Consider the following 55,874-nt stretch of genomic DNA (forward strand, 5'->3'; position numbering starts at 1 on the left):
CCACCACAAGGACGGGGCCAAAGATCTCTTCCTGGTAGGCGGTCATTTCCGTCTTGACGTGGTCGATCACGGTGGGCCCGACCCAGAAACCGTCCTCGTGGCCCGGGACCACCAGGTCGCGGCCGTCAACCACCATCGCGGCGCCGGCTTCTTCGGCTTCGGTGACAATCCGGACGATTCGTTCCTTGGAGGCGGGGGTGATGACCGGGCCCATTTCGGCGTCCGGTGCGGTGCCGTTGTTGACCTTCACGGCACGGGCGCGGTCCTGGACCTTGCCCACCAGGGCGTCGGCGGCGTCACCGACGGCGACGGCGACGGAGATGGCCATGCAGCGTTCGCCGGCGGAGCCGAACGCGGCGGCGGCGAGGTGGTCGGCGGCGTTGTCCAGGTCGGCGTCCGGCAGGATGATGGCGTGGTTCTTCGCCCCGCCCAGGGCCTGGACACGCTTGCCGTGCTTCGTGGCGGTCTCGTGGACGTACTGGGCGATCGGGGTGGAGCCAACAAAGCTGATGCCGTCCACGTCCGGGTGGGTCAGCAGCCCGTCGACGGTTTCCTTGTCGCCGTGCAGGACCTGGAACACACCGTCCGGCAGGCCGGCATCCTTCCAGAGCTTGGCCAGCAGCAGCGAGGCCGAGGGGTCCCGCTCGGAGGGCTTGAGGATGAAGGCGTTGCCGGTGGCGATCGCCATCGGCGCCATCCACAGCGGCACCATCACGGGGAAATTGAACGGGGTGATGCCTGCGACGACGCCGAGCGGTTCGCGGAACGAGAACACGTCGATGCCGGTGGACACCTGGTCCGAGTAGTCCCCCTTGAGCAGCGTGGGGATGCCGCAGGCGTACTCGATGACCTCCAGGCCGCGGCCGATTTCGCCCTTGGCATCGGAGATGACCTTGCCGTGCTCGGCGGTGACCAGCTGCGCAAGCTCTTCGACGTGCGCGGCGACGAGCTCGCGGAACTTGAACAGCACTGCGGTGCGCTTGGCCAGCGATACGTCCCCCCAGCTGTCGGCGGCCTTGCGGGCGGCCGCGACGGTGGCGTCCAGGTCCGCCCCGTTCGCCAGCCGCAGCGTGGCGGACACGGCCCCGGTGGCCGGGTTGTAGACGTTCGTGGTGCGGTCACCTTCGCCGGCCGTTTCGGCGCCGTTGATGAAGTGGTTGATGACAGTGGTCTGTGTATCGGTGGCCTGGGTGATGGTGGCAGTCATGGGACTCTTCCTTGAGTGGTGGAAAGGGGGTCAGCCGAGCAGTTTGCGCTGGCGGGACTTGTGGTCGGTATAGGTCTGGTAGGCCTGCTTGGTCGAGTCCAGCTCGGAGACTTCGGAAACCGGCACGTCCCACCAGGACTCGGAGCTTGGCGCGTCCAGGAGGGGATCGGATTCGACGTGGATCAGGATCGGACCGCCCCGTTCGGGTGCCGCCTTGGCGTCGCGGATGGCCTGCTCGAGCTCGGCGATGACCTTCTCCCCCGGTTCGATCCGGATGACCTTCACGCCCAGGGACTCTGCGTTGAGGGCCAGGTCCACGGGGAGGGTTTCGCCCTCGTCGAAGCTGTGCTGTTCCTCGTTCAGGGCCCGGTACCGGGTCCCGAAGCGCTGCGAGCCGAGGGATTCGGAGAGGGACCCGATGGAGGCGTAGCCGTGGTTCTGGATCAGCACGACGATCAGTTTGATGCGTTCGGCGACGGCGGTGACCAGTTCGGTGTGCATCATCAGGTAGGAGCCATCGCCCACCATCACGACGACGTCGCGCGCCTCTGCGCGTTCCCCGCCTGCCGCCGTCGTGCTTGCCGCTTCGGCCAGCGCCGCGCGCTTGACACCCAGGCCGCCGGGAATTTCGTAGCCCATGCAGGAATAGGCGTATTCGACGTGGTAACCGAACGGGTCGCGGACCCGCCACATCTTGTGCAGGTCGCCGGGGAGCGATCCCGCGGCGCAGATCACTACGTCCCGGGCGTCCATGGCCCGGGAAGTGGCGCCGATAATCTCGTTCTGCGCCGGCAGCGGCGTGTAGCGGGTGTCGAACGCCTCGTCCACGGTGGCGTCCCAGCGCTGCTTCTCCGCCGCGACCTTCTGTTCCAGGTCGGCGCCAACCCGGTACCCGCCCAAGGCGGCGTTGAGCTTAACCAGGGTTTTCCGGGCGTCGGCCACGATGGGCAGGGAGGTGCCGTGCTTGTACGCGTCGATCGGGGCCACGTTGATGTTGATGAACTTCACTTCGGGGTTCTGGAACGCGGTCCGCGAAGCGGTGGTGAAGTCCTCGTAGCGCGTGCCGATCCCTATGATCAGGTCCGCCTCAGCAGCAATGGCGTTCGCCGCCGTCGTACCCGTCGAACCGATGGCGCCCAGGGAGAACTTGTGGTCCCACGGCAGCACACCGACGCCTGCCTGCGTGTTGCCCACCGGGATGCCGGTCAGTTCCACGAGCTTGGCGAGTTCGTCGTTGGCGTAGGCGTAGAGGACACCGCCGCCGGCGATGATCAGCGGCCGCTTGGCGGCACGGATGGCCGCGGCGGCGCGGGCGATATCGGCATCATCCGCTTCGGGGCGGCGGATCCGCCACTCCCGCTCGGCCAGGAATTCCTCGGGGACGTCGAAAGCCTCGGCCTGGACGTCCTGCGGCAGCGAGATGGTCACGGCACCGGTTTCGGCGGGGTCGGTCAGGACACGCAGGCCGTGGTGGAACGCGGAGAACAGCTGCTCGGGGCGGGAGACGCGGTCGAAGAACTTGGACAGCGGCCGGAATGCATCGTTGACGGTGAGGTCGTAGGCGTAGGGCTGTTCCAGCTGCTGCAGCACGGGATCCGCCGCGCGCGTAGCGAAGGTGTCCGAGGGCAGGAGCAACACCGGCAGGCGGTTGGTGGTGGCCAGCGCGGCACCGGTCAGCAGGTTGGAGGAGCCCGGGCCGATCGAGGTGCTGACCGCAAAAGTCTGGCGGCGGCGGGTGTGCCGGGCATAGCCTACGGCCTGGTGCACCTGGGCCTGCTCGTTGCGGCCCTGGTAGTACGGCATAATCGTCGGATCAATTTGCTGGTACTGCTTCAGGGCCTGGCCCACACCGGCCACGTTGCCGTGCCCGAAGATGCCGAACGTTCCCGGGATCAGCCGCTCACGGTATTCAACGCCGTTGACCGAGTCCACGGTGTACTGCTTGGAAAGGTATTCGACGACGGCCTGGGCCACCGTCATTCTGCGGGTTCCTGTTGTTGTGACCATGGCTAGTTCTCCGGTGTTTCTGAGGTGTGGTGCAGCAGCGAGGCAGCCGTGGCGACGGCGGCGGCGACGTCCCCGTCCTGGGGGTAGAGCAAGGTGCGTCCAACAGTCAGGCCCTGGACACCCGGCAGCGCCAGGGCAGCCTGCCAGCTGGCGAAGACCTCGTCCTGGGTTCCTTGCGGGTCACCGCCCAGGAGCACGGTGGGCATGGTGGTGGCGGCCATGACACGTTCCATGTCCGCGACCACCGGCAGCTTCATCCACGTGTAGGCGCTGGTGGAACCGAGACCTTCGGCAATGGCGATGGATTTGATGACCGCATTGGTGGACAGGTCGTTGCGGACGCGGCCGTTTTCCCTGACCGACAGGAAGGGCTCCACCATGGCGATTAGCTTACGCTCGGCCAGGGAGTCGATGGCCTTGGCCGTAGCCTCCAGGGTCACCACGGTGTCCGGATCGCCCAGGCAGATCCGGGTCAGCATCTTCCCGCCGTCAGCACCGAGCGCCTCCAGTGCCGCGGCGGTGTGGCCGGTGAACCGGTCATCGAACTCGTTGACCAGCCCGGAAAGCCCGCCACGGTTCATCGACCCAAAGACCAGCTTGCCATCCAGCGCGCCCAGCAGCAGCAGGTCGTCCATGACATCCGGGGAGGCCAGCACACCGTCCACGGCGGGATTGGCCAGCGCGATCTGCAGCCGGTCCAGCAGCTGGCGGCGGTCCGCCATCGCTACCGGATCATTCCCTACCGCGAGGGCACCGCGGGCGGGATGGTCGGCGGCGACAATGAAGTTCTGCCTGCCGGACTTCAGGCCGGGGTGGCGGCGGCGGGACTTCGCTGCCCGTGCCACGGCCTCCGGGTCTTCCAGGCGGATGGTGCTCAGGTGCTCGTAGCGGCGGGGATCGTCATCCACGTCCATCCCGACGCTGCCGGCGGCAGCCTCGGGGCCGCTGGAGATATTGATGGTCACAGTGCTGCTCCTTCGGTGGCAAGCTGCGGAACGGGACGGCCGCGTTCGGCCAGCAGTGAAGTGACCTCTGCGGGGGTGGGCATCGCGTCTGCGCAGGAGAGGCGGGAGGCGACGATCGCCCCGGCGGCGTTGGCGTAATCCAGCACCTGGGCCAGCGGCCAGCCGGACAACAGCCCGTGGCAGAAAGCGCCGCCGAACGAGTCCCCGGCGCCCAGGCCGTTCACGGTTTCCACCGGGACCGGCGCGGATACCACGCGTTCCGTGCGGGTTTTGGCCATCACGCCTTCAGCGCCAAGCTTGACGACGGCGATCTCCACTCCCGCGGCCAGCAGGCGGTCCGCCTGCTCATCCGGGGTTCCCTCGCCTACGGCGACGGCGCATTCCTTGTCATTGCCGATCGCGACAGTCACATGGGGCAGGATCTTTGCCACCTGGGCGCGTGCTTCCTCTTCCGAAGCCCAGAACATAGGCCTATAGTCCAGGTCGAGCACGGTGAACTGGCCGTCAGCCAGGCCGGTGCGCGGCCGGGCCTCGTGAGCGGCAAGATGCGCGCTGCGGCTGGGCTCCTGGCACAGGCCGGTGACGGTGGACCAGAAGATTCCTGCGTTCCGGATGGCGTCCAGGTCCAGCTCTTCGGCGCTGATTTGGAGGTCCGGGGCCGTGGGAAAGCGTCCATAGAAGTAGAGCGGGAATTCGTCCGTTGCCGGCTTGATCGCGCAGAACGTGACGGCTGTGGGGTATTGCCGTACGGCGGTCACGAAGGAGTCGTCCACGTTGAATTTGCGCAGTTCCCGGTGGAGGTACTTGCCGAAGGCATCATCCCCGGTGCGGGTGATGACGCCTGCGCGCCGGCCGTGCCGGGCTGCGGCCACCGCCACGTTGGACGGGGAACCGCCGAGGTATTTCCCGAAGGACGTGACATCCTCCAGGTCCACCCCGATATCGTTCGGGTAGATATCAACGCTGATGCGCCCGATCGTAAGAAGCTCGTGGGTCACGGTGATCGTGGACCTTTCTGGTGTGGAAACCCTGGACCTTTTGGACAGGAATCCGGCTCTGTCTGCGGTGGCGTGGGCCACACGCACTACTTTGCCCTAGATCGGATGTCCTGTCAAAGGTTTGTACTGACATACTTACAACAGGCTACGCCCGGCCGCCCTCGCCACCTTAAATGGCAGCGCGGGGTCACCCTAGGCCCAATCCCGGGGGATTATTGGGCCGAAGGTGACCCCGCGTTGCTTTAGGGGGCGGCGGGAAGTGAGGCTACATGTTCAGCGCGGAAGTCCGTGCCACGCCGTCATACCCGCCCGCGGGCGGCCTGAGCCCGTAGATGCTGCCCACAGTAGGCGCCACATCCACGGTCCGGGCGGGCTCTGAGGACGTGGCTCCGCCCACCACCAGCGGACTGCCGCCTGAGATGAAGAAGGGAATAGGTTCCGTGGCCGGATGTCCGTGGTTGCCCGGGATCGGGTTGGACGCCACATACGGGTCCGCGAAGCGCCAGCCGGCCCGGCAATAGGCCACCAGGTCCCCCGCCTCGGGCCCCAGCCGCAGGTTTGCCGGTGCACTCACGGACAGAACCCCGGGGTGGGCCGCCACCAGTTCCGCCACGGCAGCCATGCCGGCGGCGCGTTCATCATCGGCGCCCGTCCAGTACAGCAGATCCGCGCCGCCGTTCTGCGCAATCTTGACGTTGGCCTGCAGTTCCGGGCGGGACTGCAGGATCAGATTGATCGACACCACATTCGTGGGGATGGACCAGTCCATGGAATGGTCGGCCAGCACCGTCAGAACGCTGGACTCCCACTTACCTGCACCCTTGAGATGTTCCACGAACCGGCCCACCTGCAGGTCGGTCTCAGCAAGGGCCGCCTCGCGGGCGGCACGCAGGGTGGTTCCGGACAGGTCGGAATGCCCCACCCGGTCAATGTCACCCAGATTGGTGAACACCACGTCCGGGTCCGGGCCGCCTACCATCGCCAGCAGGGCGTCCATCGTGGCCACGTCCGGCGCATGTCCGGTCACCGGCAGCAGCGGCTGCGGTTCCCAGCGGTAGGTGGCGCGCTCCCCGAAAATCCCGAACAGGTACCTCTTGCTCAGCACCGACCCCGTGGTCAGCCCGCGTTCCCGCAGCCGCTCGAGCAACGTGGGAAAACGAAGGTCCGCCGGCCGGTCCAGGTCGCGGACCACACCTTCGGCGCGGTCGAAGACGGAATTCGCGGGAACGCCCGACCGGTCCGGCCGCACTCCGGTCATCATCATTACGTGGTTCGGAATGGTTTCCATCACCGGCAGTGACCGCGCGGCCGGAAAATTCGTCCCGGCACCCCTGAGCGCCGCAAGATTTGGCGTCAGAGCAGGCGTGATCTCGTCCGGCCGGCAGCCGTCCACCACCAGGATGTAACTCCGGACGCGCGGAGGCTCTTTCCCGGTTGCCGGAGCAGCCCAGGCTTCCCCTTGCGCCGAGGAAAGCACGACGGCGGCGCCTCCTGCCGCGGCTACCTTCAGGAATTGCCGGCGGCCCGGCGTCGGGAGGGCATGCGTCGCCTGCCCGCCTTTCACAGCGCACCTCCCGCCGCGGGAACGGCCTTGCCGGTCCCGGCGCCCACACTGAAGGACGTGGACAGTGTTGCCGGGGACCCTGCCGAAGTCCTGTCAGCGAGGACGTACCAGTCCATGCGAACGCCTGCGGGGGTGACGTCCAGGACCGAATAGCCGTGGGAATCGAAGTCGAGGTGCTTGACGTGCGGGTTTGCCGCCCTGATGGCCGCTTCCACGGAAAGGGATCCCGTGCGTGGCGGAACGTTCAGTATGTCGTCCAGGTTGTCGCTCGTCACTGAAGTGCAGACAAGTTCGGCAGCCACGGAGTCACCCGTGGCCGGATAGGTTGCCGGGTCGGCGGGAATGTCACATGCCCAGCCCGAATGGATGTCCCCGGTGAGGAACACGGTGTCCTTCACTGCGTTGTCCCGCAGGTGCCGCACTACCCTGCTGCGGTCCGCTTCATATCCGTCCCACTGGTCCACGTTGTAGGGGACGCCGTCGATGGTGGTCCCGCCCATAAGCTCCTGGACACCGGCCAGCTCGCCGGCACTGAGCGTCGACGGGACCTTAACGGGCGTAATCATGACAGGGTTGCCCACCAGCTTCCACTGCGGGCCGGAGGAGTTGAGGTTGTTCAGCAGCCAGTCCATCTGCGCCGTACCTGTAATGGTCCGGGCGGTGCTGTCCACTGCAGGGTCTGCACCGCTGGAGGCCTGCAGGTCCCTGTAGGAGCGAAGGTCCAGCATCGAGAGGCTGGCCAGCGAGCCAAAGTCCAGGCGGCGGTACAGTTGGCCGCCCGGTTCGTAGCGCACCGGCATCCACTCGGCGTAGGCCTGCCGCGCTGCGGCCGACCGGTCGCGCCAGGCCCCTTCGGCACCCTCCGTATGGTTTTCCGCGCCGTCCTTCCACGCATCGTTAGCGGACTCATGGTCATCCCACGTGACGATGAACGGTGCCGCTGCGTGCAGTGACTGGAGGTCTGGATCGGTCTTGTACTGGGCGTGCCGGCGGCGGTAGTCCTGCAGCACGGTCATTTCCCGGGCCGGCTCGTGGGGCCGGACCACGACATCGCGCGCCTGGTACTCACCGGGCGCATACTCGTAGAGGTAGTCACCCAGGTGCAGGACGGCGTCAAGGTCACCCCGGGCGGCGAGGTGGCGGTAGGACGAGAAATAACCCGCCTGCCAGTTGGCACAGGACACCACCCCGAACTTCAGCCGGTCGACCGACGCGCCTGCCGCGGGGGCTGTACGCGTCCTGCCCACAGCCGATAAGGCCTTACCAAACTTGAAGCGGTACCAGTAGGTGGTCCCCGGTGCTAGCCCGTCGGCGAGGACCTTGACCGTGTGGTCGCGTCCAGGGCCGGTGGGCGCGGAGCCCCGGGCAACGATCTTTCGGAACCCGCTGTCCGGTGCCACCTCCCAAGTCACCGTCACGTCGGGCCCCCTGCCGCTGCCCGGAAGGGCTTCCGCCACTGGCGTGACGCGGGTCCACAACAGTACGCTCGAGGGCATCGGGTCCCCTGAGGCGAGGCCGTGGGCAAAGACGGTGCGGTCAGCAGCATCCAAGGCCCAGGCAGGAGCGTTGGCGGTAGCGGCGCCAGCCGCACCGGCTACAGCAACGGCACCCGCGGAGCGCAGAACTTGACGACGAGTAAAGTTGTTCATCAATCCAGTATCCGGACGGCCAGGGGCATGAACCGCCAATTTCGACCGCTGTTCTCTGGGCGTTCACCAACTGTTCCCCCGCGCCCTTCCTTCCCGGCATCCACGGGTATAAAGTTAAACAACCGTTTGGTTGATAAACAATTTAGTTGATTAGGTGGCCTGCATGAACCCCGACCAGACCGGTCTCAATGGTGCTTTCATGGCCCTTGCGGACCCCGTGAGGCGGAGCATCATCGCCCGGCTGAGCCGGGGAGCGGCCACCGTAAATGAGCTGGCGGAACCTTTCGAAATTTCCAAGCAGGCGGTTTCGAAGCACATCCAGGTCCTCGAGCAGGCGCAGCTGGTCACCCGCAGCCGGGAGGCCCAGCGCAGGCCCGTCCACCTGAACCCCGCACGGCTGGAGGCACTCACCGCCTGGATCGACCAGTACAGGCTGGTCCGCGAAGAGCAGTTCCGCAGCCTCGATGCCGTGCTTCAATCCAGCGCCGGGCACCACGGCGCCAAGGCAAAGGAAACGCCATGACCAATCCCCTGAAGCTCTCCGTCCCCGAGGGCCTGCCCTTCATAGATTTCGAGCGCGAATTCGATTTTCCGGTCGCGGACGTGTTCCGCGCCCACAAGGATCCGGGGCTCATTGCCCAGTGGCTCGGCCCGCGCCGGATGAAGATGGACGTGGACCACTACGAGTTCCGGACAGGCGGGTCGTATCGATATACCCACACCGGTCCCGAAGGAGTGCCCTACGAGTTCCGCGGAGTCTTCCACACTGTCCGCGAGAACGAATTCGCCCTGCAGACGTTCGAATTCGGCGGCTACCCGGACGTGGTCAGCCTCGAATCCATGACATTCGAGGACCTGGGCGGCGGCAGATGCCGTATCCGCGGCCATGCCGTCTACCCGAGCCTGGAAGCCCGGAACGGCATGGCAGAGTCCGGAATGGAAGGCGGCATGACCGAAGGCTATGAGCGCCTGGACGAGCTACTCTCAGCTTAAACAGCAACGCGGGGTCACACCGGCCCAATCCCGAGGGATTGTCTGGCCTGAGGTGACCCCGCGTAGCGGGTAGGAACTACTAGAGCGCTGCGTAGACCTCGCGCAGCAGCTTGGCGGTCTCGGACGGCGTCTTGCCGACCTTGACGCCTGCAGCCTCCAGGGCTTCCTTCTTGGCCTGGGCGGTTCCGGCGGAACCGGAGACGATGGCACCGGCGTGGCCCATGGTCTTGCCTTCCGGAGCCGTGAAGCCTGCCACGTAGCCGACAACCGGCTTGGTGACGTTGGCCTTGATGAAGTCGGCGGCACGCTCTTCGGCGTCGCCACCGATCTCGCCGATCATGACGATTGCCTTGGTCTCGGGGTCAGCCTCGAATGCGGCCAGCGCATCGATGTGCGTGGTGCCGATGATGGGGTCGCCGCCGATGCCGATGGCGGTGGAGAAGCCAAGGTCGCGCAGTTCGTACATCATCTGGTAGGTCAGGGTGCCGGACTTGGAAACCAGTCCGATGGGGCCCTTGCCCGTGATGTTGGCGGGGGTGATGCCCACCAGCGCCTCGCCCGGGGTGATGATGCCGGGGCAGTTCGGTCCGATGATGCGGGTGACCTGGTTGCCGTCGGCGTCCACCTTGGACTGGGCCAGGGCCCAGAATTCAGCGGAGTCCTGGACCGGCACGCCTTCGGTGATGACGACTACCAGGCCGATGCCTGCTTCGATGGCTTCAACAACGGCGTTCTTGGTGAATGCCGGCGGAACGAAGACGATGGAGACGTCGGCGCCGGTTTCCGCCATGGCTTCCTTGACGGTGCCGTAGACGTTGATTTCCTGGTCGCCGTGCAGGACCGTGGTGCCGGCCTTGCGGGCGTTGACGCCGCCAACAATGTTGGTTCCGGCCTTCAGCATCAGGGCGGTGTGCTTGGTGCCTTCGCCGCCGGTGATGCCCTGGACGATGACCTTGGAGTCCTTGTTCAGATAGATAGACATGGTGCGTCCCTTTACTTAGCTGCGTTGGCGAGCTCGGCGGCCTTGTCGGCGCCCTCGTCCATGGTGGCGGCCAGGGTAACCAGCGGGTGGTTGGCCTCGTTCAGGATGCGGCGGCCTTCCTCGACGTTGTTGCCGTCAAGGCGGACTACCAGCGGCTTGTTCGCGGTGTGGCCGAGCTCGGCCAGTGCACCGACGATGCCCTTGGCGACGGCGTCGCAGGCGGTGATTCCGCCGAAGACGTTGACGAACACGGACTTGACCTGCTCGTCGCCGAGGATGACGTCCAGGCCGGCAGCCATGACCTCGGCGGAGGCTCCGCCGCCGATGTCAAGGAAGTTGGCGGGCTTGACGTTGCCGTGGTTTTCACCGGCGTAGGCAACAACGTCGAGGGTGGACATCACGAGGCCGGCGCCGTTGCCGATGATGCCGACTTCGCCGTCGAGCTTGACGTAGTTGAGGTCCTGCGCCTTTGCCTTGGCCTCAAGGGGATCGGCAGCGTCCTTGTCCTCAAGCAGCGCGTGCTTGGCGTGGCGGAACTCTGCGTTCTCGTCGAGGGAGACCTTGCCGTCAAGGGCGATGATCTCGCCGGCGCCGGTGCGGACGAGCGGGTTGACCTCCACCAGGGTTGCGTCTTCCTTCTTGAAGACGTCCCAGAGCTTGAGGATGACGTCGGCCACCTTGCCGCGCAGTTCCTCAGCGAAGCCTGCCGTGGCGACGATTTCGTCCGCCTTGGCCTGGTCGATGCCGACGGCGGGGTCGATGGCTACCTTGGCCAGCGCCTCCGGGCGTTCGACGGCGAGCTGCTCGATTTCCATGCCGCCTTCAACCGAGCACATGGCCAGGTAGTTGCGGTTGGCCCGGTCCAGCAGGACGGAGAAGTAGAACTCTTCGGCGATGTCCGCACCCTGGGCAATCATCACCTTTTTGACGGTGTGGCCCTTGATGTCCATGCCCAGGATGTTGGTGGCGTGCTCAAGTGCCTCGTCAGCGGACTTTGCGACCTTCACGCCGCCGGCCTTGCCGCGGCCGCCGATCTTGACCTGTGCCTTGACGACGGTGACGCCGCCAATCTTTTCGGCAGCTGCCTTTGCTTCTTCTGGGGTGTACGCCACGATGCCGGCCAGCACGGGTACACCGTGCGCCTCGAACATATCGCGCGCCTGGTATTCAAACAGGTCCACGGTTTAGTGTCCTTCTACGTCGAAGTAGTTTCTATACAGTCGGACACCATCGATAGACGATGACCGGGCTGCGGATTGCACGCACCGGCGGCCTGTCTGGAAACGAGCCACGCGGCGCAATGCTCCTCTGGGAACTCTAGTCCTTTATGGGGACCGGCCCGTCCCAGACTACCGCTTATGTGAGTAAGGACACTATTCTATGAAGCGTAGAAAAAACCGCGGATTTCCGGGGTTTTTGGCCGCTTCTCAGGCGTCGAGCTTGGTCAGGGGGGCGTAACGCAACAGCAGCCGCTTCTCGCCCACGCTGAACTTGACCTTCGCCACCGTCTTGTCACCGGAACCCTCCACCGCCAGTACCGTTCCGTCGCCGAAGCTGTTGTGGTTGACCTTGTCCCCCACGCTAACGGCCACGATTTCCTTCTGCGGCTGCACCCTGGTGCGGGCCACGACCGCGGGTACATCGGCGTTGAATCCGGCAGATGAATCGGCGGCGGCCCCGCGGGCGCTGCCTGCACCCCAGAACGAGCCGCTGTAACGGCCCGAACCGATGGAGCCACTGCTTCCCCACCCCGCCTGGCGCGAGGTTCCTTCACGCTTCCAATCGAGGAGTTCGGCCGGGATTTCCTCCAGGAACTGGCTGGCCGGGTTGTACTGGCTTTGCCCCCACATGCTGCGCACCTCGGAACGGGTGACGTACAGCCGCTTCCGCGCCCTGGTAAGGCCCACGTACGCGAGCCGCCGTTCCTCGGCGAGCTCCTTGGGGTCCGTGGCCGAACGCTGGTGCGGGAACAGCCCGTGTTCCATGCCGGTAAGAAAGACGACCGGGAATTCCAGGCCCTTGGCCGTGTGCAGGGTCATCAGCGTGACCACTCCCAGGCGTTTGGCTTCTGCTACGGCGGCGTCGATATCCGCGCCGGGGGCGTCGGGGATCTGGTCTGCATCCGCAACGAGGGACACCTGCTCCAGGAACGCTGCAAGGGACCCTTCCGGGTTGTCCCGTTCATATTCGCGGACGACGGCGACCAGTTCCGCGAGGTTTTCGACGCGCGACTCATCCTGTGGATCCGTACTGGAGCGCAAGGCCGCGAGGTAACCGGTCTGTTCCAGCACGGCCTCCAGAGCGGCGGCCGCACCGGAGCCCTCGGCCACCTCCCTGAGGTCATCGAGCAGCTTCACGAAGCCCAGGACGGCGTTCACGGAGCGGGTGGCCATGCCGGGGGCCTGCTCCGCGCGGCGCGCCGCAGCCATGAACGAGGACCGTTCCCGTTCGGCAAGGGCCGCCACGGCGCCCTCCGCGCGGTCGCCGATTCCGCGCTTTGGTTCGTTCAGCACCCGGCGGAGGTTGACGTCGTCGTCCGGGTTGACCAGCACGCGCAGGTAGGCGAGTGCGTCCTTGATCTCCTTGCGCTCGTAGAAGCGCGTGCCGCCCACCACCTTGTACGGCAGGCCTACGCGGACCAGGACGTCCTCGATGGAACGGGACTGGGCATTTGTGCGGTAGAAGATGGCGACGTCGCCGGGCCGCAGGTTGTCCTCGTCCTGGAGCCGGTCGATCTCCTTGGCGATGAACTGGGCTTCATCATGCTCGTTCTCGCCCACATATCCGATGATCTTGTGGCCCTCGCCCTCCGCGGTCCAGAGCCGCTTTTCGGGCCGGTTGGGGTTGCGGGAGATGACCGAGTTCGCGGCGCTGAGGATGTTCTGCGTGGAGCGGTAGTTCTGCTCCAGCTTGATGGTCCGGGCCTCGGGATAGTCCTTCTCGAACTCCACGATGTTGCGGATATCCGCGCCGCGGAAGGCGTAGATGGACTGGTCCGAGTCGCCCACCACCGTCAGCTCAGAGGCGCCGGGGCCCTCCCCCACTATCTCGCGGACCAAGGCGTACTGGGCGTGGTTGGTGTCCTGGTACTCGTCCACCAGGACGTGCCGGAACCGGCGTCGGTAGGACTCGGCGAGCGCAGGGAACGCCCGGAACATGTACACCGTTTCGGCGATAAGGTCATCGAAATCCATGGCGTTGGCCTGGCGCAGCCGCTGCGTGTAGCCCTTGTAGACCTCGGCCACAGCCTGCTCGAAAGGATCGTTGTAGTTCGCCGAGGATGCGTAGGAATCCGCGTCGATGAGCTCGTTCTTGAGCGCTGAAATCCTGTGCAGGATGGCCTTGGGTGCAAACTTCTTGGGATCCAGGTCCAGGGCCTTCGACACCTGCGTGACCAGGCGCAGCGAATCCGCGGAATCATAGATGGAGAAGTTGGATTTCAGCCCCACGTTCGCGGCTTCCTGCCGCAGGATCCGGACGCAGGAGGAGTGGAAGGTTGAGATCCACATGATCTTGGCGCGGCCGCCCACCAGCGCCTCGATGCGTTCCCGCATTTCCGCGGCCGCCTTGTTGGTGAAGGTGATGGCCAGAATCTCACCGTGGTGGGCGCGGCCCGTGGCGATCAGGTAGGCAATGCGGTTGCTCAGGACGCGGGTCTTGCCCGAACCGGCGCCGGCAACGATAAGCAGCGCGGAGCCTGCGTGCCTGACCGCTTCCTCCTGCTGCGGGTTCAGGCCCTCCAGGAGCTGCGCGGCGTCCGGCCGCGGCGATCCATGGTGTCCGCTTCCGCCCGGGCCCGCCGCCTTGGCCACCCCTTCAGGGCTTGCTGCAGTGCGGGCGGCAACTGCGGGAGCAGCCGTGAACGGTCCGTCAGAGTACGGGTCAAACAACATATCCATGGTGCCTACAAGTCTAGGCTGTGGGACCGACACCCGGTCCCGGCCTGTGGATTACTGCACCGAACCGGACTCCAGCGCGGCACGCAGGCCGCGGACCGCCGTCGTTCCTCCTGCCATGAACCACTCCAGGCCGTTGACCGTGACGGTGTCCACCGCACCCCCGGCAGCGCGAACGATTGCCTTGCCCGGCAACCAGTCCCATTCAGGACAGCTGTGCTGGAACCAGCACCCCAGCTGCCCGTCCGCAACGCGGCCAAGGTCGCAGGAGCCGGATCCCAGCATCCGGAGCGCCGCCGCGGACGTTGCCGCAGCATGCCACGGCATGGCGCACAGCGGGTCCATCAGCCAGGTGGGATGGATGTAGGTGGCGGCGCCGAGGGCGGCCACGGGTACGGCGTTGCGTTCTCCCTCCTCGTCGCGGAACGCGGTGATCGGCTCGCCGTTCAGGGACGAAGCGTGGTCCTGGCCGCCCAGCCAGAGCTTGTCCTCCTCGGGCTGGTAAATGGCGCCGAGCAGCACGTCGGAACTGTCCTTGAGGGCGATGGCGGAGCACCAGTAGGTGGATCCGTGCAGGAAGTTGTAGGTGCCGTCCACCGGATCGATCACCCAGGTGCGGCCGCTGGTTCCGGCCACGGAGGCACCCTCCTCGCCGAGAATGCCGTCAGCGGGGCGGCACCGCTGCAGCTGCTCCAGCACGTACGCCTCGGCCGCATGGTCCGCGGCGGTCACAACGTCGGAGACGGAGCTCTTTTGCTTCGACTGCAGTCCGGCCATCCGCATCAGCAGCGCCAGCTGCCCGGCCTCGCGGACCAGGGCCGCGGCCAGTTGGTAGTCGTCCAGGGAAGGGTCAAGTTGAACAGCGCTGTGCCTGCCAATGGTCATGGCTTCAGTTTATGGGGCCCGATAATGGTGCCATGGCCAAAACCCCCGCCCAGCGCATCAGGAAGCACGGTTCCAAGGCGGCTGTTCCGCAGCACCATCTGCCGCCGGTAATCAACCCCACCACCGCCCGGACACCGGAGAAAGCGCAGAACAACAGCAACCTGATCCTGATCGCCGGCGTGGTGGCCAGCCTGTTCCTGTTCTGGTACCTGCACCTCCTGACGCTGAACCAGCTCACGGATCTGTCCGGCGGATTGGCCATGCCGGATTCGCTGGTGGGCGGCTTTGACCCGGCCTACATCGCGCAGCTGCAGGAGGCCATGGACGGCGACGCCCGCGGCCAGCTCAACTACGTCCACAAAACCGCAGGCACGCTTTTTCCGCTGATCTTTGGCTTCACCTGGCTGCTGCTGATCGGCACCAGCGTTGCCCGCCGGGCGGTGCGGTGGGCGCTGTGGGCCGTTCCCCTGCTGTTCGTGGTGGTCCGTCTCGGGGGCAACGCCGCCATCGACGCGATGATGGCCTCAGCCGGCGCGGACGCCGGCCAGGTTGCTCTTGCCTCGGGCCTCACCGTTGCAGGCTGGGTGCTGCTCGTACTGGCACTGGTGGCCGGCGCCGCCGCCGTTGCAACGCGGGGTCGCATTAGGCCACTCCGGGGCGGTTCACTGGGCCGGAAGTGACCCCGCGCTCCTTTTGGCAACCGCGCGGAGTTCCTTCCGGTGGCGGTGCACCCTGCGGGCGATGACCAGGCCCGCCGTGGCCATCCCCACCGTCACGGGGTAGCCCATCAACCGTTCCAGCGTGCCGGGCTCGGGGACCGCCATGCGGGTGATCCCGCCGGTGGCCAGCGCCGCCAGGGACACAAGGCCGCAGGCCAGGATGAACCAGGCCATCGGTGTCTTTCGGACCCACAGAGCGCCCAGGACCACCAGCGCCGCGGCGCCGGCCAGGAAGTACATGACTGCGCCTGCCAGGTGCCAGCCGGAGCCCGCATCTTCCGGCACCAGCCCTACTATCACCGTGCCCGTGCCGGCCGCCCCCGTGAGCAGGCGGACCCAAAGCGCCGCAAGCCAGGGCTTCCGGGTGCCGGGACGGATGCGCAGGTCAGCCCGTGCCGCCACGCACAGGAGCGCCGAGCTCAGCAGGAGGGCGCCCACCACCATGCCCAGCCCCTGGACCACAAATGAGGCATTCATCAGCCAGTTGAGCGGCGAGCAGACCTGGCGTCCGTCGAAGACCCCGCAGTGCAGCGCGCCCAGGTCGCTGATGTAGCCCGTCCTCAGGTCGTAAGGCCGCGGCCCGGCCCAGGCGCCGATTGCCGCGGCTTCCGCCGCGAAGTACTGGAGCACGCTCAGCACCGCCCAGGCGCCGATGTATTGGCGGGTCGATGCAGTATCGGGAATGAACACCGCCGCGGGGGCGGCCTGCCGGGCTGGACTCATGCCTTGAGCGTAGTACGCGCCCGCACCTTGTATGCTTGTATCCATGTCCGCCCGGACCGGCCCCGCCGATCCTTCGGACACCCGCCCTCGTAGCTCAGTGGATAGAGCACGGCTCTCCTAAAGCCGGTGTCGTTGGTTCGATTCCAATCGAGGGCACTTGAACCTTCCTTCCCCGGAGTTCGACCTCCGCGCCTACCTCCTGGGCCCCGGCGATCCCGGGCCCGGCAGCTGGAGCGTGGACCGGGACCTGCTGGACCGGACGCAGGGCACCCGGGGAACCTTTTCCGGCGTCGTACGCTTCGTTTCCACGCCCGACGGCGGCCTTGCCCTGCGCGAAGACGGCACTGTGCGCTGGCCTTCTTTCGCCGGGCCCGCTTTCCGCGAGTACCTCCTGCGCCCGTCCGGGCGTCCCGACGCGCTGGACGTGTTTTTTCCTGACGGCCGGCCGTTCCACCGGATGAGCTTCTCCCCGGACGCCAACCTGGACCGGCACTGGTGTGATCCTGACACATACCGCGTGACGTATACCTTCGAGGGGGTCCAAAGCTTCACTTACAGCTGGGACGTGACCGGACCGCGGAAGGACCTGCTGCTCGCATCCCGCCTGACCCGCCTGGAGGACGTGTGAAGGACCGGATCGTCGTTTCCGCCGTTTGCGTCTTCGATGATGCCGGCCGCCTGCTGACAGTCCGCAAACGCGGGACCCGGATGTTCATGCACCCCGGTGGCAAGCCGGAACCGGGCGAGTCGGCAGCCCAGGCCGCGGCGCGCGAGCTGGCCGAGGAGGTCGGGATCGTTTTGGAACCCGCAGCCTTGTGCCTGATGGGCGTGTGGATCGCGGACGCCGCCAACGAGGCCGCCACGGACATTGAGGCCACGGTGTTCCTGGCCCCGGGGACCTGGACGGCGCTCCCGTCCGCCGAGATCGAAGAGATCCGCTGGCTGGACCCGGCCGACCCGCCCACGCCGGATCTCGCACCGCTGCTCACGGACCACATCCTGCCCGGGCTCACCCGCTCCCGGCCCCGGGTTGCCGGCCGGCCGTAGCCTACAGCTCGGGAACGGCTTCCTGCGCCACCGCGGTGGCCTCGGCGAACTGCGTCCGGTACAGCTCCGCGTAACGTCCGTCCGCAGCCAGGAGTTCGGTGTGCGTGCCGCGTTCCACGATCCTTCCGTCCTCCACCACCAGGATGGCGTCCGCTGCCCGCACTGTGGACAGCCGGTGGGCAATAACCAATGCCGTCCGTCCTTCCAGTGCGGCACCAAGGGCGGCCTGTACCGCGGCCTCGTTCGTGGAGTCCAGCGCTGCGGTTGCTTCGTCGAGGATGACCACCCGGGGCTGGGCGACCAGCAGCCGGGCGATGGTAAGCCGCTGGCGTTCCCCACCGGAGAGCCGGTAGCCGCGCTCCCCCACCACGGTTTCCAGGCCGTCCGGCAGGGACCGGATCATGGCTTCCAGGCGGGCCTGCCGGATGGCTTCCCACATGTCGTCCTCCGTGGCATCCGGTCGGGCCAGCCGCAGGTTGGAGGCGATGGTCTCGTGGAACAGGTGCCCGTCCTGGGTCACCATGCCCAGAGTGTCCCGGAGGGACTCGAACGTGGCGTCGCGGACGTCCACCCCCGTTCCGGACACGGATCCGCCCAGGCGCACCGCCCCCGAATCGACGTCGTAGAGGCGGGCGAGCAGCTGCGCGATGGTGGACTTGCCCGCGCCGGAGGAGCCCACCAGCGCCACAGTCTGGCCCGGTTCCACCCGGAAACTGATCCCGTGCAGCACTTCCTCGCCGCCTCGGGTGTCCAGCGTGGCCACCTCTTCGAGGGAGGCCAGTGACACCTTGTCCGCGGAAGGGTACGCGAAGCGGACGTCGTCGAACTCCACGGAGACGGGCCCGGCGGGAACTGCCGTGGCGCCCGGCTTCTCCTGGATCAGCGGCTTCAGGTCCAAAATTTCGAAGACGCGTTCAAAGCTGACCAGCGCGCTCATGATCTCCACCCGGGCATTGGAAAGTGCGGTGAGCGGTGAATACAGGCGGGTCAGCAGCAGGGCGAGGACCACCACGTCGCCTGCCGCCAGCTGGCCCGTGAGCGCGTACCAGCCGCCCAGCCCGTACACCAGGGCAAGCGCGAGCGCTGACACCAAGGTCAGGGCCGTGACGAACGTGAACTGCAGCATCGCGGTGCGGACGCCGATGTCGCGGACCCGGCCCGCCCGGACGGCAAACTCGCGGGACTCGTCCTCGGGCCGGCCAAACAGCTTGACCAGGGTGGCGCCGGGCGCGGAAAACCGCTCGGTCATCTGGGTGCCCATGGCAGCATTGTGCTCGGCGGCCTCGCGGCGCAGGTCAGCCAGCCGTGCTCCCATCCGGCGCGCGGGAACCAGGAACACGGGCAGCAGGAGCATGGCCAGCACGGTCACCTGCCAGGACGTGCCAAGCATGACCACCAGGGTCAGGGCCAGCGCCACCACGTTGCTCACCACGCCGGAGAGCGTTCCGGCAAACGCCGACTGCGCGCCGATGACGTCGTTGTTCAGGCGACTCACCAGCGCCCCGGTGCGGGTGCGGGTGAAGAACGCGATGGGCATCTTTTGGACATGGTCGAACACCCGGGTCCGCAGGTCCACGATGACGCCCTCGCCGATGGTGGAGGACAGCCAGCGGCTCACCAGGCCCAGCCCCGCCTCGGCAACAGCCACGACGGCGATCAGCACGGCCAGTCGGACCACTTCGCCGGCCGGGGCATTGGCCACGATCGCGTCCACCACCTGACCGGCGAGGACCGGGGTGGCCACGGCCAGAAACGCCATGACCACGGACAGCACCACGAAGGCGGTCAGCTTGCCGCGGTGCGGCCGGGCGAAGCCGAGGACTCGCTTGAGGGTTTCTTTCGAGAATGGCCGGGAGCCGCTCTTGGCCCGGGTGATGTTGTACAGGGAGTGCCAGGCGACGCGGTCCATGCTCATTGCTGCTGCTCCGTTACTTGTCCGTTGTCCACTGCCCAACGTACATCCAGGCGGACGTTCTCCAGCAGGCGCCGGTCGTGCGTCACCAGCAGGAGCGCACCGTCGTAGCTTTCCAGCGCCTCCTCGAGCTGTTCAATGGCCGGCAGGTCGAGGTGGTTGGTGGGTTCGTCCAGGACCAGCAGGTTAACCCCGCGGGCCTGGAGCAGGGCCAGTGCCGCCCGGGTCCGCTCGCCCGGCGAGAGCGAGTCCACCCGGCGTTCCGTGTGGGCCGCCTTGAGCCCGAATTTGGCCAGCAGCGTGCGGACTTCAGCGGGTGCCAGGTCCACCAGGACATTCCCGACGGCGTCGGCCAGCCTTTCGTCTCCGGCCAGCAGGCTGCGCGCCTGGTCGATCTCCCCGACGGCCACCGACGCGCCCATTGCTGCGCTGCCGGAATCGGGCGCGGTCAAACCCAGAAGCAGCCGGAGCAGGGTGGACTTGCCGGCCCCGTTGGGACCGGTGATGCCGACCCGTTCACCGGCGTTGAGCTGCAGGTTGACCGGGCCCAGCGTGAAACCGCCCTGCCGCACCACGGCATCGCGGAGGGTTGCCACGACCGAGCTGGACCGGGGCGCCTTGCCAATGGAGAACTGCAGCTGCCATTCCTTCCGCGGCTCTTCCACCGCGTCCAGCCGGGCGATCCGGGACTCCATCTGCCGGACCTTCTGGGCCTGCTTTTCGGAGGACTCCGTGCTGGCGGCCCGGCGGATCTTGTCATTGTCCGGGTTCTTCTTCATGGCGTTACGGACGCCCTGGGAACTCCATTCCCGCTGTGTCCTGGCTCGCGCGACCAGGTCCGCCTTGGTGGCCGCGAACTCCTCATACTTTTCGCGTGCGTGCCGGCGCGCCACGGCGCGTTCTTCCAGGAAGGCGTCGTAGCCGCCGTCGTAAATTCCCACGGCGTTCTGGGCAAGGTCGAGCTCCACCACGGTGGTGACGCAGCGGGCCAGGAACTCGCGGTCGTGGCTGACCAGCACCACGCCACCGCGGAGTCCCTTGACGAAGTCCTCCAGCTTGGCCAGCCCGGCAAGGTCAAGGTCGTTGGTGGGCTCGTCGAGCAGCACCACGTCAAACCGGCTGAGCAGGAGGGCCGCGAGCGCCACCCGCGCGGCCTGCCCGCCCGAAAGCCCCGTCATTTCGGCGTCGGCGCCGGTGTCCAGTCCAAGTTCCGCCAGGACGGCGGGGATCCGTTCCTCCAGGTCGGCGGCGCCGGACGCCATCCAGCGGTCGAACGCGCGGGAGTACGCATCGTCCGCGCCGGGAGCGCCGCTGCCCAAAGCTTCGGCGGTGGTTTCCATCTCCAGCGTGGCCTGCGCGCAGCCGGTGCGCCGGGCAATGTAGCCGGCCACGGTTTCGCCGGCGGTGCGTTCGTGTTCCTGCGGCAGCCAGCCCACAAAGGCGTCCGAGGGCGCCAGGCTCACGGTGCCGCCCTGCGGCTGGTCCACGCCGGCCAGGATCCGCAGCAACGTCGACTTGCCGGCGCCGTTGGCCCCGACGACGCCCACGACGTCGCCCGGGGCGACTGTGAGCGAGAGGCTGGAAAAGAGCTGCCGGTGGTCGTGGCCGCCGGCAATGTCCTTGGCAACGAGGGTTGCGGTCATGGGTCGGTTCTTTCGCTGGTTTGTCCGGCCGGGTCCGTGGAACAGCGCCGGGCGGGGGTACCCGCAGCGGGGATCGGACGTCCGGGCCGCAGGACGTGAAAGAGCCCGCCGGTCCGGACTTGGGGGGTGTACGGACCAACGGGCTCAGCAATCAAGAATAGCCGAAACACCCGTGGGGGTAAAATCGTTGAAGCCGCGCCGCGGTAAAATCTTCGCATCCGCCAGTCGTCCAGAAAGCCTTCAATGCCCGTACCCGCCAAGGCGTTCCAGCGCTGGATGCAAGGCATCGCACCCGATGCCAGCACGGCGGACATCTGCCGGGTTTCCGGGATCAAACGGACCACCCTCGCCCAGCAGCTGGTGCGCGGCAAGGTGGGCGAGGCAACCGTGGTGGCCATCAGCCGCGCCTACGGCGTGAATCCCGTGGCAGCGCTGGCCGGGTTTGACGCCTATCGCAGCCTGGCCGGGCCGTGGCAGGCGCCAACGCACGGTGAGCTGGTTAGCCTGGTCTCCACCCCCGACCTCCTCCGCGCGGTCCTCGCCCGCACCGCAGAGGACTCAGCGGAAGCAGCGGGGCCGTACGGCCCGGGCGGGCCGCCGTCGCTCGCGCCCGCCCCGCACTCCACCTCGGTGCGGAACTGGGTGGATGCCATTGACGACGGCGAGTTGCGGCATAGGGTCTCCGCGGCAACAGGAGTTGCTCCGCAGAACTTTTCCGCGCAGCTCACCGCCAACCGGCTGGCGCCGGAACTGGCCGTCGCCACCTCGCTGGCAGCGGGGGTGGGCCCTGCCGGCGGGCTGGTGGCCACCGGACTGGTCACGGAGGCCGAGGCGGGCTGGCCGCCGGATGCCCGGCAGGCCGCCCTGGATGCAATGTCCGACGGCGACCTGACCGCCCTCGCCGGGGAGAGGCTGCAGGCCCTCGGCAAGGTCCTGCGCCGGCAGGAACATGACACCGCGCAAACAGAGCAGATTTGGGAGAACCTCGGATGATCGAAGTCATTCAGTGGGCAACACTGGCCACGTGCGGCCTGATTGCCGCCGCCCGCGTGCCGAGTGCGCTCCGCGGGGAGAACCGTTCGCTGTTCTACATCTTCTTCCTCATGACCCTGGCCACGCTGCTGAGCATTCATGATCCGTATGTGGCCATCGACCAGGCGCTGGGCGGCATGAACTACAGCAACCTGATGCTGCGGTTCATCATCTTTGCGGCCATCTACTTCGTGGGGATCCGGGTCACCAGGGGTTTCGGGGCCCAGGATGCCTACCGGCTGATCACCGGGCGCGTGGGCATGATGGTTCTCCTGGCGGTATCGCTGGTGCTGGTGGCCGTGTTCCTGCTGATGGACACCGCGGGCTCCTCCGCAGGGATGGTGGCGCAGGCCCACAAGGATCCGCGCAACGCGGCCCTGGTCGAGTACTACGGCGCTGCCGGCCGGGCCTACCCTGCCTACGTGTCCCTGGTGCTGCTGCCGGCCATGGTGCGCGCCGTCCGAAGCCGCCTGCCCGTCCTGGTGCGGATCGCCGCGTTCCTGCTGGGCAGCGGTGGTGTGGCCATCGCACTGACGCTGTTGTTCCCGGTGGTGCCGCCGGAGCTCGGGCCGCTCAAGTACGTGGTCAATTACACGGCGGTGCTTTGCTATGTGGTGGGGCTGGCCCTGATCTGGGTGGCAAGGATCAGGAATACCCGCAGGACAGCGGCCAGGACATCTACCGAAAAGTAACCCGTGGCGCTTTCACAAAATCATTAGAATGTGATTCAATCATGAATGTGTGAAGGCGGGGCAAATGGCGTCTTGCGAACGGGGAGAAATTCTTGGACGCCGGGGTGGCCCCGCGTGCTTTCGCACTATTGGGGGGATGAGTGGTGGCGGCCGTTGGGGACCGCCCCCACTCAGCCTTTTTAACGCCGCTGCCGGGTCTCTGTGGAGACCGGGCTTGGCCGGCCCCGGTCATCGGGCGAAACGGAGAGTCACCAGCTGGAACGGCCGCACCGACAGTTCCGCCGCCACACCTCCGCCACTGCCGCTCCCGGCAGCACCGGCATCTTCGAGCGCTTCCACGCCGGGTACCGGGGCCTCCCGCTCCAGCAGGTCCACCGCCCGGACACCGCGGGCCGGAAAGTTGGCCGTGACCGTTACCCGGGCGCGCCCGCCCAAGGACTCGTAGAGCCGCACGATGACGTCGCCGGAACCGTCTTCCGCCAGCTTGACTGCTTCCACCACCAGCGCCGGGCTGGACACCGTGACGAGCGGTTCCACCGGAGCGGCGCCCCGGACCAGCCGCGGCGCCAGGTTGGTCCGGTAGCCTTCCTGGACTGCATCGGCGATCCCGGCCCCCGGACGGATCGTGACAGTGAGTTCGTGCTGTCCGCGGTCGGCTCCCGGGTCCGGGAACTTGGGCGCACGCAACAGTGAGAGGCGCACGGTGGTGGTGGTGCCGCCGTCGTACTCCCTGATGGTCCGGGTGACGTCGTGGCCGTAGGTGGAGGCGTTCGAGATGGCCACGCCATAACCCGGCTCTCCCACATGGATCCAGCGGTGGGCACAGATTTCGAACTTCGCCGCCTCCCACGAGGTATTCGTGTGCGTTGGCCGGAGCACGTGGCCGAACTGCGTTTCCGCTGCGGAGCGGTCCGCCCGGACGTCCAGCGGAAAGCCGAGTTTCAGCAGCTTTTCGCGTTCCTGCCAGTCCACCGCCGTGGTGATGGTGAGGGACGGGCTGCCCGGTGCTAGCGTGATCCGCTGGGTGATGGCGGAAGCCCCCACAGTGCGGAGCACCACCACCGAGGCCCCATCCTCCGCGGAACCGGATTCCGGCACACCAGCAGACCCTGCCGGACCACCAGGCTCCGCCGGACCAACAGACTCTGCGGCCACCAGCGCGGTGACGTTGCGCCGGTAGAACTCGTCGATGTCCCAGGCGTCCCATTCGTTGGGAGTGTCCCGGTGCAGTTCCAGGAGGTTGCCGCGTGCCCCCGGCGCGATTGCTTCACGGCCGCTGGCATAGTCCGTCAGGGACACCAGCAGCCCGTCCGCATCGATCACCGCCCGGATCACGCCGTTGTCCAGGACATAGCCGCCCTGCTGCGGGCCGCTGGCGGCGGTGACGGTGGCCGGCGGGGGCGCGGCGGCAGGCTCGGCGGCAGCCAGCGCGGGGACGCCGTCCCGGGCATGCGGGGCCGCATTCAGCAGGAAGGCCGTGTCGCCGGCACCCAGCACGGCGCGGGCCGCCTGGCCGATCAGGGCCTCGAGGTCCGCTGCAATGGCCTCGTGGTTGCGTTCGGCGTCGCGGTGCACCCAGGCGATGGAACTGCCCGGGAGGATGTCGTGGAACTGGTGCAGCAGGACCAGCCGCCAGAGCCGCTTCAGCTCGGCTGCCGGGTAGGGGAACCCGGACCGGACGGCAGCGGTGGCACACCAGAGTTCGGCCTCGCGCAGCAGGTGCTCACCGCGGCGGTTGCCCTGTTTGGTGCGGGCCTGGCTGGTGTAGGTGCCGCGGTGCAGCTCCAGGTACATCTCGCCTACCCAGACGGGAAGGGCCCGGTAGTCCTCCTCCGCCTGGCGGAAGAAGCTCTCGGCCGACCCGATGCGGACCTTCGGGGAGCCTTCAAGGTCAGCGGTGCGCCGCGCGGCGGCGAGCATTTCGCGCGTGGGTCCGCCTCCGCCGTCGCCATACCCGAACGGCACCAGCGAGACGCTGCCGTGGCCGTGGTCCCGGTAATTGCGCTCGGCGTGCGCCAGCTCGCGGGCGCTCAGCTCGGCGTTGTACGTGTCCACGGGCGGGAAGTGGGTGAAGAGCCGCGTGCCGTCGATGCCTTCCCAGTTGAAGGTGTGGTGCGGCATGCGGTTGGTCTGGTTCCACGAGATCTTCTGCGTGAGGAACCAGCGGCCGCCGGCGGATTTCACGATCTGCGGCAATGCCCCGGAGTAGCCGAAGGAGTCCGGGAGCCAGGCCTCACGGCACTCGACGCCGAATTCGGAAAGGAAGAAGCCCTTGCCCTCCACGAACTGGCGTGCCATGGCCTCACCGCCGGGCATGTTGGTGTCCGATTCAACCCACATGCCGCCCACGGGCACGAACTGGCCGGAGCGGACCTTCTCCCGGATCCGGGTGAACAGCTCCGGGTAGTACTCCTTGATCCACGCGAACTGCTGGGCCGAAGAGCAGGAGAACACAAAGCCGGGGTCCTCGTCCATCAGCGCCACCACGTTGGAGAACGTCCGGGCGCACTTGCGGATGGTTTCGCGGACCGGCCAGAGCCAGGCCGAGTCGATGTGCGCGTGCCCGGTGGCCACCAGCTGGTGCGCGGACGCGTAGGCCGGGCTGGCCAGGACATCCGCCAATGCCTCCCGGCCGGCGGCAGCGGTTCCGGCGACATCGTCGGGGTCCATGATGTCCATCATTCGTTCCAGGGCACGGAGGATCTGGTGCCGCCGGGGCAGCTCCAGAGGCAGCTGCTTCATCAGACCGGCAAGGGTCCACACATCCTGCTGGAGTTCCCATACATTCTTGTCCAGCTCGGCTATGCCGATCCTGCCGAGCCGGTACTGCGGCGCGGTCCCGGCCGTTGCCTTGTCTCCGTAGGGGGTTGCCGCGAAAGTCCAGCCTCCGGCCACGTCCGGGTTTGCGGCCGCCTCCACGTAAAAGTCCACGGCCATCCCGGTGCCCAGCAGCTTCAGGGGAATGTACTGGTTCCGCGGCGAGATCGCCTTGATAATGGTGCCGTCCGCCCGCCAGGCGATGCCTTCACACTGGAACCCCGGCGCTTCGAGCGTGAAGCCGAGGTCCACCACCACCTCAACGGCACTTTCCGCCCGGCTGCCCCAGGATTCGGGCACCTCGCCCTGCAGCCGCAGCCACGTGGTGCTCCATGGCCTGCCCCACGCGGCGCCATGCTCCTGCGGGCGGAATTCCTGCCGCATCGCCTCCATCGCGGGAACAGGCTCCCCGGGGGCCTCCCAGCTGCTGAGTTCCAGCGGCACCATCCGTGTGTAGACGGCGGGGTTGATCCGTTCGCGGACGAACCGCTCCAGCCGGACTTCCGTGATCCGTCGGTCGTCATGCAATAGGGGCCTCTTAGCGTTGGAGTGTGACCGCGATGTCCATTCGATGGAAAAATCTACCGGCTGGCCGGAGGATAACCAAGCCCCTCCCCGCCGGGTCGCGGGTCGCGGAGCCAGTCATTACGACGGCGGCGCACCGGCGGCTGCCAGCCGCACCCGGGCATCCCCGGAGTAGACATTGAAGCTGGTGCCCCGGCTGAAGCCTGCCAGTGTCAGGCCGCTGGCCTCGGCCAGTTCCACCGCCAGGCTGGAAGGGGCGCTGACCGCGGAGAGGACCGGGATCCCGGCAAGGGCAGCCTTCTGGACGAGCTCAAAGGACGCCCGCCCGGAAACCTGCAGCACCGTCCCGCGCAGCGGGAGCAACCCCTCCCGGAGCGCCCAGCCCACCACCTTGTCCACCGCGTTGTGGCGCCCCACGTCCTCACGCAGGCACAAAAGCTGTGCGCCGCCGTCGTCCGTTATCCGGAACAGCCCGGCAGCATGCACTCCGCCGGTGGTGTCGAAGAGGCGCTGGGACTGGCGGAGCATTGCGGGGAGGGATGCCAGGACGTCCGCGTCGACAGTGAGCGGGTCCGCTTCGGGGCTGTAGTGCGAGGATTTCCGGACCGCGTCCACGGAGTCCGTGCCGCAAATGCCACAGGCACTGGAGGTGTAGACGTTCCGCCCGGTGGCCGGTCGCGGCACGTCCGGCCGGAGTTGGGCTTCGACCACGTTGAAGGTCTGCACCCCGTCTTCGTCCTCTCCGGCGCAGAACCGGAGGGAGATGAGCTGCTCCGGCTCCCAGATGATGCCCTCGGCCACCAGGAAGCCGGCCACCAGGTCGAAGTCGTCGCCCGGGGTGCGCATGGTCACGGAGTAGGAGAGGCTGTCCAGGCGCATCTCGAGCGGTTCCTCCACGGCCAGCACGTCTTCGCGGTGCCGGACCGGGAACTCCAGCGCCTTGGGGCTGCCGTCCAGGACATATTTGTGCACCTTGCGGCGCTGCGTCACGCGTCCCATAGCCGGCCTCTTCCGTTCATGCCTCCATCATGGCAACGGGAGGGCCCGTGGTCCAAGCGCGGGTCAGCCAAGGAGGGCGCTCCAGTCAACGGGGCCGGCGGGTTCCGCGGCCTTGGCGGTGCCGGTCTTTGCCGTCCTGGCAGTCCTGGTTTTCGGTTTGGCGGCCGGGTCCTGGGCGGCCGGGATGGGTGGGCCCCAGGGCAGCGCGAAAGCCGGCACCATCTCGCCCAGCTGCACCCCGTGCGGGGGCACCACCATTACGCCGTCCGCCGCGGCCAGGCCGCGCATCATCCCCGGCCCGGTGTGCTGGGCCGGGGACGCCATGCCGTAGAGCAGGCGGAACGGCATCAGCCGGGTCCGGCCCGGTTCAGGCTCGAGCAGGGTGCCGCACGGAACTTCCTGCACCTCCGGCAGCGTGCCGTGGCCCAGGGCGGCCAGCAGCGGCGCACCCACGGTGGACAGCGCCATCATGGCTGCCAGGGGGTTGCCGGGCAGGCCCAGAACGAACCGGCCATCCTGCAGTTCCGCCAGGACCGCCGGGTGTCCCGGCCGCATGGCCACGCCGTCGATCACAAGGCGTCCGCCCAACTCGGCGACGGCCCGGCGCAGGTGGTCGGTTCCGGAGCGTCCCGTGCCGCCGGTGGTGATGACGACGTCGGCCGGCAGTCCGGGCGCGCCAGGCGCCTCGGGGACCACGTCCTCCAGGGCGGCCAGCCATTCCCCGTAGGAGTCGCCGATCCGCTGCTGGCCGCCCGGGATGCCGCCGAGCATCTCCACGACAGCAGGCAGCTGGGGACCGAAGGTATCCCGGACCTTCCCCGGTTCCGGCACGCCGCGTTCCACAACCTCTGAACCGGTGAGGATGAGCCGGACCACGGGCTTGCCCTGGACCTGCAGTTCGTCATAGCCGGCCAGTGCGGCCAAGGCCAGTTGGGCCGGGTTCAGGATCACGCCGGCTTTTACCAGGACGTCCCCTTCCTGGGCTTCTTCTCCCGCCTTGCGGACGTGCTGTCCGGTCCGCGGCTCCCCCGGCCGGGCGGTGCCGCCGGTGGTGAGGATGGGCAGGCCGTCCTCGTCTTTGGCCAGGACGGCGCTTTCAGTGCGGAGCACCGCCTTGGCCCCGGGCGGGATGAGCCCGCCCGTGGCTATGGGACTGGCCTGGTGCGGAGCCAGCCGCATTCCCGGCTCCGTGGTGATCCACGGTCCGGTGCCGTTGACAGCCCACCCGTCCATGGCGGAGGACGCATAGTGCGGCATGTCCTGCAGCGCCACGATGTCCTGGTCGAGCCGCCGGCCCAGCGCCAGTTCGAGCGCGACGGGTCCTGCGGGAATCGGCCCGGCCGCGTCGAATGCGGCCTGCCGCGCTTCAGCCCATGTGTGCGCCGCGTGGTGGTGTCCGTGGTCCGCCGGTTCCCCCTGGGTTTCCCCGGTCATTCTCCGGGAGCCTCCGGCGCTTCAGCATCGTAGGCGGCTGCCAGTGACTTGGCTACGGACAGGGCAGACTCCATCGCAGCGGCATCCACCGCGCGGGCCCCGCCTGTGGCCAGACCGGCGGCCAGCCCGGCGATGAACGTCGTGAGGGGAGCTGCCGGCCGCACCACCGAGTGGGCGGCAACTCCGGCAAGGCCCAGGATGGCGTTGATGTCCACCTGGACATCCTCCAGCCCGTAGGCCTGGAGCAGGGACCTGCACCATTCCTCGAGGGTTTCTTCCTGGCTTTTCACGGACTGCCTCCCAAGTTCTCTGCTGCCGCGCCGGTCCCGGTCTGTAGCCCGGGTCCGGCGGCAATTCCTAGTGCGGCGGCATCATCCCAGGTATCCACGTCAGCAGTGGACCCGGCGGGGACGGTGACAAGCTGCAGGTCCAGACTAGCAAGGAGGGAACGAACCGAGGCGTTGATCAATGTGCCCCTGCCCGCCAGTTCGTCCACCGCTTTTTGTAGCGCAGCTGTGCGGTAAAAACCCGCCAAGGACTGCATCCTGCCGTCAGCACTGCACGCAACCACGCCATCGGGGACCGGACCGGCAGCGCGCAACTCCGCAAGGAGGCGCACCACGGCGGCTTCCGCCCGCGGCATGTCGCAGGCCAGGACCAGGGTAAAGCCGGCCGGGCGGCCGGCCAGGGCCGCCAGTCCGGCAGCGATGGCAGCGGCAGGCCCGGCAAAGGGCGGATCTTCGCGGCACGACACGACTCCGGGCGGCAGAGTTCCCGGGTCCGGGCCAACCACTGCCCTGCGGGATGCGCCCGTCGCCGCCTGCAGCGCTCGCTCAAGCAGGGTGCCGCCGTCGTAAACCAACGCTTGCTTGGGTGTTCCCCCCAACCGCGAGGAGCGGCCCCCGGCCAGAATCAGGGCATCGAAGGCGTACTGGTTGTCCACGCCACCAGCCTAGCCAACGGCCGCGGAACGGCGCAGAACGGTCTCAGGCCGCGCGTTCCGGAAGGAGGAAGGGGTCCCAGTCGGGCGCAGGCTTTTCGAGTTCCTTGATTTGCCAGATGGTGCCGTGCGGCGGCCCGGGCACGAACCGAAGTTTCCAGCCCATCTCCCCAGGGGTGTGGTCCCCCTTGGCATTGTTGCAGCGCAGGCACGCGGCCACCAGGTTTTCCCAGGAGTCGGCGCCGCCGCGTGACTTCGGGTGGACGTGGTCAATGGTGTGTGCAGCCTTGCCGCAGTACGCGCAGCGGTGCCCGTCCCGGCGGAGCACTCCGCGCCGGCTGACAGCGGTGGACTGGTTATACCGGGGGCGGATGTAACGGTTGAGGAGGATCACGGACGGGCGGCCCAGGATCTCCTGCGGCCCCACAACGGGGTCGTCCCCTTCGGCCACCACGCTTGCCTTGCCCGTGAGCACAAGCACCAGCGCCCGGCGGAAAGTTATTACCGCCAGCGGTTCATATCCAGCATTCAGAACGAGAGTGCGCATGCACGTACCTCTTCACGGCCGCACCCGTCAGGGGCACGAGGGCCGGCTGCCCTCGGCATGTCCGGGCTATGGATCGACACCACCAGAGTAAACAAAGAATTGCGCCATCAGCTAATCCGGCGCGGGAATGCGGGCACGCAAAAGCCCTCCCCACCGGAGTCTTTGTCCGCTTAGCCACCCCAAAGGGGGGTTATAAGCGCTCTAAGAGGACAAAGCTCCCGGAGTGGGGAGGGCTTGCGAAGGCGTGTCAGTCGACGCGGATGAAGACCGGGCCGGAGCCCACGTTCGCGCTGAAGACCACCGTCTGGTTGCCGTTATAGCCACCGTGCACGGCCTGGCCGTTGCCGGCGTAGACAGCGATGTGCGCTACGCCCGCGCCGCCGTCCGCGTAGTAGATGAGGTCGCCGGGCTGGGCTTCAGCTGCGCTGACCGTGCGGCCAAGGGAGAGGTAGCCGGCGGGCCAGTCATGGAAGTTGATGCCAACGGCGGCCAAGGAGTTGGTCACCAGCATGGTGCAGTCCTGGGACACACCCAGCTGGGCGTAGGCGGCCGACAGGATGGCTGCACCCTTACCGCTGGCGGAAGCCTTGGTGGCCGTCGGTGCGGATGCCGTCACCGTGGCCGCGGTGGCCGGTGCTGCCGTTTCGGGTTCCGGAGCCGGCTCGGCCTCCTTCACCTCAACAACGGGCTCTTCCTCGACAACGGGAGCGGCCTCGGTGGAGACGGCCGGCTTCTCGAAGCTGATGGAGATGGTGGAGGCAGCCGAGATGGGCGCATCCACGGCGGACTCGACCGACAGGGCAGAAGCCGGGGCTGAATCGCGCTGGACGTTGGAGTCTGCAGCGTTGGCGGCAACACCGCTGGTCAGGACAAGGCCGGAAGCGGCAGCGATGACTGCGGCCTGGCGGCCCATGCCGCCGGCGTTGTCGCCCACGGCCTTGGCAATGACAGCAAGCGAGTTGGTCTTGGTGACCTCGGCGCGGTGCCGTGCGGTAGCACGAGTAGTCATGTTCTCTCTTTCGATTTCCTCAAGACCGCTGTGAACAGCCCAGGGCTATTGACGTGCCGGGATCTTGGGGGTACCCCGGCACGTCCCAAACGGGGATGTGGTGATTGGCGAAATACGCGTTTGAACCGGGCCCGCGGGCGGGCCGTCTTGAACTACGGGTTGAGCGTGTAATACACCGAGGAACCGGTGGCGGCCACGGCATGCAGCAGGGTGCCCTGGCTGGGGTTCAGCGCGCTGACCATCATGCCGTTGCCGACGTAGATGCCCACGTGGGCACCGCCGTTCTGGACCACCAAGTCGCCCGGCTTGGGGGCAGCGGTGGCGGTCATGATGGACCATGCGTTGACGCGGGGAATGCTGATGCCGGCCTGCGCATAGACCCACTGCGTGAAGCCGGAGCAGTCCCAGCCGTTGGGAGAGGTGCCGCCCCAGACGTACGGGCGGCCAATGCCTGTGTAGGCAATACCGGCAATGCCGGAGGTGGAAGCACCGGCAACTGCAGACAGTGCAGTGTCGGCGGCGGAGCCCGTGGTGGACTCTTCTTCCTCGGAGGTGGACTGTACCTCGACCGGCTCGATCTCCGGAGCTGCGGTGGTCTTAACCACCGGGCGCTCGAAGGAAACCGTGGCGGTGGGGGCTGCCATTACGGCGGCATTCGGGGCTCCAGACTCGGTGGAGGCCGAAATGCCCGCGGTGGTGTCCGCTGCGGTGGCCGGCAGGCCCATGGTCAGAATGAGGCCCGAAGCTGCTGCTGCGACTGCGGCCTGGCGACCCATGGTCCCCGCATTGGCGCTGACGGCCTTGGATACGGAGCCCAAAGGGTTGGTGCGCACCGTTTGTGCACGGTGGCGCGCAGAATTACGACGTGAAGACACGAAAGGTAGCCTCTCCCAATGCCTGCGAGGTGAGCTGTCGGATTCGGATGGGAGTCACCCGGCCGCGCGCTTCCAAGGAAGCTTTTACGGCTTAACCCCAAGGCCTTCCCACAAACAGAAGGCCGAAATTGGTTCCCCCGCCCCTGCCAGACGATGAAATGCGAACGGACCTTGAGCGGTGGCAGAGTTAGGCAATCCACTCAAGAGCGTCAACTTCGGAAAAGTTGACGCGTGTACGACGTTACAGGAATTAATAACCAATGTCACATTAAGGTCACGGGGCCTAAAAGTGTTGCGAGAGCAAACCCTCAGTTTTGACTAGAGCCAGCCGGTGGGGTCGACGACCTCGCCGTTGACCTGGACCTCGAAGTGGAGGTGGCAGCCCGTGGACGCCCCTGTGGTTCCGCTATATGCCACTACGTCGCCGCGGCCCACAGTCTCGCCCTCCCGGACGTTGAAGCCGGAGAGGTGGTTGTACGTTGTCTCCAGGCCATTTCCGTGGTCGATGACCACCCGGTTGCCGCCGCCGAAATCATGCCAGCCCACGAAGGTCACGGTGCCGGTGGCCGCCGCGAGCACGGAGGTGCCGCACTGGGCCGCGAAGTCCTCGCCACGGTGGAAGTCGCCGTAGCCGCCCGTGATGGGACTCACCCGGTAGCCGAACGGGGACACCATAGTCAGGTTGGCCAGGGGCGCACCAAGGCTGCCCACCGAAGCGGCGCGCGAGATTGCGCTGGCGGACTGGGCGCTCAGGAGCTGCTTCAGCTTGCCGTCCGGGTCCGCCTTGGTGACCACTGCGGAGCGGCTGAAATCAATACGGGCCCCGGCCTCAGCGGAGATTTCAGGCTGCTGTGCGGGCTGCACGGCAACCGCGGGAACAACGTCCGAGGCCTCAGTGGCCATTACCGGGCTGGTGGAGGGGACCGTCACGGTGAGGACGAGCCCGGTGGCTGCCAGGGCAATTCCGGCCTTCTGGCCGATACCGCTCGCTGAGGCGAACTCCGTCATCTGCCGGAAGGGGCCGCGCCGGCGGCGGGCTTCCCGGTGGAAATCGCGGGGGCGCTCCGCGGCGATGACTTCCACAACCCGGGGGGTCGGTGAGGGGCCCGCAGCGCGGCGCCGGCCCCTGGAGGTCTGCATGCTCAAAAGAAGGTTTCCTCTCTGGAAAGCCTGCGAAGTTAGCTGTCGGATTCGGGTCAGAGAGTTCAAAGACCCGGTCCGCCGTAAGCAAACTTCTGCACAGAGCTATCCCGGGAGGAATTTGCTGGAGAGGCTTGCTGCTGACGGACTTCACCCCAAGGCAGCCCCCGCTGCCGGTTGTGGTTCCCCCGCCTCTGCCAGTAAATGACTCGTGCACCTGATCCGCTGGCAGAGCTCGGCTCCGGATCAGGTAACGCTTGTGTATCAACGCTTGGGTTTAACTATACGGGCTTAAGCCCGGCAGTAACAATTCCGTTATAACCGTGTGGGAACGGGCACGCCGGGGTAAGAGGCGAAGGCCCTGAGGACCCTAAACGACGGTAACGAAGACGTGCGCGGCCACTTCCGGCGGCAGCTCGAGTGCGCCTTCGATCCCCGGCACCCGCACCGAAATGTAGTCCCCCACCCGCTCAAGCGACACCTTGGCGCCGGGGCGGATTCCACCCTCGTCGAGCTGCAGGAGAAGTTCCGGCTCCACCTGGATGGGCTCGGCCAGCCGACTGACCACCACCGCGGAAGCGGGCTGGTAGGCCTTCATCGCTTCGAGCAGGCTCACAGCACTATCGGCAGCCGGCGCAGCGCCACCGCCGGCCTGCACCGGCTGGCCGCCCAGGGCGTCGAGCCCGGGAATGGGGTTGCCGTAAGGGGACTCCGTGGGATGGTCGAGGAGCTCGTAGATGCGCCGCTCCACCCGCTCGCTCATGACATGTTCCCAACGGCAGGCTTCATCGTGTACGTATGCCCAGTCCAGGCCGATGACGTCCGCGAGGAGCCGTTCGGCCAGCCGATGCTTGCGCATGACTTCGGTGGCCCGTTTGCGCCCGGTCTCGGTGAGTTCAAGGTGCCTGTCTCCGGAGACCACCACCAGGCCATCGCGTTCCATCCGACCGATGGTCTGGGACACCGTGGGGCCCGAGTGGCGCAGCCGCTCCGCAATCCGGGCGCGCAGGGCAACGATGTTCTCCTCCTCAAGCTCCAGAATCGTGCGAAGGTACATCTCCGTAGTGTCGATCAGATCCGTCATCCAGCTCAGCTCCTCGAGCGCAGTACCTTGCGTTGTCCTACCGTAACGCCTTCGGCCGGGCGTAGTCCGGTGAAAAGCTTAGCCTGTTTTGAATTTGTCCGAATAGTCGCCGAAGGCAGCATCGCGCCTTGTCTCAATTGCTGGACTATGACGCATCCGGTTCCTGCGGGAACACCCGTTCAGGCAGAATAAGGAGGGCCTGAGCCACCGCAGCCGGCCGCAGGCCAACCATCCGCCCGGACCATGCGCGTCCATGCCGAAACTGGAGCACCTGTGAGCGACAACAGCATCACTATTCCCGCCGACCTCCTGCCCGCGGACGGACGGTTCGGCGCCGGCCCCTCGAAGGTCCGCCAGGAACAGATCGATGCATTGTCCGCGGCCTCGAAGTCCATCCTGGGCACGTCGCACCGCCAGGCCCCCGTCAAAAACCTGGTGGGTTCCGTCCGCGAAGGCCTGAGCGCATTCTTCCGCGCCCCGGAAGGGTACGAAGTGGTCCTCGGCGTCGGCGGTTCCACGGCTTTCTGGGATGTTGCCGCGTTCGGCCTGGTGGAGAAGAAGGCCCAGCACCTGTCCTTCGGCGAGTTCGGCTCCAAGTTTGCCGCCGCCACCAACAAGGCGCCGTTCCTCGATGCGTCCTCCATCATCAAGTCCGAACCCGGCACCCGCCCCTCTCCGCAGGCGGAAGCGGGCGTGGATGCGTACGCCTGGCCGCAGAACGAGACCTCCACCGGTGTCTACGCTCCGGTCAAGCGTGTTGCCGGTGCTGACCAGGGCGCCCTGGTGCTGGTGGACGCCACCTCAGCCGCAGGCGGCCTGGACGTGGACGTGGCCGAAAGCGATGTCTACTACTTCGCGCCCCAAAAGAACTTCGCCTCCGACGGCGGCCTCTGGCTGGGCCTCTTCTCCCCCGCCGCCCTGGAACGCGCCGCCCGCGTGAAGGCAAGCGGCCGCTGGATTCCTGACTTCCTGGACCTCCAGACCGCCATCGACAACTCGCGCCTGAACCAGACGTACAACACCCCGTCGCTGTCCACCCTGGTGACGCTGGACGCGCAGGTGCAGTGGCTCAACGGGAACGGCGGCCTGGACTTCGCCGCCTCGCGCACCGCTGATTCCGCGGGCCGGATCTACACCTGGGCCGAGGCCTCGGACTTCGCCACGCCGTTCGTCACCAACCCGGACGAGCGTTCCAATGTCATCGCGACGATCGACTTCGACGACTCCGTGGACGCCGCCCAGGTGGCGAAGGTCCTGCGCGCCAACGGCGTGGTGGACACCGAGCCGTACCGCAAGCTGGGCCGCAACCAGCTGCGGATCGCCACGTTCGTGGCCATCGAACCGGCGGACGTGACCGCACTGCTGGCCAGCATCGATTACGTCGTGGAACGCCTCCGCAAGTAGCAGCCGGGGTTCGGTCCGGATTAAGTACGACGGCGGCGCCCGGGTTTATCCCTGGCGCCGCCTTTCTCCCCGTGGAGCTTTCGCCCTGTCCTTCGGGCACTGGGGGTGCGCCCGCTAAGGCACGGCGTCCCCGCCGTCCGTGCCGTCGTCGTCCGCCGTGTCCCCGCCGTCCGTGCCGTCGTCGTCCGCCGTGTCCCCGCCGTCCGTGCCGTCGTCGTCCGCCGCCTCATCGGTGACCGGGGCGGCAGGTTCCTCCGCTGCCTCCGCCACAGGTTCCCGCTCGTCCGCTTGCTGCGCTTCCTGCGCGTCCTCAGGACGCACGCGCTCGGCCCACGGCACCCACTCCGGGGCGAGGATGGAGTCCTCGGACGGCAGCAGGCCAAGCTCGTTCACGGTGACGGCCTTTGAGCGCGAATTGCGGGTGAGCACGGCGTACCACTGCCAGCCGGCGTAACCGGCGAGCTTCGACTCGAACAGGTGGGTGACCAGCCGGTCGCCCTCGCTCTTGGCGGCCAGGTGCGCGCCGATGGTCCTGGCGTCCGTGATGCCTTCGATGGCGGTCCGGGCGGTGTCCACGGCAGCGGCCAGGAAGGCGTCCGGCCTCCCGGTACGCCACACGGGAACACCGGCGCGGCGCTTGGCAGCTGCCTTGGCCGGCGCCGCCTGGGGCTGATCAGCTTCCGGGTTCATCTGCGCCTAGACGTCCAGCTCGTCGGCAACCTTACGCAGGGCGGCAGCGATGGCCTTGCCCTTGTTGCCTTCCGGGTACTTGCCCTTGGAGAGGGTGCCGGAAAGGTTGTCCAGCACGGACACCAGGTCCTGGACCAGGGGTGCGAGGTCCCGTGCGCTGGGCCGCTTGGCCTTGGCGATGGACGGCGTCTTGTCCAGCACGCGCAGGCCCAGCGCCTGGGCGCCCTTGCGGCCGTCCGCCACGCCGAACTCCACCCGGGTGCCGGCCTTCAGCTCGGTGACACCCTCGGGGAGCGACGATTTGGGCAGGAAGACTTCCTGGCCGTCTTCGCCGGCGAGGAAGCCGAAGCCCTTTTCCTTGTCATACCACTTGACCTTGCCGGTAGGCACGTAATCAACCTTCTTCGTTCTGACGTTCTTGGGACACGGCCGGCCGTCACCGCATCCGCAGTGTTGTGCGGGTTTAAGGTATGGCAGCTGCGGACCGTGTTGGTCTGTATCCTCCAAGGTTATCCTGCCCGGTGCCCTATTTCCGCTTTCCCCGGCGGCGCGGAGGGCATTCACCGCCGCCGCTCCCTCCGCTGTAGCGTTACCTGCATGACACCCTCGCGCTACCGGCGTCCGTTGATGATCCTTGCCGGCGTTATTGCCGTGCTGTCCCTTGCTGCAGTGGCCGCCGTCATGGCCTTCGCCTTCGCCGGCTCCGCCTCGCCCGCCTGGATCACCTACACGGCCCTGTACGGATTGCCGGCCGCGTTCCTGGTGATGCTGTTCCTGGTTCTGGACAGTGTGGCCGGCCGCCGCCGGGCGGGAAAGTCCGGGCAGCGGTAACGTTGGACTGATGTCCCTCATTCGCGCGCTCAGCAAGGAACTGGCGGGCCGCAGCGACGATGCGCTGCGGGCCCTGTTCACCGCGCGGCCGGACCTTATTTCCCCTCCCGTTCCGGACTTCGCCGCCCTCGCGGCCCGGGCAAGCGCGCGTGTGAGCGTGCAGCGCGCCCTCGAGCGGCTCACCCGGCCGCAGATGCAGGTGCTGGAAACGCTGCACCTGTGCACCAACACCGATACCGGTCACAGCGCGTCCGCCGCGGGACTGCGGAAACTGATCGCCGGGTCCACGGTGGCAGTGGTGGAGCAGATCCTGGCCTCGCTGCAGGACCTGGCGCTGGTGCACCGGGCAGAACCGCCGCACGGCGCCCCGGCCTCCGCGGCGCGGCAGCGGTTCTATCTTCCGGTGGGCAGCCTCAAGGACGTGGTGGGCATCTACCCGGCCGGTCTGGGACGCAGCTACACGGAGCTGGTCCGGCTTCAGCCCGCCTTCGCGCAGCGCGCCGTACAGCTGGTCTCGGAGCTTCACCGCAGCGGCGTGGCCATCCAGGAAGCCACCACGCCCATGGACGCAGCGCTCGCGCTGCAGCACTGGACGTCCTCGCCGGCGGCCCTCCAGGACATCCTCGCCGCCGCGCCGGAACGCACGACGGCGTTGCTTGCCAGGTTCCGCAACTGGGCCATGGGTGCCGTCCCCCAGGCGCAGCGGAAAGCGTCCGTACTGGCCGAAGCGCCCGACGTCGGGCCCATTGATTGGCTGCTGGCGCGGGGGCTGCTGGTGCCGCTGGACGCCGCGCACGTGGAGTTGCCGCACAGCGTCGGGGTGTCGCTGCGCGGCGGGGCCATCATCGACGACTTCACCCTCTCGTCCCCGGTCCCGGAGCTCGGTTCCACCACCCCGGCACTGCGCCGCAATGCCGCCCTGGGCGCCATAGCGGAGACCCTGCGGCTGGCGGCAGAACTCCTCCAGGCAGTGCGGGACCAGCCCCTGGCCACGCTGCGCAGCGGCGGGGTGGGGGTCCGCGAACTGCGGCGCCTGGCCGAGCAGCTCCGGGTGGACCAGCCGCGCGCGGGCGTGCTGCTGGAGCTCTGCGGGCTGGCCGGGCTGATCCGGCTGGACGTGGACTCCTCGACCTGGGTCCAGCCTCCGGAGCTGGAATGGCTGGCCCTCCCGCGGCAGGAACAATGGCTGTGGCTGGTCAATGCGTGGCTGGCCAGCGAGCGTGTCCCGTCGCTGGTGGGCCAGCCCATCAGCGGACCGGGCGCCGCCCAGCGGACCGCGTCCGGAAGCAGCATCGTGCCCCTGTCCGCCGAGGCGCAACGGCCGGACGCCCCCCTGGTCCGCAAGCGCATCCTGGAGATCCTCCACGAGCTCACCGCCGAGGCCGCAGGGTCTGAGCCGGGCGCGGACGACGGACCCGCGCCGGTACTGGACGCCGCGGCCGTGCTGCAGCGGGCAGAGTGGTCCCAGCCCCGGATGGCGCGCCGGTTCAGTTCGCTGATCCGCGGTGTCCTGGCGGAGGCCGAGCTGCTGGGACTGGTGGGCTCAGGTGCCCTGAGCCAGCTGGGCAGCGCGCTGGCGCAGGACGATCCGGACGCAGCCCTGGCCATCCTGGGCGAGCACCTCCCGGCGGAACTCAACCACGTGCTCCTGCAGGCGGACCTCACCGCGGTGGCACCGGGCTACCTCTCCCCCGCGCTGGCCGGCAAGCTCCAGGCCATGGCCGACGCCGAGGGGCAGGGCCCCGCCACCATTTACCGGTTCTCAGCGGATTCCATCCGGCGGGCGCTGGATTCCGGCTACGACGCGGCCGGGCTGCTGGACTTCCTGCGCGAGCACTCCGCCACGGCCGTCCCGCAGCCGCTGCAGTACCTGGTGGAAGACACTGCCGCACGCCATGGCCGGATACGCGTGGGACAGGCCGCCAGCTTCATCCAAAGCGAGGACGAGGCCGCGCTCCTGGAGCTGCTGGCCGGGCCCAAGGCGGCCGCGCTCGGCCTGGTCCGGCTCGCGCCCACCGTCCTGCTGTCCTCGGCCTCACCCCGCGATACTGCCCACGAACTGCGGAGCCTCGGGCTCTCCCCCACGGTGGACGGCCTGGCTGATCCAACACTGCGGTTGCGCCGGGCAACCGCTCAGCCCCGCAGCGGCCGCCCGGTCTATACAGCCCCCGGACTGGCGCCCCCGGCTGAGGAGGTGGACGCCCAGCTTGCCGTGCTGCGCCAGGCCCATGCCGCCGTCGTGGGCCCTTCCGCAAACGGCGGGACGCCGGCCGGTGGTGAAGCCGCCACCCAACTGGGGCTTGAGACGCTGCACCGCGCCATCCGGCTCAAGCAGCGGATCAGCATGAACGTGGTGGACAGCCTGGGGAATGCCAGCCTTGAAATTGTTGTTCCGCTATCACTGAGCGGCGGGCGTGTCCGGGTATTTGATCCTGCCAAGGAGACCGAACGCGTGCTGTCCATCCACCGGATCATCGATGTTGAAGCCGCAGGGGAACTGCGGCAGTGAAGGACCTGCCCGCGTGAACGACGGACCCCTGATCGTCCAGAGCGACAAAACCATTCTGCTGGAAGTGGACCACGAACTGGCCACCGAAGCCCGGCACGCCATCGCGCCCTTCGCTGAACTGGAGCGCGCCCCCGAACACATGCACAGCTACCGGCTCACGCCCTTGGGCCTGTGGAACGCCCGGGCGGCCGGACTGGACGCCGAAAAAGTGCTGGACACCCTGCTGAAGTATTCCCGATTCCCGGTGCCGCATTCGCTGCTGGTGGACGTCGCCGAAACGATGTCCCGCTACGGGCGGCTGCGGCTGGAAAAGGATCCACAGCACGGCCTGGTGATGCGCACCGATGATTATCCGGTGCTGGAGGAAGTGGTCCGGGCCAAGAAGATCCAGCCGCTGCTGGGGCCCCGGATCGACGGCGAGACCGTGGTGGTGCACGCATCACAGCGCGGCCAGCTCAAGCAGCTCCTGCTCAAGATCGGCTGGCCGGCTGAGGACCTGGCGGGATATGTGGACGGCACTCCGCATCTGATCTCCCTGACCGAAGAGGGCTGGACCCTGCGCCCGTACCAACGGCTGGCCAGCGAAAACTTCTGGTCGGGTGGCAGCGGCGTTGTGGTTCTGCCGTGCGGTGCCGGAAAGACCCTGGTGGGCGCGGCAGCCATGGCCACCGGATGCACCACCACGCTGATCCTGGTCACCAACACCGTAGCTGCACGGCAGTGGAAGGACGAACTACTCAAGCGCACAACCCTCACCGAGGACGAGATCGGCGAGTATTCCGGCGCCGTGAAGGAAGTCCGGCCGGTCACCATCGCCACCTACCAGGTGCTCACCACCCGGCGCGGCGGCGTGTACCCGCACCTGGAACTGGTGGACGGGCATGACTGGGGCCTGATCATCTACGACGAGGTGCACCTCCTGCCCGCCCCGATTTTCCGGATGACGGCGGACCTGCAGGCGCGGCGCCGGCTGGGCCTGACCGCCACCCTGGTCCGGGAAGACGGCCGGGAGGGTGAGGTCTTCAGCCTGATCGGGCCCAAGCGCTACGACGCGCCGTGGAAGGACATCGAGTCCCAGGGCTACATCGCGCCGGCGGACTGCGTCGAGGTCCGGGTGGACCTGCCGCGGGACGAACGGGTTGCCTACGCCATGGCGGACGACGCCGACAAGTACCGGCTGTGCTCTACCTCCGAATCCAAGACCACCGTGGTGGAGCAGCTGGTTGCCCGGCACGCAGGCGAACAGCTGCTGGTCATCGGGCAGTACATCGACCAGCTGGACGAGCTCGGCGAGCGCCTGGGCGCACCCGTGATCAAGGGCGACACTCCGGTCAAGGTACGGCAGAAGCTCTTCGATGCCTTCCGCGCCGGGGAAGTGCAGACCCTGGTGGTGTCCAAGGTGGCCAACTTCTCGATCGACCTGCCGGAGGCTTCCGTGGCCATCCAGGTTTCCGGTTCCTTCGGATCCCGCCAGGAGGAGGCCCAGCGGCTGGGACGGCTGCTGCGGCCCAAGAAGGACGGCCGCGCCGCCCGCTTCTACTCGCTGGTGGCCCGGGACACGCTGGACCAGGAGTTCGCGGCCAAGCGCCAGCGGTTCCTGGCTGAGCAGGGCTACGCGTACCGGATCCTGGACGCAAAGGACGTGGAGCTGCCTGGATAGTTCTCCCATGAAGCATCCAGAAAACTCCCAGAGTCTGGGAGCATGATGGGAACATGAACAAGAACGGGCCCGAGGCGAAGCTCCTCGTTGTTGATGACGAACCCAACATCCGTGAGCTGCTGTCCACGTCCCTGCGCTTCGCGGGTTTCGAGGTGGTCTCCGCTGCAAACGGCCGGGACGCCCTGACCGCCGCCGAAACGCACACCCCTGACCTGGCCGTGCTGGACGTGATGCTGCCGGACATGGACGGGTTCACGGTCACCCGCCGGCTCCGTGCGGCCGGGAAGCACTTCCCGGTCCTGTTCCTGACGGCCAAGGACGATACCGAGGACAAGGTTACCGGCCTCACCGTGGGTGGAGACGACTACGTCACCAAACCCTTCAGCCTGGACGAGGTAGTCGCCCGGATCCGGGCAGTACTCCGCCGCACCCAGCCCCGGCTCGAGGACGACGCCGTCATCCGGGTGGACGACCTGGAACTCGACGACGACGCCCACGAGGTGCGCCGCGGCGGCACCGTGATCGAGCTGTCCCCCACCGAGTTCAAGCTCCTGCGCTACCTGATGCTGAACCCCAACCGGGTGCTCTCCAAGTCCCAGATTCTGGACCACGTCTGGGAGTACAACTTCAACGGGGACGCCTCCATTGTGGAGTCCTACATCTCCTACCTGCGGCGGAAGGTGGACATCGACCCCGCCGCTCCCGCCCTGATCCAGACCAAGCGCGGCGTGGGCTACGTCCTGCGGACGGCAGAGAAGCGCTGACGTTGCTGGAACGCTGGAAGTCCGCCTCGCTGCGGACGCAGCTGGTGGCCATGACCATGGCCCTGCTCATTGTCGCCCTGACCGGAACCGGGGCGGGCACACTTGCCCTGCTGCACAGCTACCTCCAGGCGCAGGTGGATGAAAAGCTGTACGCAGCCGTGGACCTGGCCCGGAAGCAGCGCTCCTTTACGCCGCTGCAGACGCCCAACCCGATGGTGCCCACGGATTACTCCCTCATCCTTTTCGCACCCGGCGAGGAACCGTACCCGTTCGGCGGCGACGAGGACAGCCGCCCGGATATCGACTCCATCACGGTGGCACAGGCGCAGGACCGGGGGGCCGTCCCCTACCAGGTCCGCGGCACTGACGGCCAGAACTGGCGCGTTGTCGCCGTCCCGGTGCAGAACGGGCAGACCACGGCCGTGGTGGCCATCGGCCTGCCGCTGCGGAGCGTCGACGACGTCCTGAAACACGCCACCCTGGTGGTCATGGGCGTCGGGCTGGTGACGCTGCTGCTGGCATCCCTGATTGCCAGCTGGACCGTGACCCGCGCGTTCCGGCCGCTGGCCAGGGTGGAAAAGACGGCCGCCGCCATTGCCGCCGGCGATCTCTCCCGGCGCGTGGACGTGGAAAACCCCGGGACCGAGCTGGGGCGGTTGAGCAGTTCCCTGAATGCGATGCTGGCGCACATCGAAACCGCCTTCGCCGCCCGGACCGCTTCAGAGGCAAGGATGCGCCGTTTTGCCGCGGACGCCTCCCACGAACTGCGCACTCCGCTGGTGACCATACGCGGCTTCTCCGAGCTGTACAGGCACGGGGCGCTGGCCACCGAAGAGGACGTTGCCACCGCCATGGGCCGGATCGAGAGCGAGGCCAAGCGCATGGGGTCCATGGTGGAGGACCTCCTCCTGCTGGCCCGCCTGGACGAGCAGCGTCCGCTGCAGGAGAAACCTGTCGACCTGCAGCTCCTGGCCCACGACGCCGTGGTGGACACCCAGGCCAGCGACCGGACGCGCAGTATCTCCCTGGCCGGGCTCGACGGCGGCCCTGCGGCTCCCGCGCCTGTGCTGGGCGACGAGGCCAAACTCCGTCAGGTAGTGGGCAACCTGGTAGGCAACGCGCTGCGCTACACGCCCGAGGGCAGCCCGGTGGAGCTGGCGGTCGGGGTGCGCGAAGAACCGGACGGCGGGAAGCGCTCCGTCATCGAGGTGCGCGATCACGGACCGGGCATCTCCGGAGAGGACGCAGCACGCGTCTTTGAACGGTTTTACCGGGCGGACACCTCCCGCACCCGGGAGACGGGCGGCAGCGGACTGGGCCTGGCCATCGTAGCCGCAATCGTGGGGTCCCACGCCGGCACGGTGCGCGTGGAGGAGACGCCGGGCGGGGGCGCCACCCTGGTGGTCAGCCTGCCGTACAGCGAGGCCGAGGTTGTCCACATATAGGTTTTCGCCCTGGTGTGCCGCTGCGCCGGCTTCCTAGGCTCGTTGCAGCGGCCCGGAACCACTCCGTGCCCTGCAGCGCAGGCTGCACCGTACAGCGAAAGGGAAACGAGCCATGAGCATCATTTCGGTGGACACCGAACTTCTCCAGCTGAAATCCGCCAACGTGCAGGCCACGGTGGACAGGATCAGCGCCGATGTCCAGGCCATGAAGTACGGCCTGGATGAGCTCCAGGGCTCGTGGCGCGGGTCAGCGGCCACCAACTTCCAGGCCCTCGTCACGGAGTGGACCATCACCCAGGGCCGCGTCGAGGCGTCCCTGGCATCGATCAACGCCGCGCTGGTATCCGCAGCCAACACCTACGCGCAGGCCGAGCAGGGCAACACTCAGCGCTTCAGCTGAGCCGCCGCTCCAGCTATGCCTCCGGCGTCCCCTGGTGGAAGCGCAGCCGCCAGCGGTCGCCGTCCAGCACCCAGAGGGAGCTTCGCAGGGTTGTGCCTGACCGGGCAAAGCTTCGGTAGGTCAGCAGGACGGCGCCGGTGCCGATGCGGTCCGCCGCGAGCACTTCGATCTCCGTCCGCTCCCCCGGATCGTCCTCCAGTGCCATCATCATGGCATCGCGGGTCCATACCCGGCCCGAACTGCCGATTTCCATGAAGTCCGGGTGCAGCAGTACCGCCGTGCGGCCCATGTCGCCCCGCACCAGCGGGCCGAGGAGTTCACGTTCCAGTTCCTCCACCAGGGCCTCGGGGGCCGCGTGGGCAGGCCGGGCGGCGTCGGCTCCCAGTTCGTCATCCGCGAGCTGGCTGAAGAGATCGGGGACGCCGTAGTCCGCAACACCCCGGGCCGCCGGCGCGGCTGGGGCGGACGCCGGCCGTGCCGGCTCCGGCTCCGCCTGCTGAGCCCGTACCATCGCCGGCGCCTTGGCGGCATGCGCGTGGGAGGCCGGGAAGCCCGGGCCCGAACGGGCGGCCACGCCCTGCTGGTACGCGGTGGCGGCCGCCCGGGCCCGCTCGTCGGCAGCTTCGTTGAGATCATGCCCGGCGTGGCCCTTGACCCATTCGAACGTGTATTTCCTGCCTGCCAGCTCCCGGTCCAGCTCCTTGAGCAGCTCGACGTTGAGGACGGGCTTGCCGTCCGCCTTCCGCCAGCCCTTGCGCTTCCAGCCCGGCATCCACTTGGTGATCGAATTGATGACGTACTGGCTGTCACAGAGAATCCGCAGGTCCTCCTCGGGAACATGCGCCGTGGCCCGGAGCAGGTCCAGGACGGCCATCAGCTCGCCCTGGTTGTTCGTTCCATGCGGCCACCCGCCGGCCCGCCAGCAGTCGTCATTCACATACCAGGCCCATCCGGCCGGGCCGGGGTTTCCCAAGGCCGAACCGTCAGCCGCTGCAGTAATCGTCACTGCTCTATCCTGCCAGACGCCCCGCCCTCCCCCTTGAGTTTTGGCGAAACGCGAAATGCGGCCCCCTCCGGAGAGGGAACCGCATTTCGTGGTGCATCCGGGAGAAGACCCGGACGGGAAAGCAGGGAAGGCTAGAAGCCGCCCATGCCACCCATCTCGTCGCCGCCGCCGACGGGGGCAGCGTTCTTCTCGGGCTTGTCGGCCACAACTGCCTCGGTGGTGAGGAAGAGGCCGGCAATGGAGGCTGCGTTCTGCAGGGCAGAGCGGGTCACCTTGACGGGGTCGTTCACGCCGGCAGCCAGCAGGTCGACGTATTCGCCGGTTGCTGCGTTCAGGCCGTGGCCTGCGGGCAGGCCGCGGACCTTGTCCACCACAACGCCCGGTTCCATGCCGGCGTTGAAGGCGATCTGCTTCAGCGGAGCGTCGATGGCAACGCGGACGATGTTGGCGCCCGTTGCTTCATCGCCGGAGAGCTGCAGGTTTGCGAAGGCCTTGGCGCCGGCCTGGATGAGGGCCACGCCGCCACCGGCGACGATGCCTTCTTCAACGGCAGCCTTGGCGTTGCGCACTGCGTCTTCGATGCGGTGCTTGCGTTCCTTCAGCTCAACCTCGGTGGCTGCGCCGGCCTTGATGACTGCAACGCCGCCGGCCAGCTTGGCCAGGCGCTCCTGCAGCTTCTCGCGGTCGTAGTCGGAGTCGGAGTTCTCGATCTCGGCGCGGATCTGGGACACGCGGCCGGCGATCTGGTCGGCGTCGCCGGCACCTTCAACGATGGTGGTCTCGTCCTTGGTGACAACAACCTTGCGTGCCTTGCCCAGGAGTTCCAGGCCGGCGTTCTCCAGCTTGAGGCCAACCTCTTCGGAGATGACCTGGCCGCCGGTGAGGACGGCAATGTCGGCCAGCTGCGCCTTGCGGCGGTCGCCGAAGCCCGGAGCCTTGACGGCGACGGACTTGAAGGTGCCGCGGATCTTGTTGACGATCAGCGTGGCCAGGGCCTCGCCCTCGATGTCCTCGGCGATGATCAGCAGCGGCTTGTTGGACTGCATGACCTTTTCCAGGACAGCAACCAGTTCCTTGACGTTGGAGATCTTGGAGTTGACGATCAGGATGTACGGGTCCTCAAGGACCGTTTCCTGGCGCTCCGCGTCGGTGACGAAGTAGGCGGAGATGTAGCCCTTGTCGAAGCGCATGCCTTCGGTGAGCTCGAGCTCCAGGCCGAAGGTGTTGGACTCCTCGACCGTGATGACGCCTTCCTTGCCCACCTTGTCCAGGGCTTCGGCGATCAGGGCGCCGATTTCGTCGTCACCGGCAGAGATGGAGGCCGTGGCCGCGATTTCTTCCTTGGTTTCGATTTCCTTGGCGGAGTTCAGCAGCTCGGCGGTAACGGCGTCAACAGCCTTTTCGATGCCGCGCTTGAGGGACAGCGGGTCGGCTCCGGCGGCAACGTTGCGCAGGCCTTCCTTGACCAGCGCCTGGGCCAGCACGGTGGCGGTGGTGGTACCGTCACCGGCGACGTCGTCCGTCTTCTTGGCAACTTCCTTGACCAGCTCGGCGCCGATCTTCTCGTAGGGATCGTCCAGCTCGATCTCCTTGGCGATGGAAACACCATCGTTGGTGATCGTGGGGGCGCCCCACTTCTTCTCGAGGACGACGTTGCGTCCACGCGGGCCGAGGGTGACCTTAACGGCGTCGGCGAGGGTGTTCAGGCCCCGCTCAAGGCCGCGGCGTGCCTCTTCATCAAATGCAATGATCTTGGCCATAACGGCAGTAGTCCTTTCGGGACAGTCGTTAAGAATGAACCTTCGCTGCAGTGCCCGCGACGGACGGTTCGCACCGGCGGCCTCTGTATGCCTCCGGAGGCGGACCTCACTCCAGTTAGGTGTTTCTCGCTCCTCGCCCGGTGCTGCGCCGCCGGGGGCCGGCATTGCTTTAGCAGTCGGTACGTCAGAGTGCTAAGTCAATAATTAGCACTCCCCCGGTGAGAGTGCAAGCGAAAGCGGACCCGGAGCGGGCCGCGTGGAGCGTTCTTTGCGGAGCGCGGTCAGCCGCCCGCCCTGCCTGCGGTCTCGCTTCCGGTGGGCGCCGGATTGTTGTCCGCTCCGTAGGTGAAGACCATGAAGGAAGCGGAGGTGATGTCTCCGTTGGCGTCGAAGGCAACCGGGCCGGATTCGCCGTCGTAATTGATCTCCCCGCCGCCGGACAGGCCGGCTAGGCATTCCTTGTACGCCGTGCACGCCGCCTCGGATCCGCCGGAGACGGCAATCAGGTTCGCGGCGATGGACCGGCCGGCGTCGTCCTGCGCATGCGCGGCTGCGAGCGCGGAAAGAGTGACGGCGTCATAGGTCTCCGCGGCGAAGGACATGTCACGCAGCCCCTTGTCCACCTCGAGGATGCGGCCCTGAAACCCTGCCGCTGCCAGCTTTCCGGGAACCACCGCACGCGCCCCGTCCAACGCTTTGGCCGCCAGGGCCCCGCCATACCGGGCGAAAGCGCCGTCGCTCAGGATGATCCTGGCGCCGTCCACCCCGGCGTTATTCAGCTCCGCCAGGGCACCCTGCGCCCCGTCGCGGGCAATCAGGATAACCGCACCGGAGCCCTCGCCTGCCTTGGCAGCCGCAGTCCCGGCGTCGCCGGGGCTGAAGGATGCGGTAGCCCCCACATCCAGTCCTGCCTCCTCGGCGGCGCGGACGACGGCGGCGGACACGTCACCGCCATAGGAACCTTCCTGGTGCATCACCGAGACACGGTTGGCACCTGCTTCCTTGGCCAGTTTCACGAGGACCGGAGCCTGCGCGATGTCCGCGGGGGCGGTGCGGAAGTAGTAGCCGCCGCTCTTGGCGCTGCTTAGGCCGGCGGCGGTGTTGGCGGGCGAGACCAGGGGCGTCCGGGCGCGGGAGAGGACGTCGATGACTGCCGGGGCGTTGCTCGAATCCGTGGGGCCGATGACCACGTCCGCCTTGAGCGTGACGAAGGTGTTGGCCTGGGCCGCGGGGTCCCCGCCCGGCGTGGCGGGGAGCAGTTCCACGGGCCGGCCCTTGTGCCCGCCGCCGGCGTTGATCTCCCGCACGGCCAGTTCGGCGGCTGCGAGTTGGGGTGCGTTCAGGAAGGCATTGCCGCCGGTGTTGTCCAGGAGGAGGCCGATGCGCAGGATGCCGTCGCCTGATGCCTCCGCGGCCTCGGTCCGGGCGTTGCCGGGCACCGCCGTACAGGCCGCCCCGGGCAGGGCAGTGCAGAGGACTGCGGCAAAGAGTGCGTTCCGCTTGAACCTGGCCTTCATTCGACTGGCCGGACGCTTTCGGCCTGCGGGCCCTTCTCACCCTCGCCGACTTCCAGCTCCACACGCTGCCCTTCGTCCAGTGCCCGGTAGCCTTCGCCTTCGATGGCGGACCAGTGGACAAAGATGTCATCGCCCGAGCCGTCAACGGTGATGAAGCCGTAGCCCTTTTCAGCGTTGAACCATTTGACGGTTCCCAATGCCATGATGACCATTCTTTCGGTTGAATCCGGCAGTCCACGCCGTTGTGTGCCGTCCGGCCCGGACCAGGGCCTGGAATGTACTGTAGCCAATGCCGGCCGGGGTGCGCGGCTTAGGCATACCCCGGTCCCAGGACCACCACCAGCGGGGCCTGGAATTCGGTGCTGCTTACCACCGTGGGGATGCCGAGCAGTGCAGCCAAGGCCTCGGCGTTGGCCCGCTGGGCCTCGCCGGCGTAGAAGATCACGGACGCCTGCTGCGGGGCGCCGGACCAGTTGGCCACCTCGCCCAGCGGCCAGCCGTCTGCCTGCACAGCGGTGCCAACCCGCCCGGCAAGGCCCGCGGTTCCGGCGGCGTTGTAGACGGCAACCGACTGGGTCTTATCCACGGGCACAGCCGTTTCAGTGGGTTCCGGCTCGGCGGTGGCGGTGGCCGACGGCTTTGCGGTGGCGGACGGGGTGGCGGATTCGCTGGCGGTTGCCGAGGGTGCCGCCGAAGCTGAGGGCGATGACCCGGTGTCCGCCAGGGGCGCCTCCACGCTGGAGGAGGCCTGCCCCAGCGGGCTGAATCCCAGCTTGGGGAGGATCAGGAAGGCCACGGCGCCAATGGCCAGCGCCACGGCGCCTGCCGCGAGAATGGGCCAGAGGCGGACGCGCGACGGCGGCGTGGCCGCCCGGTGGACGCCTTGCCGCGAAGCGGCCTCCGGGACCTTGTCGAATTCATCGCGGGCATATTTGGGCATGGAAGACAGTCCTTGTTGATTGCTGATGCGGGCTCAGCCTGAGCGAATTACGCGTCCGAACCCAGGCGCCGCGCGGTGCGGGCGCGCTGGCGTGACGTACGTAGTCTACGCAATCTCTTGACCAGCATGGGATCGTGCGCCAGCGCATCCTCGGTATCAATGAGGGCATTCAGCAACTGGTAATAGTGCGTGGCGGAGAGGTCGAAAAGCTCCCGGATGGCCTGTTCCTTGGCCCCTGCGTACTTCCACCATTGGCGTTCGAGGGCAAGCATCTGCTGGTCGCGCTCACTCAGGGGCGAATCCCGCAGGGTGAAGTCCGCCAGGAGTGCCTTCCGCGGTTCCTGCTCCGGCAGGTATTCGCGCGCTGGCTCCGCCACGGCATACTCCTTCAATCGTTACGGTCGCTGCTTTTGCTTGCCGGTGCGGCAAATGTCCTGCCCCCATGCTACGGAGGAATAACAGCCTTGTCATTCGGCACGCGCCCCGTTCCCCGGCCGGCCTCCCCAGGCAGCGGCCCTGCGAGAATGGGAGCGTGTGGGATTCAGATGCGTTGTTCGACCTCGCCGCGGAGCCGGCGGACACCGAAACCTTTGCAGCCTTGGCGCAGAGGCCGCTCGAGGAGCTCGTGGCCCCGGACTGGGCGGAGGCACTGGCGGGCGTCGAGGACAGGCTGCGGAGCGTGCTCTCCTTCCTGGCCACGGAAGTGGCTGCCGGGCACCCGGTCCTGCCGCCGCCGTCGTGCGTGCTCCGGGCCTTCCGCCGGCCGCTTGCTGCCGTGAAGGTGCTGGTGGTGGGCCAGGACCCGTATCCCACGCCCGGGCATGCGGTGGGCCTGTCCTTCTCCGTGGACGGCCGCACTCGCCCCATTCCACGGAGCCTGGCAAACATCTACCGCGAACTGGAAGCTGACCTCGGAATTCCGCCGCGGACCCACGGGGACCTGTCAGCGTGGGCGGAGCAGGGGGTGCTGCTGCTGAACCGCGTGATGAGCGTGCGCGCGGGGGCAGCGGGCTCCCACCGGGGCAAGGGGTGGGAGGAAATCACGACGGCGGCAGTCGCCGCGCTGGCGGCCCGCCGGGGTCCGGACGGGGCCGGGTTGCCCCTGGTCGCCGTGCTCTGGGGCAAGGACGCGGAGGCCGTCCGGCCACTCCTGCCCGGTGTGCCGGCCGTGGCCAGCGCCCACCCCAGCCCGCTGTCCGCATCCCGGGGGTTCTTCGGCTCGCGGCCGTTCAGCAGGGTCAACGGGCTCCTGCAGGAACAGGGCGCGGCCGGCGTAACCTGGGAGCTTCCCCCTGTGCCGTGAGCCCTGCCTCTGGCTAGGCTGAATCCCATGAGTAGCCTTCCCGCCGCCACGAGCGCCACCAAGCAAAGCCGCCCGCAGATCAATCTCACGGTGCTGCGCCGGGAGCAGTTGTCCCCTCATATGGTGCGGATCGTCGCCGGCGGCGAGGGCTTCGCTGACTTCCTCAACAACGGATACGCGGACCGGTATGTGAAGATCGTTTTCCCGCAGCCCGGCGTGCGGTACCCGGAGCCGCTGGACCTGTGGCAGATCCGGGAGACGATGCCCAGGGAGCAATGGCCGTTTACCCGGACCTACACGATCCGGTGGGTGGACGAGGCCGCGCGTGAACTCGCCATCGACTTCGTGGTGCATGGCGATGAGGGGCTGGCCGGTCCGTGGGCTGCCCGTGCCGAGCCGGGTGATCCCTTGACCTTCACCGGCCCGGGCGGCGCCTACAACCCCTCGCCCGATGCGGACTGGTACCTCTTCGCCGGCGACGAGGCTGCGCTGCCGGCCATTGCCGCCGTCCTGGAGTCCCTGCCTGCCGGTGCCGCCGGGCTGGCGTTCCTGGAAGTGGATTCCGACGCCGACATCCAGCAGCTGCGCGCGCCCGCCGGGGTGCGCATCAGCTGGCTCACCCGCGACGGCTCACCGGCGGGCAGCGGCAGCCGTCTTGTGGACGCGGTGGCGGACGCCGACTGGCCCGACGGGCGCGTGGACGTCTTCGCCCACGGGGAACGGGGATACATGAAGGGGCTGCGCCAGGTCTTCTTCGAGCAGCGCGGGCTGGAACGCAGCCAGGTGTCGCTGTCCGGCTACTGGGCCAAGGGCCGGGTGGAGGACGTGTTCCAGGCCGAGAAGAAACTTCCGGTCGGGCAGATCTGAGGCTTCGTCCGGCGCTTCAGCGGCGGCGGGCGCGCCGGCGTTCGTTGCTCGCAAGGCTGCGCGTCAGCGGGCGGGCGAGGGTATCGCCCAGCACAATCCCGCCGGCGGTGCCCAGGACGATCGCGCCGGCGTTGAGCATCCCTCCGGCGCCCAGCAGGATCTCGGCCTCCTCGATGGTGAGCACGTACATCGAGCGGAAGATGGTGAGGCCCGGCAGCAGGATCAGCGCAGCGGGCACGGCCACCACCAGCTGCGGCGCGCCCATCCGCAGCGCCACCACGCGTCCGAGGAGGCCGATCACCACGGCGGCGATGGCAGGCGAGAAGCGGTCCCCGATGCCCAGCGAACCGCTCCCCAGCAGGACGAGGTAGCCCGCCACGCCCACGGCCGCGGTGGGAAGGAGGAGTTTCCAGGCGGTCTGTTCGGTGACTCCGATGGCCACCACCGCCACGGCAACGAAGAGGACCAGGACCCAGAGGTCGTAGGCCGGCGGATAGGTTTGCGTGACGTCGATGCGCTGCATCCCGGTCAGCTCGCCCACTACGAAGGCGACGGCGATGCCGGCCACGATGGCCCCGAAGGTCAGCAGGGTGGAGAGGAACCGGCCGGCCGCAGTGACAGGGAAGCCGTTGATGGCGTCCTGCACGGAGGAGACCAGCCGGCCCGTCGGAAGCAGCAGGAGAATGCCGCCCACCACCACGATGGCCGGGGAGTTGGTGAGCCCGAACTGCCACAGCACCAGCGCCAGCAGCGTGACCACGAAGGAGCAGCTGGCCGTGATGAAGAAGTCCGGCACCCGCCACCGGCCCAGCTGGCGGGCAAGCAGGCTGATGCCGATGTTCGCCGCGAAAGCCACGGCCGAGGAGACGGGTCCGCCGCCCAGAACGCCCACGAACACGGCAGCGAACACACCGAAGGCCACGGTGACCATCCACCGCGGGAACGGCTTGGGGCTGGTGATGGCCTCGTCCAGCCGGCGGATGGCCTCGTCGCGGCCCACTCCCCCGGCCACGATGTCCGTCACCAGCTGGTGTACCTTGGCCAGGCCGGCGTAGTTGTTGGTCCAGGACCGGACTACGCGCAGCAGCGAAATGGGGGTCTGGTCCTTGGGCGCGTAGTTGATGCCGACGGACTGGTTGGTGATGTCCACCTCGATGTTCTTCAGCCCCAGCGCGGCGGTGACGGCGATAATGCTCGTTTCCACTTCGAGGGCGCCGGCACCGTACCGGAACATGGTCTCGGCAAGGTGCAGCACGAAGTCCAGGGTTTTGCGGGCGGAGGTGTCCACGCCGCCCACTTGGATCATCGGGTTGGCGTACGGGCTGCCGGCCAGCCGGTCCACGATGCTCAGCGGAGCCGTGGGCGGGCTCTCGCCCTGCACCAGCCGGCGCAGCATCTTCTTGGCCGCCGCGTTCTGCCGGACCTGGGAGGGGCTCAGCGGCTCGGTCCGGGGCAGGCCGTCGGTGGGCGGCCGGCCGGAGCGGGGCTGCCCGGCTGGCGCCTGTTCAGGGCGCGCCTGTTCGGGGCGCGCCTGTTCAGGGTGCGTCTGCTCTGGGCGGTCGGTCATGGGTCCCTCCTCCCGGTACTGCGGCTCCGGTGCTGCGGTATGTTCGGCTGTCAGGCGCGCTTCAGGGGCAGCTTACCCAGAACGGTCCGGGCAGCCCCGGCAGCGGCACGGGCCAGCCGGTTGGCGTGGAATACGGCAGGACGGACCGGCAACACGAAGTCGCCCACCAACTGGACCACCTCGCCGCCGAAGCCCTTCTTGAACTCGTAGCCGCCGTGGCCTTCCTCGTTCTGTCCGGAAATGCCGAACGTGCCGTAGAAGTTGTACCGCGGATAGCCTTTTTCCAGGGCGTGCAGCATCATGCCCCAATACAGTGACGTGGCACCGTTGAAGTAGATGTAGTCCTGGACGGTGCCGCCGATGACACACACCACCTCATCGCCGTAGCAGACGAAATGAATGGCGGCCACCGTGGCAGTACCCACCGAATCCGGGAACCGCTCAATGTCCTTGAGGCTGCGCTCATAGCTGTCCACCAGGTCCTGGACCACCTTGAGCCGGTTGGCCTTCTTTTTGCTGCCGGTCTCCTCCACATCACGCCGCAGCTCTGCGGCCGTGGCGCTCTCGGCAGCCAGGCGCTCCGTGATCGATTCCCGGTACGCCGGAATGTCGATCTTGGCCATCATCAGCTTGGTGAACTCGGGAGAGGTGGTACGGAGCAACTGTTCGTAGTATTCGCGTTCCCGGTAGGTGAAACCCTTCTCCTCGCCGGCGCGGCTCAGCGCGGAGTAGAAATCGTCGAGGGTTTCCAGGCTGGCCTGTTCCAGGAACACCCCGTTCTTTTCCGCCTTGCGGATGGCCTTGCGGGTGCGGTAACTGGTGCCCATGATCAGCTCTTCGGCGTCCTGGATCCCGGTAAGATCCTTGACGAACATCCAGTTGACGTTCACGAAGTCCATCTCAAGACCCTGGTGCGCGAAACCCAGCCCGGACAGCGCGGCCACCAGCGGCCGGTTGTCTTCCGCCTCAGGGTGCTCGGCGCCGTCGGCATCACGGGCGATGTACTTCACATTAGGTGAGATCCGCAGCTCGGCGGCCCTACGCTTGGCCGCGTGTGCGCGGAGGAGTCCGACGACGGCCCCCACCAATGCGGGGTCCGTGAAGTCCATCAGCGGTCCCTTGGCGCAATCGCAGACCTTGTAGCCCAGGCGGGTGGTGGTGTAGTTCAGCTTTCCCGCTGCCACCAGCTCACCGGCGCGGCGCACGCCGAAGAGCTCCACTTCCTGTCCCCTGGCGCGCTGGAAGCGCGCGAAGTCCACGGACTGCAGGAAGCTGTTCCGGGGGTGCTTCACGGCGAACGCTTCGAAGTCGGCGTCGCTGAGAAGGACGAACTCAAGATCGGTTGCTGCGGTGGCTGGATTCACGGGTTTACCTTCTTCGGAACTCTGATGCTGCGGGAGCGCGGGCGAGGATGTCACGGGCACGAATGCCTGGGTCGGCAGGTGGGCAGCCCGTCAGTAGAACTGCTGGCCGGTGCGGGCCGTCTCGATCCGGCGGAACACCCGTTCCCCGCCTTTCGCCCACAGCGTGTGCCGCACGGGCGAGAGGACGTAATCATGGCAGCCCACGAAATCGGTAACGGACTTGGTGAAGCTGGTCTTGAACATACCCATCCCGTACAGGTTGTGCGTCTTGTCCTTGATCCGGGCAGCCGGCGGCGTGCCGCAGAAGTCGTACTCGGTGCACCCCAGCTCCTGCATGTGCCGGATGGCTGTCCACTGGACCAGGTGGGAGTCACCGTACTGTTTGCGGTTCTGGGTGGAGCCGCCGTCCTTGTACGTGGCCTTGGCGCCGTAATTGATCACGAAGGCGCCCACGCTGGGCTTGCCGTCCTCATAGGTGAAGAAGAAACTGCCCTGGCCCCGGCTGCAGAATTCCTCCCAGAATTCGGCGTAGTACGCGTAGCTGCGCAGCGGCATGGAGCCCTTGGCGCTGACGGTATCCGCCATGAGCCCGTACAGGGCACGGTAGGTTTCCGGCCCGGGCTCGCGCCGCACCACTTCGCATCCTTCGCGCCCGGCGCGGCGGATGGCATTCCGGGCGCGCGAGGAGATCGCCTTGAAGACTGCCTCTTCCGGACCGGAGATGTCCAGAATGGCAGTGGAATCGTTGGACTGGATGTTCGGCGCTTTGACCAGTCCGGCGGCGGCAAGGTGTGCATGTGCCTCGGCGGAGTCCACGATGTCGGGTTCAACCTTGATGGTGAAGACGTTCAGTTTCCGCTCCCGGACCAGTGCCGCGCACGCTTCGAGGGCCGGCTTCAGGTCGGCTACGGCAAGGTCCGGGCCCTTGATGAGGTACCAGAGCCGGCCGAGTACGGGGAAGCGCTTTTCCAGCACCAGGTTGTAGCTGGCCTGGCCGCCGCACTCCAGCACCAGGAAGCGGACCGTCCAGCCGCTGCCGTTCTTCACCGAAGCGTACGCGGCGGACTGGAGCATGTTGCCGCCGTTGGGATTGGCCGTGACGTGCTTGTCCCAGTTTTCTGTTTCCTCGTCAGTGGCAAAGCGTGCGGTGAATTCTCGCAAGGGGGCCGTGTCCAATCGGGGTTGTGCGCGGTGTGGTACTCATGCTGCGTGCGGACATGCAGCCTCAAGTCTAAAGCCTGCCCTGAAACCCGAAGCGCTGTTAAATGCCGCACCCCCGCCCCGGGGACTTCCGGGAGCAGGGGTGCGGACCGGTGGTACGGGGTGGAGGGACCCGGCTACTTCGAGTCGGGGGTAGTGACGCTGGCCGTGGCCTTCATGGTTTCGGCGTTGACCATCCAGGCGAACTGTTCCAGCCGGGCGATGAACTCGTGCAGCAGGTCAGCGGTGGTGGGGTCTTCCTCGTCCACCTCGTCATGGACCTTGCGCATGGTTCCCACTGCGGCTTCGAGGGCGGCAACGATCCGGTCGATGGCGTCCTTGGTGCTGATCAGGCCGTCGGGG

General features: G+C 67.4%; 51 protein-coding genes, 1 tRNA gene and 2 riboswitches (2 of these 54 running past the window's edge). Of the genes, 17 read left to right on the forward strand and 35 right to left on the reverse strand.

The window, feature by feature from the left end; all coding sequences use genetic code 11:
* The 6 genes from ACIQCN_RS10880 to ACIQCN_RS10905 form a co-directional block, all read right to left on the reverse strand.
* Positions 1-1,207: the 5' portion of a CoA-acylating methylmalonate-semialdehyde dehydrogenase gene (locus tag ACIQCN_RS10880; RefSeq protein ID WP_400610888.1), read on the reverse strand. 323 nt of this gene lie to the left of the window's left edge; only the first 1,207 of its 1,530 coding nucleotides appear in the window; the start codon lies at positions 1,205-1,207; the stop codon falls past the left edge of the window.
* A 30-nt stretch (positions 1,208-1,237) separates the two neighbouring features.
* Positions 1,238-3,187 carry a 3D-(3,5/4)-trihydroxycyclohexane-1,2-dione acylhydrolase (decyclizing) gene (iolD, locus tag ACIQCN_RS10885; protein ID WP_400610889.1) on the reverse strand — a complete coding sequence of 650 codons (1,950 nt, stop codon included), beginning with the start codon at positions 3,185-3,187 and terminating at the stop codon, positions 1,238-1,240.
* A gap of 29 nt (positions 3,188-3,216) precedes the next feature.
* Entirely contained in the window at positions 3,217-4,128 is a 912-nt protein-coding gene (locus ACIQCN_RS10890; protein ID WP_400610970.1) for a deoxyribose-phosphate aldolase, read from the reverse strand.
* 47 nt (positions 4,129-4,175) lie between these two features.
* Positions 4,176-5,177, reverse strand: a complete 1,002-nt coding sequence (gene iolC, locus ACIQCN_RS10895) for a 5-dehydro-2-deoxygluconokinase (protein ID WP_400608155.1) — start codon at positions 5,175-5,177, stop codon at positions 4,176-4,178.
* Between the two features lie 265 nt (positions 5,178-5,442).
* Complete coding sequence (locus ACIQCN_RS10900; RefSeq protein ID WP_400610891.1) at positions 5,443-6,741, reverse strand: alkaline phosphatase family protein; 1,299 nt, start codon at positions 6,739-6,741, stop codon at positions 5,443-5,445.
* Positions 6,738-8,390, reverse strand: coding sequence for an alkaline phosphatase D family protein (locus tag ACIQCN_RS10905; RefSeq protein WP_400610893.1), 1,653 nt, complete (start codon positions 8,388-8,390; stop codon positions 6,738-6,740). The genes ACIQCN_RS10900 and ACIQCN_RS10905 overlap by 4 nt, the downstream gene beginning before the upstream one ends.
* 163 nt (positions 8,391-8,553) lie before the next feature.
* Between ACIQCN_RS10905 and ACIQCN_RS10910 the strand changes: the two genes are divergently transcribed.
* Both ACIQCN_RS10910 and ACIQCN_RS10915 read left to right on the forward strand, forming a co-directional pair.
* The gene (locus ACIQCN_RS10910; protein WP_400610895.1) at positions 8,554-8,913 is read left to right on the forward strand and encodes an ArsR/SmtB family transcription factor; all 360 of its coding nucleotides are present in this window, start codon (positions 8,554-8,556) and stop codon (positions 8,911-8,913) included.
* Positions 8,910-9,383, forward strand: a complete 474-nt coding sequence (locus ACIQCN_RS10915; RefSeq protein ID WP_400608162.1) for an SRPBCC family protein — start codon at positions 8,910-8,912, stop codon at positions 9,381-9,383. Before ACIQCN_RS10910 ends, ACIQCN_RS10915 begins: the two co-directional genes overlap by 4 nt.
* Before the next feature lie 79 nt (positions 9,384-9,462).
* Here the strand turns inward: ACIQCN_RS10915 and sucD are convergent, their stop codons facing one another.
* The 4 genes from sucD to ACIQCN_RS10935 form a co-directional block, all read right to left on the reverse strand.
* Positions 9,463-10,365 carry a succinate--CoA ligase subunit alpha gene (gene sucD / locus ACIQCN_RS10920; protein ID WP_133352068.1) on the reverse strand — a complete coding sequence of 301 codons (903 nt, stop codon included), beginning with the start codon at positions 10,363-10,365 and terminating at the stop codon, positions 9,463-9,465.
* A gap of 11 nt (positions 10,366-10,376) precedes the next feature.
* The gene (gene sucC / locus ACIQCN_RS10925) at positions 10,377-11,546 is read right to left on the reverse strand and encodes an ADP-forming succinate--CoA ligase subunit beta (RefSeq protein ID WP_009358168.1); all 1,170 of its coding nucleotides are present in this window, start codon (positions 11,544-11,546) and stop codon (positions 10,377-10,379) included.
* A 246-nt stretch (positions 11,547-11,792) separates the two neighbouring features.
* Positions 11,793-14,258, reverse strand: coding sequence for a DNA helicase PcrA (gene pcrA, locus ACIQCN_RS10930; protein WP_400610972.1), 2,466 nt, complete (start codon positions 14,256-14,258; stop codon positions 11,793-11,795).
* 57 nt (positions 14,259-14,315) lie between these two features.
* Positions 14,316-15,146, reverse strand: coding sequence for an inositol monophosphatase family protein (locus ACIQCN_RS10935; protein ID WP_400608165.1), 831 nt, complete (start codon positions 15,144-15,146; stop codon positions 14,316-14,318).
* Positions 15,147-15,178: 32 nt separating this feature from the next.
* On the opposite strand from ACIQCN_RS10935, the gene ACIQCN_RS10940 reads away from it, so the two are divergent.
* Positions 15,179-15,826: a hypothetical protein gene (locus ACIQCN_RS10940; RefSeq protein ID WP_400610896.1), complete on the forward strand. Its 648-nt coding sequence runs from the start codon at positions 15,179-15,181 to the stop codon at positions 15,824-15,826.
* Here ACIQCN_RS10940 and ACIQCN_RS10945 read toward each other — a convergent pair.
* On the reverse strand, positions 15,809-16,588 hold the full coding sequence (locus ACIQCN_RS10945) for a DUF998 domain-containing protein (RefSeq protein ID WP_400610898.1): 780 nt from the start codon (positions 16,586-16,588) through the stop codon (positions 15,809-15,811). The genes ACIQCN_RS10940 and ACIQCN_RS10945 overlap by 18 nt on opposite strands.
* A gap of 83 nt (positions 16,589-16,671) precedes the next feature.
* Between ACIQCN_RS10945 and ACIQCN_RS10950 the strand changes: the two genes are divergently transcribed.
* From ACIQCN_RS10950 to ACIQCN_RS10960, 3 genes are all read left to right on the forward strand, one after another.
* Positions 16,672-16,744, forward strand: a tRNA-Arg gene (locus ACIQCN_RS10950).
* A gap of 1 nt (position 16,745) precedes the next feature.
* Positions 16,746-17,216, forward strand: coding sequence for a DUF6314 family protein (locus ACIQCN_RS10955; RefSeq protein WP_400610900.1), 471 nt, complete (start codon positions 16,746-16,748; stop codon positions 17,214-17,216).
* Positions 17,213-17,635 carry an NUDIX domain-containing protein gene (locus ACIQCN_RS10960; RefSeq protein ID WP_400610902.1) on the forward strand — a complete coding sequence of 141 codons (423 nt, stop codon included), beginning with the start codon at positions 17,213-17,215 and terminating at the stop codon, positions 17,633-17,635. The genes ACIQCN_RS10955 and ACIQCN_RS10960 overlap by 4 nt, the downstream gene beginning before the upstream one ends.
* 1 nt (position 17,636) lies before the next feature.
* Here the strand turns inward: ACIQCN_RS10960 and ACIQCN_RS10965 are convergent, their stop codons facing one another.
* Together ACIQCN_RS10965 and ACIQCN_RS10970 are read right to left on the reverse strand one after the other, a co-directional pair.
* Complete coding sequence (locus ACIQCN_RS10965) at positions 17,637-19,550, reverse strand: ABC transporter ATP-binding protein (protein WP_400610904.1); 1,914 nt, start codon at positions 19,548-19,550, stop codon at positions 17,637-17,639.
* The gene (locus tag ACIQCN_RS10970; RefSeq protein ID WP_400610906.1) at positions 19,547-21,190 is read right to left on the reverse strand and encodes an ABC-F family ATP-binding cassette domain-containing protein; all 1,644 of its coding nucleotides are present in this window, start codon (positions 21,188-21,190) and stop codon (positions 19,547-19,549) included. Before ACIQCN_RS10970 ends, ACIQCN_RS10965 begins: the two co-directional genes overlap by 4 nt.
* A gap of 243 nt (positions 21,191-21,433) precedes the next feature.
* Here ACIQCN_RS10970 and ACIQCN_RS10975 point away from each other — a divergent pair, with 243 nt between their 5' ends.
* Positions 21,434-22,183: a hypothetical protein gene (locus ACIQCN_RS10975; protein ID WP_400610908.1), complete on the forward strand. Its 750-nt coding sequence runs from the start codon at positions 21,434-21,436 to the stop codon at positions 22,181-22,183.
* Positions 22,180-22,914, forward strand: a complete 735-nt coding sequence (locus ACIQCN_RS10980) for a hypothetical protein (RefSeq protein WP_400610909.1) — start codon at positions 22,180-22,182, stop codon at positions 22,912-22,914. The genes ACIQCN_RS10975 and ACIQCN_RS10980 overlap by 4 nt, the downstream gene beginning before the upstream one ends.
* A 228-nt stretch (positions 22,915-23,142) precedes the next feature.
* Here ACIQCN_RS10980 and ACIQCN_RS10985 read toward each other — a convergent pair whose 3' ends face one another.
* The 10 genes from ACIQCN_RS10985 to ACIQCN_RS11030 form a co-directional block, all read right to left on the reverse strand.
* Positions 23,143-26,259, reverse strand: a complete 3,117-nt coding sequence (locus ACIQCN_RS10985) for an alpha-mannosidase (protein WP_400610911.1) — start codon at positions 26,257-26,259, stop codon at positions 23,143-23,145.
* A gap of 117 nt (positions 26,260-26,376) precedes the next feature.
* Positions 26,377-27,255, reverse strand: a complete 879-nt coding sequence (fdhD, locus tag ACIQCN_RS10990; protein WP_400610913.1) for a formate dehydrogenase accessory sulfurtransferase FdhD — start codon at positions 27,253-27,255, stop codon at positions 26,377-26,379.
* Between the two features lie 63 nt (positions 27,256-27,318).
* Positions 27,319-28,689, reverse strand: a complete 1,371-nt coding sequence (locus ACIQCN_RS10995; protein WP_400610915.1) for a molybdopterin molybdotransferase MoeA — start codon at positions 28,687-28,689, stop codon at positions 27,319-27,321.
* A complete protein-coding gene (locus tag ACIQCN_RS11000; protein ID WP_400608188.1) occupies positions 28,686-28,979 on the reverse strand; it encodes a DUF6457 domain-containing protein in 294 nt (97 codons plus the stop codon). Before ACIQCN_RS11000 ends, ACIQCN_RS10995 begins: the two co-directional genes overlap by 4 nt.
* Positions 28,976-29,632, reverse strand: a complete 657-nt coding sequence (locus tag ACIQCN_RS11005) for a molybdenum cofactor guanylyltransferase (RefSeq protein WP_400610917.1) — start codon at positions 29,630-29,632, stop codon at positions 28,976-28,978. The genes ACIQCN_RS11000 and ACIQCN_RS11005 overlap by 4 nt, the downstream gene beginning before the upstream one ends.
* Positions 29,633-29,675: 43 nt before the next feature.
* Entirely contained in the window at positions 29,676-30,176 is a 501-nt protein-coding gene (locus ACIQCN_RS11010) for an HNH endonuclease (protein ID WP_400608192.1), read from the reverse strand.
* 247 nt (positions 30,177-30,423) lie between these two features.
* Positions 30,424-31,185 (reverse strand): NlpC/P60 family protein, encoded by a 762-nt coding sequence (locus ACIQCN_RS11015; RefSeq protein ID WP_400610919.1) that lies wholly within the window; start codon positions 31,183-31,185, stop codon positions 30,424-30,426.
* A gap of 152 nt (positions 31,186-31,337) precedes the next feature.
* Positions 31,338-31,961 (reverse strand): C40 family peptidase, encoded by a 624-nt coding sequence (locus tag ACIQCN_RS11020; protein ID WP_400610974.1) that lies wholly within the window; start codon positions 31,959-31,961, stop codon positions 31,338-31,340.
* 104 nt (positions 31,962-32,065) lie between these two features.
* Positions 32,066-32,264: riboswitch (cyclic di-AMP (ydaO/yuaA leader) on the reverse strand.
* Between the two features lie 114 nt (positions 32,265-32,378).
* Positions 32,379-33,200, reverse strand: a complete 822-nt coding sequence (locus tag ACIQCN_RS11025; protein WP_400608291.1) for a M23 family metallopeptidase — start codon at positions 33,198-33,200, stop codon at positions 32,379-32,381.
* A 12-nt stretch (positions 33,201-33,212) separates the two neighbouring features.
* Positions 33,213-33,451: riboswitch (cyclic di-AMP (ydaO/yuaA leader) on the reverse strand.
* 119 nt (positions 33,452-33,570) lie between these two features.
* Positions 33,571-34,284: a metal-dependent transcriptional regulator gene (locus ACIQCN_RS11030; protein WP_400608196.1), complete on the reverse strand. Its 714-nt coding sequence runs from the start codon at positions 34,282-34,284 to the stop codon at positions 33,571-33,573.
* A 273-nt stretch (positions 34,285-34,557) separates the two neighbouring features.
* Between ACIQCN_RS11030 and serC the strand changes: the two genes are divergently transcribed.
* Positions 34,558-35,688: a phosphoserine transaminase gene (gene serC, locus ACIQCN_RS11035; protein WP_400610921.1), complete on the forward strand. Its 1,131-nt coding sequence runs from the start codon at positions 34,558-34,560 to the stop codon at positions 35,686-35,688.
* A 114-nt stretch (positions 35,689-35,802) separates the two neighbouring features.
* On the opposite strand, the gene ACIQCN_RS11040 is transcribed toward serC, so the two are convergent.
* Together ACIQCN_RS11040 and ACIQCN_RS11045 are read right to left on the reverse strand one after the other, a co-directional pair.
* Positions 35,803-36,378, reverse strand: coding sequence for a DUF3027 domain-containing protein (locus tag ACIQCN_RS11040; protein ID WP_400610923.1), 576 nt, complete (start codon positions 36,376-36,378; stop codon positions 35,803-35,805).
* Between the two features lie 6 nt (positions 36,379-36,384).
* A complete protein-coding gene (locus tag ACIQCN_RS11045) occupies positions 36,385-36,768 on the reverse strand; it encodes a cold-shock protein (RefSeq protein WP_377214973.1) in 384 nt (127 codons plus the stop codon).
* Positions 36,769-36,975: 207 nt separating this feature from the next.
* Between ACIQCN_RS11045 and ACIQCN_RS11050 the strand changes: the two genes are divergently transcribed.
* The 6 genes from ACIQCN_RS11050 (at position 36,976) to ACIQCN_RS11075 (ending at position 43,987) form a co-directional block, all read left to right on the forward strand.
* Positions 36,976-37,209 (forward strand): hypothetical protein, encoded by a 234-nt coding sequence (locus tag ACIQCN_RS11050; protein WP_400608202.1) that lies wholly within the window; start codon positions 36,976-36,978, stop codon positions 37,207-37,209.
* 10 nt (positions 37,210-37,219) lie between these two features.
* Positions 37,220-39,718 carry a helicase-associated domain-containing protein gene (locus ACIQCN_RS11055; RefSeq protein WP_400610925.1) on the forward strand — a complete coding sequence of 833 codons (2,499 nt, stop codon included), beginning with the start codon at positions 37,220-37,222 and terminating at the stop codon, positions 39,716-39,718.
* A 13-nt stretch (positions 39,719-39,731) separates the two neighbouring features.
* Positions 39,732-41,378, forward strand: coding sequence for a DNA repair helicase XPB (locus tag ACIQCN_RS11060; RefSeq protein WP_400608206.1), 1,647 nt, complete (start codon positions 39,732-39,734; stop codon positions 41,376-41,378).
* A 53-nt stretch (positions 41,379-41,431) separates the two neighbouring features.
* Entirely contained in the window at positions 41,432-42,142 is a 711-nt protein-coding gene (locus tag ACIQCN_RS11065; RefSeq protein ID WP_400608208.1) for a response regulator transcription factor, read from the forward strand.
* 2 nt (positions 42,143-42,144) lie between these two features.
* Positions 42,145-43,587, forward strand: coding sequence for a sensor histidine kinase (locus ACIQCN_RS11070; protein WP_400610927.1), 1,443 nt, complete (start codon positions 42,145-42,147; stop codon positions 43,585-43,587).
* Between the two features lie 112 nt (positions 43,588-43,699).
* Complete coding sequence (locus tag ACIQCN_RS11075; RefSeq protein WP_400610929.1) at positions 43,700-43,987, forward strand: WXG100 family type VII secretion target; 288 nt, start codon at positions 43,700-43,702, stop codon at positions 43,985-43,987.
* A gap of 13 nt (positions 43,988-44,000) precedes the next feature.
* Here ACIQCN_RS11075 and ACIQCN_RS11080 read toward each other — a convergent pair whose 3' ends face one another.
* The 6 genes from ACIQCN_RS11080 to ACIQCN_RS11105 form a co-directional block, all read right to left on the reverse strand.
* Positions 44,001-44,993 carry an RNase H family protein gene (locus ACIQCN_RS11080; RefSeq protein ID WP_400608214.1) on the reverse strand — a complete coding sequence of 331 codons (993 nt, stop codon included), beginning with the start codon at positions 44,991-44,993 and terminating at the stop codon, positions 44,001-44,003.
* Between the two features lie 131 nt (positions 44,994-45,124).
* Positions 45,125-46,753: a chaperonin GroEL gene (gene groL / locus ACIQCN_RS11085; protein WP_400610931.1), complete on the reverse strand. Its 1,629-nt coding sequence runs from the start codon at positions 46,751-46,753 to the stop codon at positions 45,125-45,127.
* 281 nt (positions 46,754-47,034) lie between these two features.
* Positions 47,035-48,270, reverse strand: coding sequence for an ABC transporter substrate-binding protein (locus tag ACIQCN_RS11090; protein WP_400610933.1), 1,236 nt, complete (start codon positions 48,268-48,270; stop codon positions 47,035-47,037).
* Positions 48,267-48,482: a cold-shock protein gene (locus ACIQCN_RS11095; protein WP_400608220.1), complete on the reverse strand. Its 216-nt coding sequence runs from the start codon at positions 48,480-48,482 to the stop codon at positions 48,267-48,269. The genes ACIQCN_RS11090 and ACIQCN_RS11095 overlap by 4 nt, the downstream gene beginning before the upstream one ends.
* 98 nt (positions 48,483-48,580) lie before the next feature.
* Positions 48,581-49,210 (reverse strand): LytR C-terminal domain-containing protein, encoded by a 630-nt coding sequence (locus ACIQCN_RS11100; RefSeq protein WP_400610935.1) that lies wholly within the window; start codon positions 49,208-49,210, stop codon positions 48,581-48,583.
* A 47-nt stretch (positions 49,211-49,257) separates the two neighbouring features.
* The gene (locus ACIQCN_RS11105; protein WP_400608224.1) at positions 49,258-49,587 is read right to left on the reverse strand and encodes a DUF3263 domain-containing protein; all 330 of its coding nucleotides are present in this window, start codon (positions 49,585-49,587) and stop codon (positions 49,258-49,260) included.
* Between the two features lie 155 nt (positions 49,588-49,742).
* On the opposite strand from ACIQCN_RS11105, the gene ACIQCN_RS11110 reads away from it, so the two are divergent.
* Both ACIQCN_RS11110 and ACIQCN_RS11115 read left to right on the forward strand, forming a co-directional pair.
* On the forward strand, positions 49,743-50,513 hold the full coding sequence (locus ACIQCN_RS11110; protein WP_400608226.1) for a uracil-DNA glycosylase: 771 nt from the start codon (positions 49,743-49,745) through the stop codon (positions 50,511-50,513).
* A gap of 27 nt (positions 50,514-50,540) precedes the next feature.
* Complete coding sequence (locus ACIQCN_RS11115) at positions 50,541-51,380, forward strand: siderophore-interacting protein (protein ID WP_400608228.1); 840 nt, start codon at positions 50,541-50,543, stop codon at positions 51,378-51,380.
* Between the two features lie 16 nt (positions 51,381-51,396).
* On the opposite strand, the gene ACIQCN_RS11120 is transcribed toward ACIQCN_RS11115, so the two are convergent.
* From ACIQCN_RS11120 to ACIQCN_RS11135, 4 genes are all read right to left on the reverse strand, one after another.
* Entirely contained in the window at positions 51,397-52,947 is a 1,551-nt protein-coding gene (locus tag ACIQCN_RS11120; RefSeq protein ID WP_400610937.1) for a threonine/serine exporter ThrE family protein, read from the reverse strand.
* A gap of 50 nt (positions 52,948-52,997) precedes the next feature.
* Entirely contained in the window at positions 52,998-54,311 is a 1,314-nt protein-coding gene (locus ACIQCN_RS11125) for a peptidoglycan bridge formation glycyltransferase FemA/FemB family protein (protein ID WP_400610940.1), read from the reverse strand.
* Positions 54,312-54,401: 90 nt separating this feature from the next.
* Positions 54,402-55,472, reverse strand: a complete 1,071-nt coding sequence (locus ACIQCN_RS11130; protein WP_400610942.1) for a lipid II:glycine glycyltransferase FemX — start codon at positions 55,470-55,472, stop codon at positions 54,402-54,404.
* A 176-nt stretch (positions 55,473-55,648) separates the two neighbouring features.
* Positions 55,649-55,874 carry the end of a Dps family protein gene (locus tag ACIQCN_RS11135; RefSeq protein ID WP_400608235.1) on the reverse strand. Its footprint extends 254 nt past the window's final position, so 226 of the gene's 480 nt are visible here — the last part of the coding sequence; the start codon falls outside the window, past its right edge; the stop codon is at positions 55,649-55,651.

This window comes from Pseudarthrobacter sp. NPDC092424, from assembly GCF_044754925.1.
In the GTDB taxonomy this organism is placed as follows: domain Bacteria; phylum Actinomycetota; class Actinomycetes; order Actinomycetales; family Micrococcaceae; genus Arthrobacter.

Bases quoted from the DNA above. Each gene is read 5' to 3' on its own strand.
- ACIQCN_RS10965 (WP_400610904.1), bottom strand. From the start codon at position 19,550: ATGAGCATGGACCGCGTCGCCTGGCACTCCCTGTACAACATCACCCGG.
- ACIQCN_RS10915 (WP_400608162.1), top strand. From the start codon at position 8,910: ATGACCAATCCCCTGAAGCTCTCCGTCCCCGAGGGCCTGCCCTTCATA.
- ACIQCN_RS11015 (WP_400610919.1), bottom strand. From the start codon at position 31,185: ATGACTACTCGTGCTACCGCACGGCACCGCGCCGAGGTCACCAAGACC.
- ACIQCN_RS11065 (WP_400608208.1), top strand. From the start codon at position 41,432: ATGAACAAGAACGGGCCCGAGGCGAAGCTCCTCGTTGTTGATGACGAA.
- ACIQCN_RS10940 (WP_400610896.1), top strand. From the start codon at position 15,179: ATGGCCAAAACCCCCGCCCAGCGCATCAGGAAGCACGGTTCCAAGGCG.
- ACIQCN_RS11120 (WP_400610937.1), bottom strand. From the start codon at position 52,947: ATGACCGACCGCCCAGAGCAGACGCACCCTGAACAGGCGCGCCCCGAA.
- ACIQCN_RS11115 (WP_400608228.1), top strand. From the start codon at position 50,541: ATGAGTAGCCTTCCCGCCGCCACGAGCGCCACCAAGCAAAGCCGCCCG.
- sucD (WP_133352068.1), bottom strand. From the start codon at position 10,365: ATGTCTATCTATCTGAACAAGGACTCCAAGGTCATCGTCCAGGGCATC.
- ACIQCN_RS11020 (WP_400610974.1), bottom strand. From the start codon at position 31,961: ATGGGTCGCCAGGCCGCAGTCGCAGCAGCAGCTTCGGGCCTCATTCTG.
- ACIQCN_RS11100 (WP_400610935.1), bottom strand. From the start codon at position 49,210: ATGCCCAAATATGCCCGCGATGAATTCGACAAGGTCCCGGAGGCCGCT.
- ACIQCN_RS11030 (WP_400608196.1), bottom strand. From the start codon at position 34,284: ATGACGGATCTGATCGACACTACGGAGATGTACCTTCGCACGATTCTG.
- iolD (WP_400610889.1), bottom strand. From the start codon at position 3,187: ATGACGGTGGCCCAGGCCGTCGTCGAATACCTTTCCAAGCAGTACACC.
- fdhD (WP_400610913.1), bottom strand. From the start codon at position 27,255: ATGGGACGCGTGACGCAGCGCCGCAAGGTGCACAAATATGTCCTGGAC.
- ACIQCN_RS11025 (WP_400608291.1), bottom strand. From the start codon at position 33,200: ATGCAGACCTCCAGGGGCCGGCGCCGCGCTGCGGGCCCCTCACCGACC.
- ACIQCN_RS11040 (WP_400610923.1), bottom strand. From the start codon at position 36,378: ATGAACCCGGAAGCTGATCAGCCCCAGGCGGCGCCGGCCAAGGCAGCT.
- ACIQCN_RS10995 (WP_400610915.1), bottom strand. From the start codon at position 28,689: ATGACCGGGGAAACCCAGGGGGAACCGGCGGACCACGGACACCACCAC.
- ACIQCN_RS11075 (WP_400610929.1), top strand. From the start codon at position 43,700: ATGAGCATCATTTCGGTGGACACCGAACTTCTCCAGCTGAAATCCGCC.
- ACIQCN_RS10975 (WP_400610908.1), top strand. From the start codon at position 21,434: ATGCCCGTACCCGCCAAGGCGTTCCAGCGCTGGATGCAAGGCATCGCA.
- ACIQCN_RS11095 (WP_400608220.1), bottom strand. From the start codon at position 48,482: ATGGTCATCATGGCATTGGGAACCGTCAAATGGTTCAACGCTGAAAAG.
- ACIQCN_RS11050 (WP_400608202.1), top strand. From the start codon at position 36,976: ATGACACCCTCGCGCTACCGGCGTCCGTTGATGATCCTTGCCGGCGTT.
- ACIQCN_RS11090 (WP_400610933.1), bottom strand. From the start codon at position 48,270: ATGAAGGCCAGGTTCAAGCGGAACGCACTCTTTGCCGCAGTCCTCTGC.
- ACIQCN_RS10910 (WP_400610895.1), top strand. From the start codon at position 8,554: ATGAACCCCGACCAGACCGGTCTCAATGGTGCTTTCATGGCCCTTGCG.
- ACIQCN_RS10980 (WP_400610909.1), top strand. From the start codon at position 22,180: ATGATCGAAGTCATTCAGTGGGCAACACTGGCCACGTGCGGCCTGATT.
- groL (WP_400610931.1), bottom strand. From the start codon at position 46,753: ATGGCCAAGATCATTGCATTTGATGAAGAGGCACGCCGCGGCCTTGAG.
- ACIQCN_RS11055 (WP_400610925.1), top strand. From the start codon at position 37,220: ATGTCCCTCATTCGCGCGCTCAGCAAGGAACTGGCGGGCCGCAGCGAC.
- ACIQCN_RS10945 (WP_400610898.1), bottom strand. From the start codon at position 16,588: ATGAGTCCAGCCCGGCAGGCCGCCCCCGCGGCGGTGTTCATTCCCGAT.
- ACIQCN_RS10935 (WP_400608165.1), bottom strand. From the start codon at position 15,146: ATGACCATTGGCAGGCACAGCGCTGTTCAACTTGACCCTTCCCTGGAC.
- ACIQCN_RS11010 (WP_400608192.1), bottom strand. From the start codon at position 30,176: ATGCGCACTCTCGTTCTGAATGCTGGATATGAACCGCTGGCGGTAATA.
- ACIQCN_RS10905 (WP_400610893.1), bottom strand. From the start codon at position 8,390: ATGAACAACTTTACTCGTCGTCAAGTTCTGCGCTCCGCGGGTGCCGTT.
- pcrA (WP_400610972.1), bottom strand. From the start codon at position 14,258: ATGTTGTTTGACCCGTACTCTGACGGACCGTTCACGGCTGCTCCCGCA.
- ACIQCN_RS10970 (WP_400610906.1), bottom strand. From the start codon at position 21,190: ATGACCGCAACCCTCGTTGCCAAGGACATTGCCGGCGGCCACGACCAC.
- ACIQCN_RS10890 (WP_400610970.1), bottom strand. From the start codon at position 4,128: ATGGACGTGGATGACGATCCCCGCCGCTACGAGCACCTGAGCACCATC.